The following is a 57,671-nucleotide window of genomic DNA, read 5'->3' on the forward strand; positions in this document are numbered from 1 at the left end:
AGGTGATGATTTGAAGGGGTTAATGTTGGACAATTTCGAATTTCAGTAAATAAAAAATTAATCTCGCAAAGTCGCAAAAGCGCAAAGAAAATTAAACCATATAAGTAATATAAGACAATTTAAGTTTTGTCTTAATTGAACTTACATAACTTATATGGTTAAGGAAAAAAACTTTGCGTCTCTGGGCCTTTGCGAGAGAAAACTAAAGAATATGATTTTAAAAAAAATTACAATTGCCTTATTGTTTTCAGTATCAGTTTTTGCACAAAAACAAGCCAGAATTGTGGAAGATTTCAACAAAAACTGGAACTTCAAATTAGGAGATCATCCAGAAGCGATAAATTCTAATTTCAATATATCAGATTGGAGAGCACTTCAATTGCCGCATGATTGGAGTATTGAAGGTGCTTTTGATAAAGATGCTAAAACCAAGCAAGCACAAGGATTTTTACCTGCTGGAAAAGGTTGGTATCGTAAAGTATTTACAGTTCCTGCAAATTGGAAAAACAAAACAGTTTCAATTGAGTTTGATGGTGTTTTTAAAAACAGTGAAGTTTTCATAAATGGGAAATCATTAGGAATTCGTCCAAATGGTTATATCTCTTTTGGTTATGATTTGTCTCCTTATGTAAATTATGGACAGGCTAATACAATTGCTGTAAAAGTCGATAACGATGCACAACCCAATTCAAGATGGTACACGGGTTCTGGGATTTATAGAAATGTACGTTTGGTTGCAACTAATAAAATTCATGTAGCAAAATGGGGAACTTATGTAACTACAAGAATTATTTCTAAAGAAAAAGCTGTTGTTGATATTGATATTGACGTTAAGAATGATTTGACTAAGAACAAACTTTTTAAGTTAGTCTCGACAGTTTTAGATAAAAACAATATTGAAGTAGCAAAAGGAATTTCTGATGGAAATATTCCTGCAAATTCAATATTACAAGTTAGACAGAATATCAATATGGAAAACCCAATTCTTTGGGATACAGAAAATCCATATTTATATAAAATAAGCACTAAAGTTTATGATGGCTCAACTTTAATTGATACTTATGAAACACCGCTTGGATTTAGATTTTTCAATTTCGATTCAGAGAAAGGATTTTCTTTAAACGGTGTTCCAACTAAAATTTACGGCGTTTGTCTACATCACGATAATGGCGCTTTGGGTGCGGTAGAAAATATTCATGCGGTTAGAAGAAAACTGACCTTAATGAAAGAGATGGGAGCTAACGCGATCAGAATGTCTCATAATCCGCATTCTTTAGAAATGATGCAATTGTGCGACGAAATGGGATTCATTGTTCAGGACGAAGCTTTTGACGTTTGGAAAAAGAAAAAAGTAACCAACGATTACCACAAAGATTGGGATGCTTGGCACAAACAAGATTTAGAAGATTTTATCAAAAGAGATCGTAATCATCCATCGGTTATGATGTGGAGTATCGGGAACGAAATTAGAGAACAGTTTGATTCGACAGGAATTGCGATTACAAGAGAATTAGCTAAAATTGTAAAATCACTAGATACAACACGTCCTGTAACTTCCGCTTTGACCGAAAATCTAATCGAGAAGAACTTTATTTACCAGTCGGGAGCTTTGGATCTTTTGGGTTTCAATTACAAACATGAAGATTACAAAGATTTTCCAACTAAATTTAAAGGGCAGAAAATTTTGGCATCAGAGAGTGTTTCGGCTTTAGAAACTCGTGGACATTACGATCAATCGGATGCTATTAAAGCGTGGCCAATCAAACACGGTGCTCCGTTTGACGGAAATGCAGATTGGACGGTTTCGGCTTACGATCAAGTAAAATCGTATTGGGGCGCAACGCACGAGGAAAACTGGAAAACGATTAAAAGTCAGGATTTCATGGCGGGAACTTTTATCTGGACAGGGTTTGATTATATCGGCGAACCTGATCCGTATCCGTATCCTGCGAGAAGTTCATATTTTGGAATCGTTGACTTAGCGGGACTTCCGAAAGATGTGTATTATATGTACCAAAGCGAATGGTCGAAGAAAACAGTTCTGCATATTTTACCGCATTGGAATTGGATAAAAGATCAGGAAATTAACGTTTGGGCGTATTACAATAATGCCGATGAAGTAGAATTATTCTTAAACGGAAAATCGCTTGGCAAAAAATCAAAACAAAGTGATGATCTGCATATTGAATGGAAAGTGAAGTTTGAACCTGGAACTTTAAAAGCAGTTTCGAGAAAAGCAGGAAAAGTAGTTTTAGAAAAAGAAATCAAAACTGCGGGAAAAGCTTCAAAAATTGATTTGAAAGCTGATAAAACTTCCATTAAAAACGATACTTATGATCTGGTTTATGTAACCGTTTCAATGCTGGACAAAGACGGAAACTTAGTACCAAACGCAATGGATTTAATTAATTTTGAAGTTACTGGAGGAGGAAAATTAGTTGGAGTTGATAATGGATATCAGGCTAATTTGGAGTCGTTTAAAGCGAATTCCTGTAAGTTGTTTAATGGGAAATGCGTTGTGATTATTCAATCTAATGGGAAGAGTGAAAATATTCAGTTGAAAGCGACGGCTTCTGGTTTACAAGCTTCAACAATCAAAGTTGAAGTGAATTAATCTCGCAAAGTCGGAGAGGCGCAAAGTTTTTGAACCATATAAGTTATATAAGATAATTTAAGTTTAAACTTATTTTACTATATAACTTATATGGTTTATTTTTTATCTAACTAATCCAGCTTTGCCATTGTACAATTATTTGCCATTTTCCTTTTATTTTTTTCAGATATATAACATCACCATTTCCACACAATCCACCGCATTCATAATCTAATTGTACATAAGCACTTTGTCTATCTAAAGAAAAAACTGGTATCGTCATCTCATAAAATCTTGATCTTTGCTTGTTTTCTCTTCTTTTTTCAATTTTTTCTATTGTGGTTGCATTTAATTTATCAATTATAGCTTTTTCTATTTTTAGTTTTTTAGGATTGGAGTTTTGTTTCAATAGATACAAAGAATCTTTGGATGAGAAAAAAGTAACTCCTTTTATTTTAGTAGGGACTAAATTAGTAATGTATATGCCATCTTGTTTTGGCAGAAGTACAAAATCATCATTTGTTTTCTTTGGTGGAATATAAATATTCAGTTTTATAAGTTCACTGCAAAACATAATTGAATCTTCATTTTTTGAAAAAACATTTAAGCTATCCTGAATGATAACAGCTTCAACCACTTCATTAATGTCTTTAATTTTCCCAGTACTTAAATTGTAGTTTTCCTTTTTGTTCTCACAATTACAAAAAGTGAGGATAATGAAAATGTAAAAAATTATATTTTTCATAAAAAAGTATAGTTGACTATTATCAAATATAAAATAATCTTTTAGTATAAGTTATCTTCTTAATTAAAACTTATATAACTTATATGGTTTAATTTTTTCAATAAACTTTGCGTCTCTGCGACTTTGCGAGATTCTTTATACATTTATAAAAAAAACAAATGACACCTACTTTTTTTGCAGATCAGAACGATTTTAGAAAATGGCTCGAGAAAAATCATCAGAAAGAAAAAGAACTTTTAGTTGGTTTTTATAAAGTTACAAGCAAAAAGCCTTCTATGAGTTGGTCAGAATCGGTTGATCAGGCGCTTTGTTTTGGCTGGATTGATGGCGTTCGAAAATCTATTGATACGGAAAGTTATACGATTCGTTTTACTCCAAGAAAACCTTCTAGTATTTGGAGTGCGATTAATATCCAAAAGATAGAAGATTTGACAAAAGAGGGGTTAATGACTGATGCTGGTTTGAAAGCTTTTAGTTTTAGAACCGAAAATAAGTCTAAGATTTATTCGCACGAAAAAGAACCTGTTCCGCTTTTTGAATCGTATGAAAAAGAGTTTAAAAACAACAAAATCGCTTGGGAGTTTTTTGAGAAGCAAGCTCCTTCATACAAGAAAGTTATGATTCATTGGATCATGAGTGCAAAACAGGAAAAAACACAACTCTCAAGACTTGAAAAAACTATTTTAGAAAGCGAAAAACAGAAAAGAGTTCTATAATATTTAGAATAAAATCGTTACTTTAGTGATCTGACTTTAAGTGAAGTATGGAAAAAGAAAATACCACAACAATTAAAGGGGAAATTTTGCTGGGTATTATTTTTGCCTTAGAATTATATGCCTTGCCTGTACAGTTTTATTTGCTGTTTAAAAATCCTGAATTTACTTTTTTTAGCGCAGCAGTTCGTTTTTTCAGTTTCTTTACTATTACAACAAATAGTATCGTTTTTCTTTGCAGTGCTTTTTTATTATTTGGTGGCAAAAGCAGGGCAAATGCTTTCTTTAGAAAGTGTACTACTATTACGGCCATTACAGTTTATATATTGATTGTTGGAATTGTTTTTAACTTACTTCTTCGCCCAACTCTCCATTTAGAAGGACATCATCTTATTGTAAGCGAAATTTTCCATAGTGTCGTTCCCATTTTATTTTTGGTTTTCTGGCTGTTTTTTGTAAGTCCAGAAAAGATCTCTTTTAAAACCATTTGGTTTTGGCTAGTTTACCCGATTATCTACATGATTTATACCATATTTCACGGTTTTATTTCTAGCTTTTATCCTTATCCTTTTATTGATGTTACAAAACTCGGATTGCAAACGGCACTCGTAAATGGAGTTTTTGTTCTAATTGCTTTTGTGGTTTTGTCTGCGATTTTGATTTCGATTTCAAAAATTAGGACTAAGAAGATTAGCTTGGAGGACTAAAATAAAATATGCAATCTTCTAGTCAGGAATTGACAAAAAAAGGAACTTTCTTCTTTCCTTCTTTCTCCTGAAATTTTTCTATGAACTTCCGATGGCATTAATTTAATAGAACAAAAATATCTTCATTTTTGTATCTAAACTTTACTTTTGGATTATAATTAATTGTTATTTAAGTTGTTAAATGTGGAAATTAATTGCCTGAATATTCCGTAATTACTGGTTTGACTAATTAATTAGTATAAATATTAATCAATTAGTTTTGATACTAATTAATTAGTAGCTATATTTGTCAAAAGAATTTCTACTATGATAAAATTAGCCAAACGAGAAGAACAGATTATGCAGGTTTTTTGGGATTTAAATAAAGCCTTCATCAGGGATATTATTCCATTGTTGCCAGATCCCAAACCACATTATAATAGTGTTGCGACGATTGTCAAAATATTAGAAGAAAAAGGGTTTCTAAATCGGGAAACAATAGGGAATATGCATTGTTTTTTTCCTGTAATTCAAAGAGAAGAATATCAACAATTTGCGCTGAAAGATGTTGTGAGTCAGTATTTTGATAATTCGTATCCACGAATGCTTGCCTTTTTTGCTAAAGAGCAAAAATTAACCGAAAAAGAATTGGACGAAATCGTAAACATGATAAAAAAAGATTCTAAATGATACCTTATATTCTATACACAGCGCTTATTCTTTTTGCTTGCCTTATGTTTTATAAACTGCTTTTGCAGAAAGAAACATTTTATAATTTGAATAGATTTGTTTTGCTGGCATGCATGCTAGTAGCTTTTACTTTGCCTTTGTTTCCGATTCCGCAGCAATTCTCCCTTCAAAAACAGAAAGTAACTGCAGCTATTCCTTCCATAAAAAAAACAGTTGCAAAAGAACCAACTGCTGAGCTGAAAACACTTCCTGTAAATGAAGTTGTAGTAAATGAAACAAAGCAACAATTTAATATGGCTTTGGTCATGCAGTGGATAGTGTATTTGTATTGGTTTGGTGTCATTGTTTTTGCGCTTAATTTTTTGATGCAAGCTGTTATATTATTTTACAGAGCGTATACATCAGAGATTATTCGGGATGGAAAATTTAGAATTGTCGAAATAACAGGCGATAAAGCACCTTGTTCTTTTGCTAATAATATTTTTATAAATCCTGAAAAATACGAATGGGAAACGTACAATCAGATTTTGCTGCATGAAAAAATTCACATTGAGCAAAAACATACTATTGATCTTTTGCTTGCAGAAATCGTACTTGTTTTTCAGTGGTTTAATCCTTTTGCTTGGCAATGGCGAAAAGCATTAGAAAGTAATCTTGAATTTTTGACTGATAACGAAATGCTACAACAAGGTAGCGTAGAAAAAGAAAGTTATCAATTTAGCCTGCTTAAAGTTGCGGCGCCACAATTTCCTTTGAGTCTTACAACTAACTATAATCAATCATTACTCAAAAAACGAATCATTATGATGAATTCAAAAAAATCAAACGTAAACACAACATGGAAATATTTTTTCCTGTTACCATTATTGGTATTATTTGCCTGCCTTTTTAATCAACCGGCAGCGCAAAGTCAGACGTTAACTTCGAATCTTAAAAATGAAGAAACTAAAGCGAGTCCAAACACTCAAAAGGGGGATGAAACCGAAGGAAACTGGTTTGCCACAATCAAAGGCAATACGGTAGAAATGGAATTTAAAAACGACGAGAATAGCCATTCTACTCATACTTATGATATTAGTGAGTTTAGCGGATTATCAAAAGATAAACAAGGAACATTTTCTCTAACTCGTGAAGCGGGAACAATGAACTTTACCGGAAAATTTGAAGGAAATACCGGAAAGGGAACGTATAAGTTTGTTGGCAATAAAAATTTCGCCAAAGAAATGGCTGCACAAGGAATTACATTGGCAGATGATACAGATCTTATGGTTTTCTTTGCTGTAAATATAAAAACGTCGTATGTAAAAATGCTGCATAAAAAAGGGTATAAAAATGTAGACAAAGAACAAGTAATTCCGTTGGCGGCTTTAAACGTAAGTGAAGATTACATTGATTCTATTAAAGATGCCGGAATTGGAAATATAGATATTGAAACGCTGATTCCTTTTAAATCCTTAAACATTGATAAAGCTTTTATTGAAGATATTATTAAATCAGGTTATAAGAATGTTTCACCAGAAAATCTGATCACTTTAAAATCTCAAAATATTGACGGAAAGTATATTAATGATTACCGTTCTTCGGCAAAAACAAAAAAGAATGAAAATGGAGAAGGAGATGAGGACAATATTGTTGCTTTCAAAACTTTAAATATAGACAAAGCTTATATTGATTCTTTTAAGAAAATAGGTTATAATGATCTTTCAAACGACGACTTAATTGCTTTAAAAACTTTAAATGTAACTCCAGAATATGTTGGTCAATTCGAAAAAGTAGGCTATAAAAACATTTCGTCTGAAAATCTTACGGCTTTAAAATCGCAAAATATCACGGCAGATTTAATTAAGGAATATAAGGATCTGGGTTTTTCAGATCTAGATTTAAATGATATCGTGGGTGCAAAAGCGGTTGGTGCAACGCCAACTTTCATTAAAGCTATGAGAGAAAAAGAACATAACTTTAAAGATATTGGAAAGTATATAGCTTTAAAAGCAGTTGTTGGCAACTAAGCTGATATTGCTTTTGATAGTTAAAGCAATACATTTTCTCTGTAAATAAAATATTCAAGTTGTAAGACTACAATCAAAATATACTAATAAAGCCCAAATCTACAGATTAGGGCTTTATTTTTTAGACAACTTCAAAAAACAGTTGTTTTAAAATAGTATACTCAAACGAATAATTTAAATAAAACCATTTCATACCAAAATGCTGTAAAAAATGTTGTTGGTCGAAATTCTATTCGAGAGATTTCAATTTATAGTACATTTATGCTTTATAGACTATTTTAAAGCAGATCAGCAATGAAAAAAACATTCCTTTCCTTATGTCTTTTGTGTATAATTTTTAGCAGTTCGGCACAAGAATTTGCTAATGCGCCAAAGCCTTTTGGACCAGTTCCGACACAAAAGCAAATCGATTGGCAGGAAATGGAATTTTATGCATTTGTACATTTTTCATTAAATACATTTACCAATAAAGAATGGGGTTATGGTGATGAATCGCCAGAACTTTTTAATCCATCGCAATTAGATGTTCGACAATGGGCGCGCGTGGTAAAAGAGGCGGGAATGAAGGGAATTATTTTGGTGGCCAAACATCATGACGGTTTCTGTTTATGGCCTTCAGCTTATACAGAACGTTCCGTAAAGAATTCACCTTGGGAAAACGGAAAAGGAGATTTGGTAAAAGAATTGGCTGCTGCCTGTAAAGAATACGATTTAAAATTGGGATTATATCTTTCTCCTTGGGACAGAAATCATCCGCAATACGGCAAACCTGAATATATTACTTATTTCAGAAATCAGTTAAAAGAATTATTGACCAATTACGGAGATGTTTTTGAAATGTGGTTTGACGGTGCAAACGGCGGAGACGGTTATTATGGAGGCGCAAATGAAACTAGAAAAATCAATTCGCTGACCTATTATAATTGGGATGAAACCTATAAATTAATTTATGATATCGCACCAAAAACCTTAGTTTGGGGAGTTGGACCATCTGAAGCAAGATGGATAGGAAATGAAGAAGGGCGTGCGGGAAAAACCAATTGGTCTTTACTACGCCAGAAAGATGAATTGGCAGGAAAAGTGCATTATACCGAATTTATGTCTGGGCATGAAGATGGAGAAAAATGGGTTCCTGGTGAAGCCGACGTTTCAATAAGACCAGGATGGTTTTATCATTCAGTAGAAGACGATAAAGTGCGTTCGCTTGACGAAATGGTGGATATTTATTACGAATCGATTGGACGAAATGCGACTTTATTATTAAATCTTCCAGTTGATACGCGAGGTTTGGTTCATGAAAATGACGAAGCAAGATTGAAAGAGTTGGTTGCCACTATTAAAGCCGATTTCAAAAAAGAACTATTAGCAGAAACTCAGGTTCAAGCTTCAAACATTCGTGCAAACGATTTGAATTTTGGTCCGCAAAATGTAATCGACGGAAACAAAAATACCTATTGGGCAACAGACGATAAAGTAAAACAAGCTACAGTTGAATTTACGTTTAAAAAGCCAACAGTAATCAATAGAATTTTACTTCAAGAATATATTAAACTTGGGCAGCGTGTAAAAACATTTTCTATTGAAGTAAAAGTGGACGGACAATGGAAAACCATTGCTAATGAAACTACAATTGGTTACAAAAGAATTTTGCGTTTAGATCGCGTTACAGCTTCTGCACTTAGAGTTAACGTTTTAGATGCAAAAGCTGGATTTGTAATCAATACAATCGAAGCTTATAACGCGCCGACTTTTGTAAAAGAACCGCAAATTTTTAGAGATAAAAATGGTTTGGTGACAATTAAATCAGAAGAAGGGAACGCAATTTATTATACTTTGGATGGAAAAGCGCCTAATGAAAAAAGCACTTTATATAAAGCTCCATTCGTATATAATAAAGAAGTAGAAATTAAAGCTATTTCACGAAATACTAAGGAGAAAATCAACAGTGGCATAAAGTCGGCAAAATATGGAGTTTCTAAAGAGAAATGGAAAGTAATTTCGGTTTCTAGTGGTGACAGTAAATCTGTAGAGCGAATAATTGACGGAAATGCAGATACAGATTGGAGTTTTGGAAATGATGAAAACAAGTTGCCTCAAACTGCCATTGTAGATATGGGAGAATTGATCAGTATTAAAGGTTTTACCTATACGCCACAGCAGGTTGGTAACAATTTAAATTTGATTTCAAATTATGAATTGTATACAAGTGTAGACAGTTTTTACTGGGACAAACAATCAGAAGGAGAATTTTCGAATATTAAACATAACCCAATTGAACAAGTTAAAAGTTTTACTGCAGTAAAAGCAAGATTTTTGAAATTTGTCGCTACAGCTGCTGTTGGAAAAGCACAAACAGTTTCGATTGCTGAAATTGGTGTTGTGGAATAAATATCCTTTTTGAAAATTTGAAATTACTTAAAGTTTCCTATTTTGTTTTCTGACGAGCGGCAGCCGTTATTAGTCGAATTTTTAATACGAGCGGATAATTTAATTCTACTTTTATCTTGCGTTAATTAAAACAGCAAGAGTGGCATGATTAAAGAAGATATAGGTTTTAGAGAAGCAGGGAAATTTGAAGAGACTCGTTTTGAGAAAATTCACAATGTTATTTTCGAATCGTCGCAAGAAGCTTCTTTATTGGTCGCTCGTGAAATTGCCAATTTAATTCAGAGAAAAAATGAACTGAACGAACCTTGCGTTTTAGGTTTAGCTACAGGTTCTTCGCCTATCAAAGTTTACGAAGAATTAGTAAGAATGCACAAAGAGGAAGGGCTTAGTTTTGCTAATGTCGTTACTTTCAATTTGGACGAATATTATCCGATGGATAAAAATGATATTCAGAGTTACTATCATTTTATGCATGAGCATTTATTTAATCATGTTAATATTCATCCAGAAAATATCAATATTCCAGACGGGCAGGTGAGTGCCGAGGAACTGCAGCAATATTGTATTGATTATGAGATGAAAATTATCTCTTACGGAGGATTAGATTTTCAGCTTTTAGGGATAGGAAGAACGGGACATATCGGGTTTAATGAACCTGGTTCTCACGTGAATTCAGGAACAAGAAGCATTACGCTTGATCATATTACGAGAGTTGACGCGGCTTCTTCTTTTTTAGGAATAGATAATGTTCCGAGAAAAGCCATTACGATGGGAATTGGAACCGTTAGAAATGCAAAAAGAATTGTTTTACTAGGTTGGGGAATTAGTAAAGCAGGAATTATAAAAAATACAATCGAAGGAGAAATTTCTTCGCAAGTGCCAGCTACGTATTTACAAGAGCACAACAACACAACATTTGTTCTAGATACAGAAGCTTCGTCTGAATTGACAAGAGTTAAAACGCCTTGGCTGGTTAAATCTTGTGTTTGGACAGATGAATTAAAATTAAAAGCGGTGGCTTGGTTAAGCGAACTGACTAAAAAAGCCTTCCTAAAACTGACAGATAAAGATTATAATGACAACGGAATGTCAAGTCTTTTGACTGAGGAAGGAACTGCATATGATTTGAACATTAAGATGTTTAATAAAATGCAGCAAACCATCACGGGATGGCCGGGCGGAAAACCCAATGCTGATGATACGTACAGACCGGAGCGTTCCACGCCGGAAAAGAAAAGAATTATCATTTTCAGCCCGCATCCAGATGATGATGTGATTTCGATGGGAGGAACTTTTGACCGTTTGATAGAACAAGGACATGAAGTGCATGTAGCATATCAGACATCAGGAAATATTGCCGTTTCTAATGAAGAAGCGTTGAAGTTTGCTGAAATTTCAAAAGCATTGAATCCAGATTCTAGAATGTCTGATAAATTAATCGAATTTCTTCAGAACAGAACTGGTAATGAAATTGATTCACTTGAAGTAAGAAAATTAAAAGGACTAATTAGAAGAAGTGAATCTTTTGGAGCAACACGCTATTTAGGTTTGCCAGATTCTAATGTTCACTTTTTAGATCTTCCGTTTTACGAAACAGGAACAGTTAAAAAGAATAATCTTTCGGATGCAGATATCGACATTATGTGTGATATTATTGAAAGAATAAAACCGCATCAAATTTATGCCGCAGGAGATTTAGCAGATCCGCACGGAACTCATAAAGTGTGTTTAGACAGTTTGTTTGAAGCTTTAAAAAGATTAAAACAAGAAAGCTTTATGAATGACTGCTGGGTTTGGCTTTACAGAGGTGCTTGGCATGAATGGGAATCGTACCAAATTGACATGGCTGTACCAATGAGTCCTGACCAGGTTTTAAAGAAACGACATGCAATTTTTTATCACCAGTCTCAAAAAGACGGCGTTATGTTTCAAGGTGATGACAGCAGAGAGTTTTGGGTTCGAGTTGAAGACAGAAATAGATTGACTGCAGAAAAATATCACAACTTAGGATTAGCAGATTATTCGGCTATCGAAGCGTTTAAGCGTTATCATTTCTAAGAGCTTTTTGCAGCAATAAAGATAATAGACTATTTCATGGTTTATTTTGGTTAGTTACCTATAATTGAGAGAAAATGCAGCTGTGGTTGGCTGCATTTTCATTTTTATATGTTTCTGGTTTTTTACCGCAAAGTTTTTTTTTAACCGCGCGCTAAGATTTACGCAAAGTTCGCAAAGATTTTATTTTTACGTTGCCTGGAAATTGAGCATAAAAAAAGTTCGCAAAGCTTAACGAATAGCTTTGCGAACTTTTTTATTTTTCTTTTATATTGAGCAAAAAAACTTTGAGAACTTTGCGTAAATCTTAGCGCACTTTGCGGTTAAACCTTTAGATAGAAGAGTTTAGGATTTTCTGTTTTACTTCGTCTATATAAGATCTTCCTATAACGTATCGAAGTCCTTCAATTTCAATGCTGTTTCCTTCCACGGCGTCAATTTTGTCAATTGCAATCGTGTATGATCTGTGTATTCTAATAAAATCTCTTTCTGGCAATAAACTTGTAAAATCAGATAAAGTGCTGTGAATGATGAACTTTCCAGAAGTAGTGCTTATTTTTAAATAATCCTTTAAACTTTCGATTACTAGAATTTCGTTCAAGAAAATCTTCTTCATTTTTTTCTTGTCGATTTTAACGAAGATAAAAGGATTTTCTTTGCTGTTTTCTTGCGGAAGTTTAGCTCCTGCATTATTAAGACGTTTATTGATTTTGTTTACGGCTTTCATCAAACGCGGAAACTCAATTGGTTTTACCAGATAATCCAAAACATCTAGTTCGTAAGTCTCAATTGCAAACTGATCGTAAGCGCTTGTAATAATAAGCAACGGCGGATTTTCTAAACTTTTAATAAAATTAATACCATCTAAAACAGGCATGTTGATGTCTAGAAAAATTACATCAATAGTATTGTTTTTCAAGAAATTCAATCCCTCAATAGAATTGCTAAAAGTATTTACCAATTCTAAATCCTCAATCTGTTCAATATAATTTTTAATAACGTTTATTGCCAATGGCTCATCATCGATAATTAAACACTTTATTTTCATTTGTAAATACTATTTTAGGCCGATGTTTGGTTTTTTGTAGGTATAGTTTTCTAAACTGATAAAAGCTGGGGCTATGTGACTTTTATAACTAGTTTAACGACAAAAATATTCTTTTTATTTTTAAATGAAAGCTTATAGTCATTTTTATTATATCCTAATTCAAGTCTTTTTTTGACGTTTTCAATACCTATACCACTTGCCTTGTTAAAATTATCTTTATGTACGGTAAATTCGGGCATAGGGTTTGAAATGGTGAAATATAAAAAGTCTCCTTTTACTTTAAAACGAATATCTATAAGTACATTTCCCGTGTTTTTGTTCACGCCATGTTTGAATGCATTTTCGACGAAAGTCAAAAGTAAAACAGGAGAAATTTCTTTATCGTGAATATCTCCAGAAATAGACATGTCGACTTCCAAACGCTCTCCGTTTCTGATTCTTTCTAAATCAAGATAATTCTGAATGCAAAGAATTTCATTCTCCAAAGACTGTTTCTTTTCTTTTGTTTCATAAAGCATATAACGCATTAATTCTGAAAGCTTCAAAACTATTTTTGGAGTTTTATTTGATTTTTCTACAGAAAGCGAATAGATATTATTTAAGGTATTGAAGAAAAAATGTGGCGAAATCTGAGTTTTTAGAAACAAAAGTTCGGTCTCCAGCTGAGATTTTTCTAAATCGGTTACACGTCTCTGTTCCTGTAAAAGATCGAGTGTGATTTTAATGGCGGTCACAAAAGTCATTACATACAATTCGCCCATCATCATATCGATAGTATAGTTGAGTGTTAAAGTATTTATGGTTTCTGGACCTTCGGGCCAAACGTTGTGTGTGATTAATAAATAAGTCAAATTGAATTTTAAAACCACCATGACAAAAATCGCCGACAATACACTTACTATATATAGGAAGTATTTTTTTTTGTAAACCAAATGAGGCATCAGAACCAAAATATTCAGATAACATAATGCCATGTGAATAGGGAATCCTAATAAAGTGGTTTTTAATGAATAAACATAATCGTTAAAATAACTTCCCCATCGGAATGTATTGAACACAAAATACGTCAGCCAGAAGTAAACATGATAGCGTATAGGTAAACTGTATGGTTTGCTTGAGTTGAAAATCATAATCGTAGAAAAGAATGTCGTTTGTTACTATTTTTTGATGTTTAGGGCTGTTTAAATGTCGTCCGTCTAAAAATATTTTGGTAAAAGTTGAATTTATCTAAATTTAAAGTTAAATTAATATTGTTTTGATATGAAGAAAATTACTCTGCTCTCTTTAACGGTAATTTTTGCTGCAAGTTGCAAAATAAATGTAGATAAAAACAAAGATCACAAAAGTTTTGCAACAAATTATGTAGACCCTTTTATTGGTACTGGCGGTCACGGACATACGTATCCTGGCGCAACAGTTCCGTTTGGGATGCTGCAAGTGAGTCCAGATAATGGAGTTTCAAGCTGGGACTGGTGTTCGGGCTATCATTATTCTGACTCAATAGTTTCGGGTTTTAGTCATTTACACTTAAGCGGAACAGGAATCGGTGATTTGGCAGATATTTTATTTATGCCGACAAACAAAAAGTTAGACTTAACCGCCAAAGCCGCTTCACGCGATTTCCTTCCGTATAAATCAAAATATAATCATGTTAACGAAAAAGCAACACCGGGTTATTACCAAGTTTTTCTTGAGGATCCTAAGATCAATGTAGAATTAACTTCTACACAAAGAACCGCATACCATAAGTATACCTATAACAATAACGACACACAATCTGTTGTTGTCGATTTAGGTTTTGCTATTAATTGGGACAAAGCAACAAAAACAGCTATTACAGTTGAAGATGCAAATACTATTAGCGGTTACCGTTATAGTACAGGTTGGGCAAAAAATCAGAAAGTATTTTTTGTAGCAAAATTTTCTAAGCCAATTATTGAATCTATTATTACGGTAGATAAAAAAGTAGTTTCTGCGAAAAGCGCTGAAGGCGAAAATACTGCTCTTCAATTATTTTTCGATCCTAAAAACTCTAAAGAATTAGACGTAAAAGTGGCGCTTTCTTCTGTAAGTATCGCTAATGCGAAAGATAATCTAGAAGAGAACAAAGAATTTGAGAAAGTAAAAACAGACGCTTCTGCAGTTTGGAACAAAGCATTAAGCAAAATTACAGTTGAAACTCCAGTTGATTCTTTAAAAACGATTTTCTATACGGCTTTATATCATGCTCAAGTTGCTCCAGTAACGTACAGTGATAAAAACGGACAATTTAGAACGGAGGATGATAAAATTGTAACTTCAAAAAATTACACAGCGTATTCCACCTTATCTCTTTGGGATACGTTTAGAGCTGAAAATCCGCTGCTAACTATTTTAGATCCGAATAGGGTTTCAGATATGGTGAATTCGATGTTAGCGTACTACGAAACCAAAAAGATACTTCCGGTTTGGACTTTATATGCAAATGAAACCAACACAATGACAGGATATCATTCGATTCCGGTTATTGTTGATGCTTATTTAAAAGGCATTAAAGGTTTTGATGCTGAAAAGGCTTTTGAGGCAATGAAAGCAACAATGATGCAGGACGAACGCGGATTGAATTTCTACAAAAAATACGGATATATTCCATACAACTTATTAGACGAATCAGTTACGATTACTTTAGAATATGCTTATGATGATTGGTGCGTTGCTCAAATGGCAAAAGCTTTAGGAAAAACAGCTGATTATGAGTTTTTCTCAAAACGTTCAAAAGCTTACGAATATTTATTTGATGCCAAATCTGGTTTCATGAGAGGAAAATCTGAAGATGGAAAATCTTGGAATGAGCCTTTCGACCCAAAACACTCTAATCACAGAGAACATACAGATTATACTGAAGGAAATGCTTGGCAACACAGCTGGTTTGTGCCTCATAACGTTGACAATTTTATTAAACTTCATGGCGGAAATGCCACTTTCACAAAACGTTTAGAACAGTTATTCACAGAGAGTTCTGAAATTACAGGAAACAATGTTTCAGCAGATATTTCTGGTTTGATCGGACAATATGCACACGGAAACGAGCCAAGCCACCACATTGCTTATATGTTCAACCATGCAGGTCAGCCTTGGAGAACGCAATATTGGGTTCGTCATATTTTGGACACACAATATAATACCACAGCAAATGGTTTGAGCGGAAACGAAGATTGCGGTCAAATGTCGGCTTGGTATGTATTTAGCTCAATGGGATTATATCCTATGAATCCAGCTTCGGGAGAATACGAAATTGGAAGTCCAATTTTTGAGAAATCGACTTTAAATCTTCCAAACGGAAAAACTTTTGTAATTGAGGCAGAAAATGTTTCAGACAAAAATTTCTATATCCAATCAGCTACTTTAAACGGAAAAACATTTAATAAAACAGCCATTTCTCACCAAGAAATGCTAAAAGGCGGTGTACTTCATTTTGTAATGGGAGCACAGCCAAACCAAAATTGGGGTCTAAACTAACTAATTCAAAATAAATAATTTAATGAACATTATTGACGTATCAATCATTTTAATCTATATCGTACTCTCGGTCGGTATCGGAATCTGGATTTCAAGAAAAGCATCAAAAGGACTTGATGATTATTTCCTTGGAGGGAAATCAATCAAATGGTATTTCTTAGGATTGAGCAATGGCTCAGGAATGTTTGATGTTTCAGGAACTTCCTGGATGATTGGAGTTTTATTTTTATATGGCGTAAAAAGTTTCATGTTTATGTGGCTTTGGCCAATCTGGAATCAGATTTTTGTCATGATGTTTCTCGCAGTCTGGATTAGAAGATCAAAAGTAATGACGGGATCTGAATGGATTTTAACTCGTTTTGGAAGCGACAAAGCTGGAAAAGCATCGCATATTATTGTAGCTATTTTTGCTATTATTTCTACAATTGGTTTCATCGCTTATTTCTTTGTTGGAATCGGAAAATTTGTAACCATCATTCTTCCTTGGGATTTAACAGTTCACATGAATGGTTCTGTTTTCTTGACTTCAGAACAAGCTTATGCATTGTTAATCATTTTCTTAACTACAATTTATACGGTTAAAGGCGGAATGTTTTCTGTAGTTGCGACAGAAGTAGTGCAATATATTATTATGATTGTTGCCGGAGTTTTAATCGCGGGTTATGCATTCATCAATTATACAGATATTCAAATCAATTCGGTTATTACGCCAGAATGGAAAAATGTTTTCTTCGGATGGGAATTTGAAACGCAATGGAGCGATAAATTCGAAACTTTCAACAGATTAATTGATACTGAAGGTTACAAAATGTTCGGCGCTTTCATTGGAATGACTTTATTCAAAGGATTTTTCGCGAGTGTTGCAGGACCAACTCCAAGTTATGATTTACAGCGTGTTCTTTCTACAAAATCTGTAAAAGAAGCGGCTTACATGAGTGGTTTTACCAACTTGATTTTATTTATTCCAAGATATTTATTAATCACAGGAATTGTGGTTATTGCATTGGTAAATTTAGCTCCAGAATTAAACGCAAACGTTAATCTAACAGGAGCAGATTTAGAATTATTGATGCCAAAAGTTGTAAATCTTTATATCCCAGTTGGAATTAAAGGAATTCTTTTAGCAGGATTATTAGCCGCTTTCATGTCTGGATTCTCAGCCTTCGTAAATGCAGGTCCAGCGTATATTGTAAATGATATTTACAAAAAGTATTTCAAACCTGTTGCTTCAAACAAACACTATATTAAAGTAAGTCAGATTTCTTCTTTCTTGGTTGTTGGTCTTGGAGTTTTCATGGGATTCTTTGCAGATTCAATCAACTCATTAACACTTTGGATAACAAGTGCTTTATACGGAGGATACGTTGCAGCCAACTTCTTAAAATGGATTTGGTGGCGTTTCAACGGATGGGGTTATTTCTGGGGAATGGTCGGCGGATTAATCGCAGCTTCTCTTCAATTCATTTTAGATCAAAACAAAGGAAATTTAGCAGCTGGAACATTCTTGCATGATCTTTCGCAAGTACCATCGATTTATTTATTCCCATTAATTTTCGGAATGTCAATTTTAGGTTGTCTTTTAGGAACTTACTTAAGTAAACCAACTGATATGGAAGTTTTAAAATCTTTCTATTCAAACGTAAGACCTTGGGGATTCTGGACTCCAGTTTACAAACAATTAAAAGCAGAAGATCAGTCTTTCCAAAAAAATAATGATTTCTATTTTGATATGATGAATTGTGTAATTGGTATTATCTGGCAGTCAAGCATGATTCTGCTTCCGATTTATTTCATTATTAGAGATTATCCAAAAGCTTTAGTAGCATTAGCAGTTTTCTTAGTGACGACTACAGTGCTGAAGTTTACTTGGTTGGATCGAGTTAGGAAGATTGAAGAATAGATATTTTGTAGAGGCAAGATTAAAGAAGCAAGATTTTAGAGTAGAGAATTTCTCCAAAGTTTGTCATTTCGACGAAGGAGAAATCTCCACGAGCAGCTCTACAAAGATTGGCAACTTACGAGATGGAGCTTCTTGCGAAGATTTCTCCTTCGTCGAAATGACAAAACTGTGTGTGACGGCTCAAAGCACAGTCATAGACACAAGAATAAAAAACAAAAAACAAAAAACTAATAAATAAAAAAACAAAAAATGAGTACTATTCCTTGGCAAGACAGACCCGAAAACAGTAAAGATGTAATGTGGAGATATTCTGAGAATCCAATTATCGACAGATATTCGATTCCTTCATCAAACAGTATATTCAATAGTGCAGTTGTACCTTTTGGAGATGGATATGCTGGGGTTTTCAGATGTGATAATAAAGCAGTTCAGATGAATATTTTTGCTGGTTTCAGTAAAGATGGTATCAATTGGGACATTAACCACGAACCAATTGTAATGCAGGCTGGAAATACAGAAATGATCGAATCTGCTTATAAATATGATCCTCGTGTGGTTTGGATCGAAGACCGTTATTGGATTACTTGGTGCAATGGTTACAACGGACCAACAATTGGTATTGGTTACACTTTCGATTTTAAAGAATTTTTCCAATGCGAAAACGCCTTTTTACCATTCAACAGAAACGGAGTTTTATTCCCGCAAAAAATTAACGGTAAATACGCAATGTTAAGCCGTCCAAGTGATAACGGACATACGCCTTTTGGAGATATCTGGATTAGCTACAGTCCAGACATGAAATATTGGGGAGAACACAGATTGGTGATGAAACCAAGTCCGTTTGAGCAAAGCGCTTGGCAATGTACAAAAGTAGGAGCAGGACCAATCCCAATCTTAACAGACGAAGGATGGTTAATGATTTACCACGGAGTTATCAATACTTGCAACGGTTTCCGTTATGCAATGGGTTCAGCACTTTTGGATGTTGATTCTCCAGATCAGGTAAAATACAGAACGCAGCCTTATTTATTAGGACCGGCTGAGACTTACGAAATGGTTGGAGACGTGCCAAACGTAGTTTTCCCTTGCGCTGCTTTACACGATATTGAAGAAGATAAATTGGCAGTTTATTACGGAGCTGCAGATACTCACGTTGCAATCGCTTTCGGAAAACTGAGCGAAGTAATTGAGTTTACAAAAAATAATAGTTTATAATATAAAAGATGCATAGTAGAAGTAATTTATTGTCCCTTGCCGTTTTTTTTGTTGGATTGATGGGTTATGCGCAATCTGAAAAACCGGTTATACCGAAAAGTTATATTGCCTATAAAACGTCAAGCGAAATTGTTATTGACGGCAATGAAGCAGACAAAGCTTGGGAAAAAGCATCTTGGACAACTCCTTTTGTCGACATAGAAGGTGTTGAAACTCCAAAATACAAAACTCAGGTTAAGATGCTCTGGGACGATAAATACTACTATATCCTGGCAAAAATGGAAGAGCCTCATGTTTGGGCAAATCTAAGACAGCGCGATACAATTATTTTCTACAATAATGATTTTGAGGTTTTTATTGATCCAGATAATGATACTCATAATTATTATGAATTAGAAATTAACGCATTAAATACTGCTTGGGATTTATTTATTAATAAACCTTACAGAGAAAAAAATACGGTTTTAAACGACTGGAATATAACAGGTTTAAAATCGGCTGTAAAGGTTGATGGAACTTTAAATAATGCCTCAGATACAGATAAAGGCTGGACATTAGAAATTGCAATTCCGTGGTCGGTTTATAAAACATCCTATTTTGATGACATTGTTCCAAAAGATAAGTTTTGGAGAGTCAATTTCTCTCGAGTGAATTGGCAGCATTCTATCGTTGACGGAAAATACGAAAGAAAAAAAGATTCAGAAGGAAAGTTTCTCCCAGAATACAATTGGGTTTGGTCGCCTATGGGAGTGATAAATATGCATGAGCCCGAAAAATGGGCTTATGTATACTTCTCTTCAAAAGAAAGCGATGATAAATTTACAATTCCGCAGGAAGAAAAAGTAAAATGGGAGCTTTATACTTTGTATCGTGCTCAAAAGAGATATTTTGATAAAAATAAATCATGGGCAAAATCACTGCAAAGTATCAGTAAAAAAAATATAGTTGTTGATGGAAAAGTTTTAAAACCAGTTTTAGAAAATCATTCATCAGGATTTAATATCTTGGTAAAGAGTCCTTTTTCAAACAAAACCTTAATAATTAAAGAAGATGGTAAAATTATTACGAACGAATAAGCTGCAAAAACTATCAAAAGTTTTAGTGTTAGCGCTTTCGCTGAGTTTATTCTCGTGCGGACAAAAAGAAAATATAGATCAGCAAAACGGTAAATTCACTTTTGGAGTCTGGACCACTGCCGACGCTAAAAAATCAGATGCAGATTATTCGAAAGAATTCAAAAAATACAAAGATGGCGGAATCGATGAAGTTTTAATTAACACGCAAACCGATCCGAAACTATTAGCAAGATTGGTTCCCCTTGCAACAAAAGAAGGACTAAAAGTGCACGCTTGGATTATGGCAATGAATCGTCCAAATGATTCAGTTGCTTTACAGCATCCAGATTGGTATCAAGTAAGCAAAGAAGGAAAATCTTGTTTTGATAACCGTCCGTATGTAGATTATTACCAATGGCTTTGCCCAACTAAAGAAGAATCTAGAAACCACGTTTTAGGTTTAGTGGAAGGTTTAGCAAAAGTTGAAGGAATTGAAAGCGTACATTTAGATTACATTCGTTTCCCAGATATTTTCCTGCCAATTAGTTTATTGCCAAAATACAACTTGGTTCAGGATGTAGAATTGCCGCAATTCGATTTCTGCTATTGTGATGCCTGCGTAAGCAAATTTGAAAAAGAACATCACAAAAATCCAAAAAATAGCCACAACACTTCAATTGATATGGAGTGGAAAAACTTCCGTTTGAATGCAGTAAAAGCTGTGGTCGACGATGCTTATAAAATTGCCCATAAACACAATAAGAAATTAACGGCAGCCGTATTTCCTTATCCAGAAATGGCAGATCACATGGTGCGCCAGCGTTGGGACAAATGGAATATTGACGAAGTATATCCAATGATTTATCATAGTTTTTATGATGAAGAAATTGACTGGGTAGGTTACGCAACCAAACAAGGTGTAGCCGATTTAGAAGGAAAACCGACAAAAGTAAATACAGGAATTTATATTCCAGGATTGAAATCGGATGCAGAATTGAAAGAAGCAATTTTGCTGGCTAAGAAAAATGGCGCAACCGGAGTTTCATTTTTTGACGGAAATGCTTTATCTGATAGTAATTTAAAAACAATTAAGTCCGTAAAAGCATCGTTATAGTCGATTTTACTCGGATTAAAAATTTTTACGAAGTAAATTGCAGCGTCAAGAACAATTGAATTCTTAATGTTGAACCAAAAAACAAGAAAACCACATGTCAAATAGAAGAGATTTTATCAAGAAAACAACTTTAGGCACTTTAGCTATAAGTTCTGTTTTAGGCGTAAGCGGATTTGCTGCGAATCATGAAAACGAAGTTGAAGAACCAAAAGAAAAAAAGCAGACCAAACCAATTATTATTTCGACATGGAATCATGGTTTACCTGCTAATAAAGAATCTTGGAAGAATTTAAAAGAAGGAAAATCAGCTTTAGATGCAATCGAAGCTGGAATGAAAATACCTGAAGCCGATCCGAATGTCCGCAGTGTTGGTTATGGAGGATATCCGGATCGCGAAGGAAAAGTTACTTTGGATGCCTGTATCATGGATCACAACAGTAATTGCGGTTCTGTTTGTTTTTTACAAGGAATCAAACACCCGATTTCTGTGGCTAAAAGAGTATTGCAAAATACGCCTCACGTAATGTTAGCAGGGCAAGGTGCATTGCAGTTTGCTTTGTCTGAAGGTTTTAAAGAAGAAAACTTACTAACGCCAGAATCTGAAAAAGACTGGAAAAAATGGCTGGAAGATTCTAAATACAAACCAGTCATTAACATCGAAAACCACGACACCATAAGTATGCTAATGTTAGACCAAGAGGGCAATCTTTCTGGCGGCTGTACCACAAGTGGAGCAGCTTGGAAAATGCACGGACGCGTCGGTGACTCCCCAATAATCGGCGCGGGTCTTTTTTTGGACAACGAAGTAGGCGCAGCAGCTGCAACAGGTTTGGGCGAAGCAGTAATTAGAACTGCCGGAAGTGCTATGGTGGTAGAATTAATGCGTCAAGGAAAATCTCCTTATGACGCTTGTAAAGAAATCACAGAGCGCATTTACAACAAACACAAAAATCATAAGGACATGGAGTATCTGCAAGTTGGTTTTATTGCTTTAAATAAAAACGGCGAATATGCAGGTTACAGCTTAAGATCAGGATTTAATTACGCTGTTTCTGATGATGCAAAAGGGCATAGAATGGAAGACGCGAAATTTAAAATGTCTTGGGATAAATAATTATAACGTTTAGAACTTTGTCAAAGTTTGAAACTTTGACAAAGTTTTTTCGACACTGTTTTGTCATCCTGAGGAACGAAGGATCACACAAGTAGATCGACAAAGATTGGCGAGTTACTTTGAGGAATTTCTAGTGTGATCCTTCGTTCCTCAGGATGACAAACTAAACCTAAAAAACTAAATCTTTAAAAGTTCTTAATAAGTAACTTTTAGAGAAACCAAAAAACAAAGAATGAAAAAATTAGTATTCCTATTAACCCTAATCTCTTCAATTTTCTCGGCAAATGCGCAGAAAATTTATACGGAAAATGATATTCGCATCATTCCTAAACCGACTCAGACCCTTATTAAAACAGGTGTTTTTGAATTTACAAAAGACACTAAGTTTGTAGTAAACGGTGATTTCCAAAAAGATGCTGCAAATGCTTTGGCTTCTAAATTTGGGACTGCTGCAGGATGGAAACCAGAAGTGACTACAAAAGCGCCTGCGAGTAATTATGTTTTATTGAAAACAGATCCGAACTTAAAGAATGAAGCTTACGTTTTAGATGTAAACCCGACTAATATTATTATTTCTGCGAAAGGGAATAATGGTTTTCTATACGCTTTAGAAAGCATCAGACAATTACTTCCTGAAGCAATTGAAAGTCAGTTTGCGATTACTTCTGCAAAATGGCAGATTCCAAGTTTAACGATTAATGACGAACCTCGTTTTAAATGGAGAGGTTTAATGCTGGATTTTTCACGTCATTTCTTTGATAAAAATTATGTTTTAGCGACAATCGACCGTTTGGCAGCACATAAAATGAATGTTCTGCACATGCATTTAGTAGACGATCAGGGGTGGAGAATTGAAATTAAAAAATATCCAAAACTAACAGAAGTTGGTGCATGGAGAGTAGATCAGGAAAACAGAAGCTGGAATGCCAGATTAACGACAAATCCTGACGAAAAAGGAACTTATGGCGGATTCTTCACACAAGAAGAATTAAAAGAAATTGTAAAATATGCCGCAACAAAAGGAATTGAAGTAATTCCGGAAATCGAAATGCCAGCACACGTAAGCAGTGCCATTGCATCTTATCCGGAATTGGCTTGTTTCGATCAGAGAATTGGAGTTCCTTCTGGAGGAGTTTGGCCTTTAACAGATATTTACTGTGCAGGAAAAGAAACTACTTTTGAATTTTTGCAAAATGTAATTGATGAAGTAATTACCATTTTCCCTTCAAAATACATTCATATTGGTGGTGATGAAGCCACTAAAACGAATTGGGCAAAATGTCCGCACTGCCAAAAAAGAATCAAAGACGAGCGTTTGAAAAGTGTTGACGAATTACAAAGCTATTTTGTAAAACGTATGGAAAAATACATCAATTCAAAAGGTAAAAGAGTTATCGGTTGGGACGAAATTTTAGAAGGCGGTTTAGCTCCAGATGCGACAGTAATGAGTTGGAGAGGAATGAAAGGCGGAATTGAAGCAGCAGATCAAGGTCATGACGTAATTATGACACCAGAAACTCCTTGTTATTTCAACTTTTACCAAGGTCCTCAAAACGAAGAACCTTTAGCTTTTGATGCTTATAATCCGTTAAGCGAAGTGTACAAATTTGATCCTGTAGTTGCAACAATGACACCGCAGGAAGCAGCGCACGTATTAGGAGGACAAGCCAATTTATGGGCAGAACATATCGCGGGTCCAAAAGATTCTGAGTATATGATTTTTCCAAGATTAGCGGCTTTATCAGAAACATTATGGAGTCCGAAAGAAAAACGCAATTGGAATGATTTTACATCAAGATTATTCTCAATGTTCAAACGTTACGATTATCAGGGATTGAATTATGCGAAAAGCGCTTATTTGGTAACCGCTTCTTCTACAGCTGATTTGGGGAATAAACAAATCAAAGTAGAGTTGAAAAATGAGTTCCCAAATCCAGATATCCGTTATGTTTTAGGAAACCAAAGCATTGATCATCATGCTATAAAATATACGACTCCAATTGAAATAAAAGAAACAACAGTTTTAAAAGCTTCTTTATTTCAGGATGACAAACCAGTTGGAAAAACATTCACAGACACTATAGTTTTCCATAAAGCATTTGCTCAAAAAGTAAAATATTTGACTCCGTTTAATAGTAATTATAAAGGAGATGCCAATACGATGGTTAATTCAATCAGAGGAAGTAAAAATTTCCATGACGGACAATGGCAGGCTTGGCTGGTTAATGATATGGAATTGGTAATTGATCTTGGAAAAGTAGAAAGTATAGAACAAGTAATTGTTGGAACTTTAGAAAGTCAGGGAGCAGGAGTTAATTTCCCAATTCAGGTGAAAGTTTTAATTTCTACTGATGGAATTAAATACACGCAAGTTGGAAAAGTAATGCGTCCGTATACGGTAAATCCAATTCCGGAATTGAAGGATTTCAAAATCAATTTCCAAAAACAAAATGCACGTTTTGTAAAAGTAATTGGAGGCAACTTAAAGAAAAGTCCAAAAGGAGAAAGTTCATGGTTGTTTGTGGATGAGATTTTGGTGAATTAAATGTTTTAAAAAATGAATAAGATATTATTTAAGCTCGGAGTATTATTGATTTGCTTGATGCCGTTTTTTACAAATGCTCAAACAAAAGGATTTTCTATATCTAATGGAGAATTTCAAAAAGATGGGAAAACTATAAAAATACATTCGGGAGAAATGCATTACGAGCGTATTCCTAAAGAATATTGGAGACATAGACTGCAAATGATTAAAGCTATGGGATTGAATACCGTGGCAACTTATGTGTTTTGGAATTATCACGAAATTGAGCCAAATGTATGGGATTTTAAAACAGGAAATAAAGATTTAGCTGAGTTTTTACGTATTGCTAAAAGCGAAGGATTATATGTAATTCTTAGACCAGGCCCGTATGCATGTGGTGAATGGGAATTTGGTGGATATCCGTGGTGGTTACAAAACAATCCAGATTTAGTAATTCGTACCAATAACAAAGCATTTTTAGAAGCTTGTAAAACTTATCTAGAACATTTATATGCAGTCGTAAAAGGAAATTTTGCTAATCAAGGAGGGCCAATTATTATGGTTCAGGCTGAGAATGAATTTGGTTCTTACGTTTCTCAAAGAACTGATATTAGTGCTGAGGATCATAAAGCATACAAGACAGCAATTTACAATATACTTAAAGAAACGGGGTTCCCAGAGCCATTTTTTACTTCTGATGGTTCTTGGTTGTTTGAAGGCGGCATGGTTGAAGGCGTGTTGCCAACTGCAAATGGGGAATCAAACATAGAAAATTTAAAGAAGCAGGTTGATAAATACCACAAAGGGCAAGGGCCTTATATGGTCGCAGAGTTTTATTCTGGCTGGCTGGATCATTGGGCAGAACCATTTATTAAAATTGGATCTGAAGAAATTGCAAGTCAGACTAAAAAGTATCTTGATGCAGGTGTTTCTTTTAATTATTATATGGTACACGGCGGTACTAATTTTGGATTTACCTCTGGAGCAAATTATAATGAAGAAAGTGATATTCAGCCCGATATTACAAGTTATGATTATGATGCACCTATTAGCGAAGCAGGTTGGGCAACACCAAAATTCATGGCTATTCGTGAAGTAATGCAGAAGTATTCTAAAACAAAATTAGCACCTATTCCAGAGAAAATTCCAGTTGTAAAATATCCTAATCAGCCTATCAAATCAAGTATGGATGTTTTAAGTTGGATCAAAAAAGAAAAACCTGTTGTAAATGACCAGCCTTTAACATTTGAAAAGTTAGGTCAGGGACATGGATATGTTTTATATCGTAAACGATTTACGCAGCCAATTTCTTCTGGCAAATTGAAAATTGAGGGATTGAGAGACTTAGCTACCGTTTATGTAAATGGAGTTAAGGTGGGTGAATTGAATAGAGTTTTCAAAAATTACGAGTTAACCCTTTCTATTCCTTTTAATGGTATTTTAGAAATTCTGGTTGAAAATATGGGACGTATTAATTACGGAGCCGAAATAGTTCATAATACTAAAGGTATTATTTCTCCAGTATTCATTAATGAATATGAAATTAGTGGCGGATGGGAAATGTATAAAATGCCGATGAGTGAAGTTCCAGCTGTTAAAAATGAAACCGTAAAACCTGGACGACCAGTTTTGTATGAAGCTACAGTAAACATCGATAAACTAGCTGATACTTTTCTTGATATGACCAATTGGGGAAAAGGAATTGTATTTGTTAACGGACACAATCTTGGACGCTACTGGAAAGTAGGACCACAACAAACACTATATGTGCCAGGTTGTTGGTTGAACAAAGGGGTAAACAATTTTGTTGTATTGGAGCAGCTTAATGAAAAGGCTCAGACAGAATTAACTTTTACAGATCAACCGATATTGGATAAACTAAACTAGAAAACAAAGAATAATAAATTATAAATTAGATTAAAGATGAAAAAAGGAATATTCATAATCGCCCTTTTATTTTCAGCTCAGATATTCGCTCAGGCGATTTATGAAGATGAAAGATACGTACCAGAAACTGATCCGTTAGTTGTAAAGAACTTAGACGAATGGCAAGGCAAAAAATTTGGATTGCTAATGCATTGGGGAACTTACAGCCAGTGGGGTATTGTAGAATCTTGGTCTATTTGTCCAGAAGATTATGGATGGTGCGAACGTAAAAAAGGAAGCAATCCATCTAATTATAATGATTATATCAAAGATTACGAAGGTTTAAGAAAGACTTTTAATCCAGTAAAATTCGACCCTGCAAAATGGGCAAAAGCGGCTAAATATGCGGGAATGAAATACATGGTTTTTACCACCAAACACCATGATGGTTTCAATATGTATGATACTAAATATTCTGATTACAAGATTACGAGTAAAGATGTTCCTTTTCATACGAACCCGAAAGCAGATGTTTTAAAAGAAATTTTCAACTCTTTTAGAGGAGAAGGTATTTCAACTGGAGCTTATTTCTCTAAACCAGACTGGCATAACGAAAACTATTGGGATCCTTATTTTCCTCCATTCGACAGAAACGTAAACTACGATCCGTCTTTATACCCTGAAAAATGGCAGAAATATGTTGATTTCACGCACAACCAAATCTTAGAAATTCTTTCTAATTACGGAAAAGTAGATATCTTATGGTTAGATGGAGGATGGGTTAGAAAAAGAGACCAAGTGAACATCAAAGAAAACTACGACGAGAAATTTACTGAAAACGAATCTAAAAACGGTTTCATTAAACACAGAGTGGTAGATCAAGATCCAAAAATGGATGAATTGGTTGTTAAAGCACGTCAAAAACAACCAGGATTAATTGTGGTAGACAGAGCGGTTCACGGTAAAAACCAAAACTATTTAACTCCAGAAGGACGTGTTCCTGAAAAAACATTACCCTATCCTTGGGAATCTTGTATTCCAGCAGGTGGTGGATGGTCTTATTCTCCAGGTGCTCAATACATGACAGGAAGACAAGGTATTCATTTGTTGATTGATATTGTAGCAAAAGGTGGTAACTTATTATTAAACGTTGCTCCAAGTCCAGAAGGAGAATGGGATAAAGGTGCGTACGATTTATTACAAGCTTACGGTGACTGGATGAAAGTAAACAACACAGCGATTTACAACACAAAACCAATCGAACCTTACAAAGAAGAAAACATTTGTTTTACACAAAATAAAGCGGGTAATGTATTTGCATTTTATTTAGCTAAAGAAGGAGAAGACAAAATTCCTGCTGAAGTTACTGTAAAAGCTATCAGTCCTAAAAAAGGAACAAAAATTACGATGTTAGGTTCTAAAACTTCTTTAAAATGGACAAAAGAAGGAAACGGATTTAAAGTAGTAATTCCAGAAAGCTTAAGAAATAATCTTCCTGCAAAAGAAGCGTGGACTTTAAAAATTGAAGCGATCAACAGATAAAAAATGAAACCTATGGTTTTAAATACAAACAAATTTCAAACAGCATGTATTTTTTGCATGCTGTTTTTTAGCATTACGATTTCTGCGCAGGAACCTGCCGATTTCGTGAATCCGTTTATTGGGACTTCCAATTATGGTGCGGCTTATCCGGGACCAATTGCTCCGCGTGGAATGGCAAGTATCAGTCCGTTTAATGTGGCTGGAGTAAAGAATACTCCAATGGAAAAAGACAGTCAGTGGCTTTCGAATCCGTATGTGAATGAAAATACCTTTTTGACAGGATTTAGTCAGGTGAATTTAAGCGGAGTTGGCTGTCCAGATTTGGGTGTTATTTTATTGATGCCAACAACTGGAGCAGTTGAAATCGATCACTTAAAATACGGTTCAACTTATTCTAATGAAGTTGCCAAAGCAGCTTATTATAGCGTAAACATCGACAAATACAAAGTTAAAGGCGAATTTACCACTTCAAAACGAGTGGGCGTGAGCAGATTCACTTTCCCGAAAGGGCAATCTAATATTTTATTAAATCTTGGATTGGGATTAACCAATGAAGAAGGAGCAATGATAAAAGTGGTTTCTTCTACAGAAATTGAAGGAATGCGTTCGGTTGGTTCGTTTTGTTACAATAGCCCAGAAGATGCTTATCCAGTTTATTTTGTGGCTCAATTTTCTAAACCTGCCCATAAATTTGGAGTTTGGAAAAAAACTGCAAAATACAACGGCGTTGAAGCACAATGGATGGGTTACAACGGAAAAGCGAGAATAATGGAAAATACCATTAAAACCGTAGTAGGTGATAGTATTGGAAGTTATTTTACCTATAAATTCGACAAACAAGAAACGGTTGAAGTGAAGATTGGAATTTCGTATGTAAGTATCGAAAATGCTCGTGAAAACTTAGCAAAAGAGGTTGGTAACAGATCTTTTGATGCAATTTACAAAGAAACCTACAGCGAATGGAACGAAGAATTGTCTAAAATTTTGGTTGAAGGTGGTACAAAAGATGACAATACAATTTTCTACACAGCTTTGTATCACACTTTAATTCACCCAAATACTTTAAATGATATTAACGGACAATATCCCGTAATCAAAAGAAGTAAAATTGCGAAAACAGATGACACCCGTTATACCGTATTTTCTTTGTGGGATACGTACCGAAATGTACATCCATTGATGTCTTTGGTTTATCCAAAACAGCAATCTGATATGGTGAAAAGTATGTTGACTATGTTTGATGAAAACGGCTGGTTACCCAAATGGGAACTGAATTCGACTGAGACTTTTACCATGGTTGGAGACCCTGCAAGTATTGTAATTACAGATAGTTACATGAGGGGAGTTCGTGATTATGATGTTAATAAAGCCTATTATGCGATGTTGAAAGGCGCAGATAATGTTGAAAATAATCCGCTTCGTCCTGGATTGAAAGATTATATCAAAAAAGGATATTTGACAACCGACAACAAAGGCCCAGTTTCTACAACTCAGGAATATAATATTTCAGATTATTCTATTTCGCTTATGGCCAACGAATTCGGTGACAAAGACAATGTAAAACGTTTTAAAGAACGTTCATTATCCTACAGAAAATTATTCGATAAAAACTTAAATCTGCTTCGTCCAAGAACGCCAGACGGAAAATGGTACGAGCCATTTGACCCAAATTCAGGAGCCAATTTTGAAGAAAACATTGGTTTTATCGAAGGAAATGCATGGCAGTATAATTTCATGGTTCCTCACGATATTATCGGATTGAAAAAATTAATGGGAGGAGATCAGGCATTTTCGGCACAATTGCAGAAAATCTTCGATAGCAAACAGTTTGATATGGCAAACGAACCAGATATTGCCAATCCGTACTTATTCAATTATGTGAAAGGCGAAGAATATAAATCTCAGGATATGGTAAAGAAATTGGTTCGCGAATATTTCAAAAATGAACCAAAAGGATTACCAGGGAATGATGATACAGGAACTATGTCGGCTTGGTTAGTGTATTCGATGATGGGAATTTATCCAATATCTCCGGGAGATCCAATTTATACAATTACGACGCCGATGTTTCATAGAGTAACAATCAAATTAGATCCAAGATATTATAAAAAAGAAAACATCATTATTGAAAGACAAGAAAATAATGGTGGAAAAATCAATTCGATTGAGCTAAACGGAAAATCACTTAATACTTTCTTTATTTCACATGATGATTTTGTGAATGGCACAAAGCTTAAGGTGATTCAAAACTAAACACACAACACAACTATGTTACAATTAAGAATGAGAAAAACGGCCATTATTTTTGTAATGGCTGTTGGTTTTTTAAACCAGATCCACGCCCAGAAAAAGTATCCGTATCAGGATGCCAAATTACCAGTAGAAGAAAGGGTTCAAGACTTGTTAAGCCGTATGACGCTTGAAGAAAAAGTGCGTCAGATGGATATGTACAGAGGAGATTTTTTTAAAGATAAAGAAGATTTTGCTAAATCTAAATCTGCAGAAAAAATCGGAAAATTAGGAATCGGAGCAATTCATGATTTGTATCCGCGTTCAGCGAAAATGATTAATGATTTGCAGACTAATGTAATCAAAGGAAATCGTTGGGGAATTCCGGCGCTAATTATGTGCGAAATGCTTCACGGATATTTAGACGAAGGAAGTACCGCTTTCCCAATGAACATTGGTCTTGGAGCAACCTGGGATGTTGCTACGATGGACAAAGTAGGAAAAGTAATTGGTATGGAAGCCAGAGCGCATGGAGTTCATTTTGGTTTTGGACCAAACTTAGATTTAGGACGCGAGCCAAGATGGGGGCGTGTTGCTGAAACTTTTGGTGAAGATGCTTTCCTGAATAGCGAAATTGGTTTGGCTTTTATTAAAGGATTGCAGGGAGACGATTTAAAATCAGATCGTTCTATTATTGCTGAACCAAAACATTTTGCGGTTCACGGTATTCCGCAAGCGGGAGGAAATTCTTCTCCGATTTTGGTTGGAGAACGTTCTGCAAGAGAAGACCATTTGCCATCTTTCGAAAAAGCTTTTAGAAAAGGCGGTGCTTTAGGAACGATGTGTGCTTATTCTGAGTTAGACGGAATTCCTTGTGCTGCAAATCACTGGTTATTGACGGATGTTTTGAGAAAAGAATGGGGCTTTAAAGGATTGGTAGTTTCAGATTTAGGAGCTATTAAATATATTCAGACAACACACAAAGTGGCCGATTCTCCAAAAGACGCTATTAGAGAAGCAGTTTCTGCTGGTGTAGATATGCAGTTTTATGATTTTTCGAACGAATTCTGGCAGAGTACTGTTATTGAATTGGTAAATGAAAAGAAATTGACAACTGAAAATATCGACCGTGCAGCGGGAGCAGTTTTACGTTTGAAATTCTTATTAGGGTTATTTGAAAATCCATACACAGATAAAAATCTGATTAAAGAGCGTTTTCATACTCCAGAAAATAAAGCTGTTGCTTTAGAAGCGGCACAGAAATCTATGGTTTTATTGAAAAATGACAACAACACTTTGCCTTTAAGTAAAAACCTGAAAAATATTGCGGTTATCGGACCAAACGCAAATGCTTCAAGACTTGGTGGTTATGCTCCAAAAAACAGTGTCGGAATGACGGTTTATGAAGGAGTTAAGGAATTGGTTGGAAAAACAGCTAATGTAGTTTACGAAGAAGGAGTTCCGTTAATTGTAAAAGGACAAATTATTCCATCTAAATATTTATTTACTCCAGATGAATCTCAAAACGGATTAAAAGGAGAGTATTTCAATAACAGAAACTTAGAAGGAACGCCGGCATTGACTCGTATTGACAGTCAATTAGAGTTTGACTGGCCTTGGGCTCCAGGAGATGGTGTAAATGTGGATGATTTTTCTATCAGATGGACAGGATATTTAAAATCTGATCAGGCTCTTGATGGTTGGTTAGGTTTAAGTTCTGATGACGGAATCAGAATGTATATCGATGACCAATTGGTAATCGACAACTGGACAAAAGGAGCTACAAGTATGGTTACCGTTCCAAAAAACATTGAAAAAGGTAAAAAATATAAAGTCCGCATTGAAATGTGGGAAGGAGGTTGGGGAGCCAGAGCTCATTTCCGTTGGAATTTAGAAAAAGTAAACTTACAGCCAGCAATCGATGCCGCTAAAAAAGCAGATGTTGCGATTGTAGTTTTAGGAGAATCTAACGAATTGGTAGAGGAAAACAGAGACGTAGCTTCTTTAGACTTATTCGGAATCCAACAGCAATTAATTGAAGAAATTCACAAAACAGGAACTCCAGTAGTTTGCGTTTTATTAAACGGTCGTCCACTTTCTACAAACTGGATTTCTGAAAATATTCCAGCAGTTTTAGAAGGATGGTTTCCGGGTGAATTAGGCGGTAGAGCGGTTGCAGATGTTTTATTTGGAGATTATAACCCAGGCGGAAGATTGCCAATTACAGTTCCAAAATCAGTTGGGCAGTTACCTATATATTATAACCAAAAGCCATCTGCGATTCATAAATATGTAGCAGAAAGCGAACATCCTTTATATTCATTTGGTTACGGATTAAGTTATACAAAGTTTGAATATTCTAATTTAAAACTGAATATGACCGAAATTAAGCCAAACGGCGAAGTAAAAGTTTCTGTTGATGTTAAAAACGTGGGAGGCAGAGATGGAGACGAAGTGGTTCAATTGTACATTAATGATGTTTACAGCAGTACAACGACACCTGAAAAAACATTAAAAGGATTCAAAAGATTAAATATCAAAAAAGGCGAAACAAAAAATGTTGAATTTACACTTACGCCAGATGAGCTATCTCTTTGGAACAGAGAAATGAAACGCGTTGTAGAGCCCGGAGATTTCGAAGTGATGGTCGGCGGAAATTCGACCGATTTGCTTAAAACTAAATTCAAGGTTTTGAACTAAAAACCCAAAAACGCCGAAGATTTTTCGGCGTTTTTGCTGTAAAAAAATGAATACAATTATAAAAGACCAAATTCTATTCAATAATAGAATTTGGTCTTTTAATTTAAGGCAGAGTAGGATTACAAATGAAAACGTTTTCTTTCAATAAAACACTAAAGATTTACCAACACCTTTTCAAAATTGTCATTTGTCGAAATTATATTTTGTTAACAGAATGTATTCTTAAGTTTAACATGTTATTAACTCTAAAAAAACAACTAATATGATTAAAAACGTACTAAAATTACTGTTTGTCATATGCCTTTTCGGGTTTCAAGCCCTAAAAGCGCAGACAACAGTAAAAGGAACGATAACAGATGCTCAAAGCGGGATTCCGATTCCTGGAGCAAATATTATTGTTAAAGGAACTAAAACAAGTGCTTCAACAGATTTTGATGGTAAGTACAGCATTAACGTTCCTAATCAATCAGCAGTTTTAGTTTTTACCTACGTAGGATCTGCTACAAAGGAAGTTGCTGTGGGATCTCAATCTACAATTAATGTAACTCTTGGGCCAGATACGCAGCAGCTAGGAGAAGTAGTGGTAACAGCTCTTGGTATTAAGAGAGAGAAAAAAGCCATTACGTATTCTGCACAAAACGTTTCTGTAGATGAGTTATCAGAAGCAAGATCATTAAACGTTGCCAACTCACTTTCTGGTAAAGTTGCAGGTCTTAACTTCTCTACAACTTCAAACGGTGTCGGTTCTTCTTCTAGAATTACATTAAGAGGTAACAGATCTCTTAACGGAAACAACCAACCTCTTTACGTAGTAGATGGTGTGCCAATTAGTAACGGAACAACAAACACAAATCCTGACATTGATACAGGAGGAACTACTCAGCCTGATGGTATCTCTAATATTAACCCAGAAGATATTGCTTCGATGACTGTTCTTAAAGGACCATCTGCAGCAGCTCTTTACGGTTCTAGAGCATCAAATGGTGTTATCGTAATTACTACTAAATCTGGTAAAGCAGGAAAAACTTCTGTTTCGTTATCATCTAACTTTATGGCTTCTTCGGCTTATAACTTGATGAATTTACAAAATGAGTACGGACAAGGAACAAACGGAAATTATGTTTCTAACTCAAGCTCAAGCTGGGGTGCGCCTTTAGACGGACGTCAGGTATCTGCTTGGCAATTGGTTCGTAATCCAAATTATGCTGGATCACCGACTCAAAGCTATTCTCCACAGCCAAACAACGTTATTGATTTCTACAAAACAGGTTATAACTTAGCTAACACGTTAACGGTTACTGCTGGAAACGAAAAAGCGCAAGGTTATTTCTCTTATACTAACACACGTGCTGAAGGTATTGTTGGAGGAAACCAAATGGACAGACACAATCTTAACTTAAGATTGACAAGCAAGATTACTGATAAATTAACTTTAGATGCTAAAACAAATTACATCGTTCAGGATATCGATAACTTATTGAGAACTGGTGAAGAATCTATCGGAACATCTGCTTATTTATTGCCTCGTAGTATTGCTTACAACGATTACAAAGATTTCGAATATTTTGATGCTGCAGGACAAAGACAAGTAAACTATTTCCTTGACGAAACTGGAGCTCCTGGAGGAAACCCATTCTGGTCTGCTTTAAGAGATGATGCTCGTACAGATAAAAGAAACAGATTTATTGGTTTAGCTTCTCTTAAATATGAGTTTACAAAAACGTTAAGCTTACAAGGTAGAGCTGGTTTAGACCAAATGACAAACAAAAACGTAAGAAACAGATATGCTACTGCAGCTTTCAACAGTAACATGGGTTCTTACAGCGAATCTTATGAAACAGTAAGCGAATTAAATATTGATGCTTTACTTTCTTACAATGAAAAATTCGGAGATTTCTCTGTAGGTCTTAATGGTGGTGCGAGTTCATTACAACAAAATAGTTCAGCTTTAAATTCTGGTGGTGTTTTAAGTAAAAGAAACTTCTTTGCATTATCAAACGTACAGACAGTTCAATCTACTTCTACAGCTTCAGAAAAAAGAATTAACTCTATTTATGGGTTTGGACAAATTGGTTTCAGAAACTACTTATTCTTAGATTTAACGGCTAGAAATGACTGGTCTTCTACTTTGCCACAGGATTATTTCTATCCATCTTTCGGACTTTCAGCTGTTCTTTCTGATATGTTTACATTGCCAGAAGTAATTAGTTTTGCTAAATTAAGAGCTTCTTATGCAGAAGTGGGTAATGATACAGATCCTTATCAGACACAACAAAGATTTTCATACATCGGAGGAAACGGTGGTATGTTATACGGACAAAGCACAAAAGCAAATCCAAACTTAAAACCAGAGATTTCTTCTTCTACAGAGTTTGGTGCTGATGTTAGATTTTTCAACAACCGTTTAGGTTTAGATTTCACTTATTTCAATACCTTAACTAATAACCAAATTTTCTACATCAATACACCTGAGCCTTCTGGATATTCTAGAGCTATCGTAAACGGTGGAGATATTGAAAATAAAGGTATCGAGCTTACGCTTACTGCAACTCCAATTCAAACAGAAAACTTTACTTGGGATATTACAGCAAACTACGCATCTTATAAATCTAAAGTAAAATCTATCTATGACGGAAGAGATGAATTAGTTCTTGGTGAAGGACGTTTAGTAAGAAGTAAAGTTGTGGTTGGAGGCGAATATGGTGATTTATACATCAAAGGTTTCCAAAGAGATCCAAACGGAAATATCATTGTTAATAGTGCAGGTATTCCATTGGCAACAAATGGTTTTGATGTTCGTGCGGGTAACTTTAATCCAGATTGGACAGGAGGTTTCAGAAACAGCTTCAAATACAAAGATTTCTCTTTAAGCTTCTTGGTTGACTTTAGAATTGGTGGTGAAGTAATTTCATACACTCAAGCTAGACAAGCTGGTTTAGGGGTAAGTGATATTACTTTAGCAGGAAGAAATGGTGGAATTATTGTTGATGGTGTTGTAGCTAATGGAGACGGAACTTATTCTCCAAATACTACTAGTATCAATGCTGAACAATATTGGACAGCAATCGGACAAAGAACTCCTATTGCAGAGCCATTTATTTATGATGCTACAAACATCAGATTAAGAGAGCTTGTTTTTGGTTACTCAATGCCAAAACGCTTATTAGGTAACTCAGGATTTTCAAGTATCGATTTCTCATTAGTAGGTAGAAACTTGTTCTTCTTCTTAAACAAAGCTAAATACTTTGATCCAGAAGCTGGAGCAGGAACAGGAAACCTACAAGGTATAGAATCTTTCAATATTCCATCAACGAGAGATTATGGAGTTAATGTTAAATTCGGATTTTAATTAAAAAAGAGACATCATGAAATATAGTTTTAAAATAAAAACATTAGGAGTTGCATTAATGGCAGTTTCGATTTTGTCAAGCTGTACTGGCGATTTTGACGAAATAAACAAAGATCCTAATTCATTGACTGAAGATCAGTTAGATGCTACATTGGCTGGGCCTGCATTTGCATCTGCATTGTACGCAGGTATCCATAATGGTTCTTATTCTTCTCCAGGAGTAGATGACCAAGGTACTTGGGGTATTGCTACTGGTATTTTATCATCAACTTTTATCCACTATTTAAACTGTGGCTACGGTACTGAAAGAAATGCTTTTGTTAACGGATACGAAGGTAGAGGATGGACAAGATTTTACACCGTTGCTGCTCCAGCTTTATCAAATGCTTTTAAAGCATCTGAAGGAAATGCAGAAGCTACAGCTATTCTTAAAATCTGGAAAGTTTTTATGTACAACCAAATGGTTGATGCTTACGGACCAATTCCTTATACTGAAGCAGGTAATGGAAAAGATAAAGTTCCTTACGATAGTGTAGAATTTATCTATGCTGACTTCTTTAAATTATTAGATGAAGCAAATGCAACATTAACTTCTACTTCTGCAACTTCAGTTGCTTCTCTTGCCCCAAATGATAGAGTTTATTCAGGAAGTGTTGACAAATGGAGAATCTTTGGAAACAGTATGAGATTACGTTTGGCTTTAAGAATTTCTGATAAAGAACCTGCAAATGCAAAAACTCAAGCTGAAGCTGCGGTTGCTGCTGGAGTAATGCAGACAAACGATCAAAGTGCATTCTTTAAAGCAAGTAACATTACGCCAAACAACTTAAACATGATTGTAAATAGTTGGGGTTATGTAATGACAGCTTCTATGGAAAGTATCTTAGTTGGATATCAGGATCCACGTTTAGAAAAATGGTTTGCTCCACTTGATGCTACAGCTGCGACTAAAGTATATAGAGGAAACCCAGTTGGAGGTTTAGAAGATCAATTTGGAACTACTAAATTCTCTGCTTTTAACAATGATGTTTTAGGAAATGGTGCTGCTAATACGCTTAGCGAAACTAAAAACATTGAAATCTTTATGGCTTCTGAAAACTATTTAAGTAGAGCAGAAGGAGCTTTAAATGGATGGAATATGGGCGGAGATGCTAAAACTTTGTATGAAACAGGTATTAGATTATCTCTTGCACAATGGGGAATCACAGATGCTGCTGCAGTTAGTGCTTACATCAATGGTTCTACATTGCCTACATTGCCAAACATTTTGACTTTATATCCAACTTTAGATTTACAAGATATTCCAGTTAAATTGCCAGTTGCATGGTCTGCATCTACTGCTGATCAAAGAACTCAGATTGCAGTTCAGAAATACTTAGCAATTTTCCCTGAATCTTGGGAGGCTTGGGCAGATTTAAGAAGAAGTGATGCTAAAGTAATTTATCCAGTTTTAAATACGGATAATCCAGATGCAGGAGTTGGTAAATCTTTAATGAAAAGAATTATTTACACTACAAATGAGTACTCATCAAACAAAGAAGCTGTAGATGGCGGAGTTGCTAAATTAGGAGGTCCAGATTCAGGTGGAACAAGACTTTGGTGGGACACAAAATAATTAATTTGGTAAAGTAAAAGATCAATAGATTTGTTACTTGAGCAGAAGGAGAGGTAACTCTCCTTTTGTTTTTTATGAAGACCTGTGAATTTTTGCCCCAACTTTAATTCATAACATACAATATTAATTTTCATCAAAATAAAATGATTTTAAAGACAAAATATACTGTTGCAGCATTGTTTGCTTTATTTCTTTTTTCTAATGAAACAAAGGCACAATTAAAAGCTGTAAATATTGAAAGCAGTTATATTGCAGATCCGCCTGTTACAACCAATAGCCATGCCTCAACTTTAGTTGAATATAAACCAAACGAAATTCTAGCTGCTTGGTTTGGCGGAAAATATGAAGGTGCAAAAGATGTCGGAATTTATATTTCGGCTTACAAAGACAAAAAATGGTCTACGCCAAAAGAATTGATTCAGCCCTTAATTAAAAACGGAGATACGCTTCCTTGTTGGAATCCGGTTCTGTTTAAAAGCAAAAGCCAGAATTTGTATTTGTTTTATAAAATCGGAAAAAATCCGAGAGAATGGTTTGGTGCTATGATGATTTCAAAAGATAACGGAACAACTTGGGGAGAACCAAAATATCTCCCAGACGGAATTTTAGGACCAATCCGAAATAAGCCAATCGAAACCACTCCAGGTGTAATTTTATGCGGAAGCAGCACAGAAAGCGTCAACACAGACCAATGGCGTGTGCATGTTGAAGAATACACAGAAGCAACAGATTCTTGGAAGAAAATAACGGTAGAAAACAACCAGAATTTTAATGTTATTCAGCCGACATTTTTAATTCATAGCAAAAGTGATATTCAGATGCTGTCTCGAAGCAAACACAATAAAATAGTTTCTAGCTGGTCGGGAGACAATGGTAAAAGTTGGATAAGAACCAATACTATAAATGTAATCAATTCTAATTCTGGTATTGATGCTTTGACAGTTAATAAAAACCTGTTTTTGCTAGTAAATAATCCGCTTCCAATAGGTAAAGATTGGTTTAACGGACGAAATATTCTAGATGTTGAATATTCTAAAGATGGTTTAAATTGGAGTAAACTATTTGATCTAGAAAAACAAGAAAAAGGAGAGTTTAGCTATCCAGCCATCATTCAAACCACCGACAAAAGAATACACGTTTTGTATACTTATGATAGAAAATATATTAAACATACCTCTTTTGATTTATAATCTTTGAATTGATGGTACACGGATGACACGGATTTACTTTGTAAAGACGCTGATTTTACGGAGTTTTTTATAATATCTGCGTTTATCCGCGTTTTCGCAAGGCGAATCTGTGTCATCCGCGTTCCATTCTATAGACAACTAATTATGATAAAACTCTTTATTGCAATTCTTTTCTTTTGCTGCACTTTCGTGAATGCACAAATGGCTAATACTTTTTACAAACATGATAAATATTTATCATCAGATAAATTAGAAGGTCGTTTTGTGGGAACTAAAGGAAATAACGATGCAGCTGCATATATCAAAAAAAATTTTAAGAAATATGGTTTACAGCAATTCAATGATAGTTATTATCAGCCTTTCAAAGTATTTGTCAAAGAAGGAATCAATAAAATGAAATCGGATAGTGTGGCTACGCAAAATGTTGTGGGTTATATTGAAGGTTCTGATCCTAATTTGAAAAACGAATACATAATAATTGGTGCGCATTATGATCACTGGGGTTGGGGCGGACAAGGTTCTGGAAGTAAAAAGAAAGAAGCCTTTGCCATTCATAACGGAGCAGATGATAACGCTTCTGGAGTGTCGGCTTTGCTTTGCATTTTAGAAGAAGTGTCCAAGATGAAAGTAAAACCCAAAAGGAGCATCATTTTTATCTCGTTCAGTGGAGAAGAAGAAGGATTGTTGGGTTCAAAGTATTTCGTCAATCATCTTCCCGTTCCTAAAGAGTCTGTCAGAGTAATGCTCAATATGGATATGGTTGGAAGATTGAATGATAAAAAAGAGCTTTATATGGGCGGAGCAGGAACTTTTCCGAATGGAGTAGAATTAATGAAAAAATTGCAAGAAAACTCAGGATTAAATCCTGTCATTCACGCAGGAGATGTTGGTGGTTCTGATCATGTTTCTTTTTACAAAGAATCTATTTCGGCGGTTGGTTTTCATACAGGCGGACATCCGCAATACCATACGCCAGACGATGATATTGATCTGATTAATTCAGACGGAGGTGCATTGGTTTCAAAATATATTTTTAATGCCCTTATCCAAATAGCCAATTACGAGAACGCTTTAATTTTTATTAAGCAAAATTAAAACAAAGCTATTTTCTATAAAGAATAAATTAGTTTAGAACACTAAAAAGATAAAAAATTGCCGAATGGCGCCAACTAAATACGGTCGGCGCCATTTTTGTTTACTTTATGTAAGTCTTAGATTTTAGATCAATTCCAAGATTTGGGAAGATTTTTTAAGGGTTTATTTTTTTATACTTTGTTTTTAACTATTTCAAAATAAGCACATAGCATGACAGTTACTATTTATGACAATACCACTTTTAGCACTTGGCGAAATATTTTTTAAAATTTGGAGAAAATCTTCTATACTTTTTTAAGCTTTCCTATTTAAATTCTAAATTGCGCGTAAGTTAAAAAAACTATGGACAAATACAGCTTTTTGGAAATAGCAGCACTTATAGGAATATTTTTGGTGCTGTTTCTTGCCTTATTTTTGTTTACCGTTAAAACAAAATATAAATTAGGAAATCGCCTTCTTGCTTTCTTTCTTTTTGCTAATGCCATAGATGCATTAAAATTTTTGATGCGTGATTTCCCTGTTAATTTCATCAATCTCGAAGCATTTCGTTGGAGTATCAACTATTTGGTTTCAGCATCGTTTTATCTCTATGTATTGTCGATTTGTTTTTCCAACTTTCGCTTAAAATCGAAACATTTATTACACACGATTCCATTTGTTGCTTTCAATTTGTATTTAATGTATGGAATATATTTTGAAGATAGGGCTGCAAAAATAAGTTTTATAAATGCTATGAATCAGACTTTTACCATGCAGTTTTTTTATTTTCTCTTTGAATTTTTATTCCAAGTTTACTTTATCGCTTCATTTTTGGTGATTAGAAAATCTAAAACCATCTATCTCGAGAATTATACAAATCCAGATATCTCTTTGCTTGGCGCACTTTATAAAATTACAATTCTATATTATGTTTTGCATTTTATTGTGCTTTTAAGGTGGCTTGTTACTTTTATCTTTGGTTGGGGAGAAATAAGAGCTTGGATTGTAACCCTTGATGGGTTTGCTTTTTTATTTTGTACCTGTTGGTATCTTTTTGTTGCGTTAAATAATCCAGAGTTTTTTAGAGGCATCAATTCTCATTTTAAACCGATTACAGATGTTGCCCCAAAACAAAAATTGTCTCCTGTAATTGATGACGAAAAAAATAAGCAAATAGAATCTCTAAAAGATTTTATGATTAAAAATGAACCTTATCTAGACTGTTCATTAACGATTCAGGATTTGGCAGAACAATTAAAAATGCCCGTTAAAGATTTATCTACGTTAATTAACCTGTATATGAATAAGCACTTTTTTGATTTCGTAAATGAATATAGAATCGAAAAAGCTAAAGAAATGCTTAAAGATCCTTTGCAAAAAGAACTTACCATTCAAGAAATTCTCTATAAGGTTGGTTTCAATTCCAAATCGTCGTTTAGTGCTTCTTTTAAAAAATATACTGGAAAAACTCCAAGTGATTTTAGAAAGCCTTCAAATTAATTCATTTTTTCTTAGAAAAGGGTTCGACTTTTTTTAGTCGGTCGTTTGTTGAGACGTTTTAAAGCATATTTGCTGCAAGTTTTAGACAATCAATCAAATTCTATCTCCGAAAAAAATAATTAAAAATGAATATCAAATTTTTATTAGTAGCAGTAATTTTATTTACAAATGCGCTTTCTGCCCAAAAATTAAATAATTTAAAAGAAGCAGAGAAAATACATCAAAATTCGACTAAACAGGAATTAGCTAATATCAACCAAATTGATTCTTTAATGGCAACGTGCTATGAAAGGGGTTTATTTAATGGAAATGTGCTAATCGCTAAAAATGATAAAATCATCTACCAAAAATCATTTGGTTTTACCGATGAAACGAAGCAAACTGCCTTAAGCAATAATTCAATATTTAACATTGGCTCTATTGCAAAGGAATTTAATGCGGTTTCAATAATGATTTTGGCTGAACGTGGCCTTCTTAATCTGGATGACAAAATATCCAAATTTAATTTAGGGTTGCCCAAATGGTCAGAAAAAATTACGATAAGACATCTTATCAATTATGCTAGTGGTATTCCTAGAATTGACCCACTTGTGCCTAAGAATGATGAGGAAGCTTGGAAAATCTTAAGAAACGGCGATAGTTTGTTGTTTGAACCTGGAACTGCTTATAGGTATGACAATAGTAATGTTTTTTTGCAAAGAAGGATTATTGAAAAGGTATCTGGAATACCATATGAGGAATTTGTTACTAAAAATATAATTAAACCATTGAAAATGACAAATTCGGTATTTGAGCCAAAAATTGGCTATAAAAATCGAACGTCTTGTTATGATTTTGATAATTTGAAATGCCCAGAATTGGAATTTATTAGCGGATGGCTTTGGGTAGATATAAATGATCTCTATAAATGGATTAAGGCGATGAATAATAATCGTTTAATATCAAAAGAGTCCTTCTATACGCTGCTGCAAAATCCATATGCAATTGACGAGGGCGGATCACTTGGCAGATACTTTGAAAAAGATGAACTGCAGAGACACAATGGAGTATCGTATAAATTTGAATCCATTTTTTTAAACGATTTTAAAAATAAGATCACGATAATTCTATTGTCCAATAATCTAAATAGAGTTTGGGATCTAGGGCATATTATTCACAACTTAATGTTAGGAAAAGAATACGAAATCCCGAAAAAATCTATTTATCGAGCGATAAGAAAAGAAGCGCTTAATGATGTAGATAAAGGTATTGAAACATACTATTTTCTCAAAAAAAATTCCGAGAAAGAGTACAGCTTTGCGAACCCAAGTGAACTAAATACATTAGGATATGAGCTATTAAGGGCTGGCAAAAATATTGAGTCAATAGAAATATTTAAATTGGCAACAAAAGAATTTTCTACAAATGCAAATCTATTTGATAGTTTAGGGGAAGCCTATTACGCAAATAAACAATACGATTTAGCATTAAACAGCTACGAAAAAGCAATAAAATTTGGTGGAACAAACGGGAATGCAGAAAAAATGATAGACAAAATCAAGAAGATAGAGGAGAATAATTAGGAATAAAGGCGGTGTCTATTAAATGGTATAGACGCCGTCTTTTACTTTAAAAGCCCAAGCTGCCATAGCATCAATAACAGGCAGCAGGCCAGTTCCTGCATTACTTAATGTATAAGTTACAAATGGCGGCACAACAGGTTTTGCCTCACGAATTACTAATCCATCTGCTTCTAGTTGTTTTAAATGCTGAATTAGCATTTTTTCTGTTACCGCCGGAATAGCTCTTTTCAATTCGCTGTAACGTTTATCTCCAGTCGATAAATGGTACAAAATAATAGGTTTCCAGTAGCCTCCAATTTTCTCCATAACAAAAGTTACGGGACATTTTTCTAAGGCATACTGCTTGTTTTCCTGAATAGTAGACGATTCTTTAATTGCTGTCATGATACATACTTTAGGGTAAGTACTTGTGTAAAAGTAAGTGTAAAGATACCTTTGTCTTGTTAAATAAAAAAACATTTAAAGATGAAAATTATAATCTCAGGTTCATTAGGAAACATAGGAAAGCCATTAACGGTACAATTAGTAGAGTCAGGTCACGATGTAACCGTTATAAGCAGTAATGCAGATAGAAAATCTGCCATTGAAGAATTAGGCGCAAAAGCAGCAATTGGATCGGTTAGCGATGCCGATTTTCTTTCTAAAACTTTTACAGGTGCAGATGCTCTTTTTGCCATGACACCTCCAAATATGGGCGGAGTAAATATTGTAAAGAATACTACCGATGCGGGTGCCGCTTTCGCGAAAGCAATTCAAGAAACTAATATTAAAAGAGTAGTAATGCTAAGCAGTATTGGAGCTGATTTGCCAACAGGAAACGGACCCATTGCAGGTTTGCATAATATCGAGAAGATTTACGAGAAATTAGACGCTTCAATTACTTTTTTAAGAGCTGGATATTTTTACATTAATTTCTTTAATGATATTCCGATGATAAAAGGAGCAGGGATTATGGGAGCAAATTTCCCAGCATCAAACCGTATTCCGTTGGTGCATCCAGAGGATATTGCAGCGGCTGCAGCAGAAGAATTACAAAAAACTCAAGAAGGTAAAAACATTCGTTATATCATTAGTGATGTAAAAACGCCTTCAGAAATTGTACAAGCTTTTGGATCTGCAATCGATAAACCAGAACTTCCTTGGGTCGAATTTACAGACGAGCAATATTTTGGCGGAATGACACAAGCGGGTGTTCCAGAAGAAATGGCAGGTTTATATACCGAAATGGGAACAGGATTAAGAAACGAAACTATCGTTGCCGATTTTTTAAAGAATGATGGAAATGCAACTGGTAAAATTAAATTAGAAGATTTTGCAAAAGAATTTGCTTCAAAATTCTAATTGTAAGCTGTTGGTTAAAATTTTTAAACACATAGAAACATAGTTTTGCAAGCTTGAAAAAGGCGTTTCACTTGTTTAAAAACACATAGCTATGTGTTAAAGCTTGCTTTTTATATAATCTTAAATAGAAGCAATAAAAATATATATTTCTATGTGTTTAAATAAAATACACTCCAACTACTCACAATCTATAAAAAAACATTCCGCTTACTATAAATAGAAGCGGAATGTTCGATTAAAAAAAAACTCAAGTGATGAATCTTTCACAAACTGTTTTCACAGCCGTATATTTTTAGAATACCCCAATGTAGTGGTTTCCTGGTTTGTTCAATAATTTGGCACCTTTAGTAACTTTTCCTGAAGGAATATCAATTACATAAATATTACCATCTTTTCCAACAGGAGTTACAGCAATGTAGAAGTTGTTTCCATCAACTACAAAACCTTGATATTGACCAAAATCTAAATCGGCATCATAATCAATACCTTCAACTTTTTGAGCTGTTCTTGCATTCAGATCAAGTCTTGCTAAATAACCTTGGTTCGTTCCTTCAAAAGTGTAAACCGCATAGGCAATACCGTTTCCAACATATCTCCATGCATCAATATAGCTTCCTTTAACTCCTAAAGCTGTATCTAAACTAAATACATAATTGTCATCGTATTGATTGCTTTGATTGATTTTTAAGATATAAGAACCTTTTTGAGTATCTCTTTGTGTTGCTTGATAGATATTTCCGTCAGTAGCCACAAAACTATTGAAACTTCTGTATCCGCTAGTGTCTCCAAATCCAACTTTTGAAGTAATCACAACTGGATTTTCTAAAGAAGGATAATCAACCACGACCGATTTAGATCCTAAACGTGTAAATGTGCTTTCGTTTTCTTTTGGGTTAGTTATGTCTGTTTTGCGCATCCAAGTTCCGATGATTAATTTGTTTCCTGCCTTGTTCAATGTTGGAGCATCTAAACGGAAAATATGGTGTCCTTGAGCTTCTTCTTCAGCAGTTAACGGAATGTCATATTGTTTGTAAGCAGAGATTAAAGTCTGTTTCATATCCAAAGACAAAACAGTCGCTTTTCCTCTTGTGTTTTTATATGATTTGTCTTCGTTTACACTAACAATTGGAGTAGCAATGTTTACTGCAACACCAGTTTTATCTCCATCAAAAAGTTTTACCCATCTTGGAGAAGTGCCAGCATATTGAGAAATATTTACTTTCGCATCAGATTGTGCAAAATTGTTTCCTCCATTTACTTTGTACGTCATGAATTCCCCACCGTTTGCCCCAGTATACGTGATGTTGAAAAGCGTGCTTCCATCAACAGAAGATTGTAAACGTGCCGTTCTGCTAGATTGAACGGGTACACCTTGATCGTAAACATTTACAGAAAAATTAGGATCAATGGCATTTGCTTTACTAATAGCATAAACTTTTGTTCCGCCATTTCCGTCTCCTGGATCTGTCTGCATTACTGCTCCAGCTACGGTAATCCAACGTCCGTCTGTTTCTGGATTAACAGGTTCAGAACTTTTGTTATCGTCGCTGCTGCAAGCTGTGGTCAATGCAAATGCACCAACTAGCAAGCTAGAAGTAAATAATTTAAATGTGTTTTTTTTCATTTTTATTGCATTTAAAAATTAGTTATGTATTGAATGATTAAAATTTATTTAAGGTATAGTTGAGTTTTATATAAAAGGCTCTTCCTGGTTTTTGGGCCGCAAAATTGTCATAAACTTGTTCGTCAAAAACATTTCTTGCATCAAAACTTACTGTAATCTGTTTATTCGGGAAAACATAGCTTAAACCTAAATCTTGAGGAAATTGCGCTGTAGTTCTGTCGGTTTCTAGCCATGAGGTATAAAATGGAGCAACATATCCGCAGTAGTAGTACAAATTAAGTTCTGATTTGCTCTGAATTACATTTCTAAAGTTGTATTGAAGATTGGCATTCAAATTAAAGAAAGGTTCATTCGGAAGCTGTTTGTTGTAATTTGGAAGAATATTTCCGTTTTTATCGTATTTATCTTTAAATAGCGAATTGAATTTTGAAAGATTCATGCCTGCAAAAAAGCGATTGTTGTATGAATATTGAAAAGAAGCTTCAAAACCTACAGATTGAGCTTTCCCTAAATTGACAAAGGGAGAAGCTTGAATGGCTTCATTTACACGATCACTAATCTGGCGTACAATTTTGTCTTTGGTATTTCTCCAGAAAGCATTTCCTGAAACCGTAAATTTGTGATGATTCATTTCATACGGACCAAAACGCAAGCCGGCATTAAAATTATTGCTCTGTTCAGGTTTTAGACCAGAATTGCTGATGATGTTTTCTCCAGGATTACCAAATATTTCATTTTCTGAAGGAAGTCTGATTGCCTTTTCGGCAGAAGCCATAACCATTATTTTAGGAAGAATAGAGTAGGAAGTTGCCATTCCGTATCCATTGTAATTTGTTCTTTTAGATGTAACCACTTCTTTTACTACATTTTGTCCGTTTTCGGTTACAATCTGAGGATCTCTCTGTTCATTCTTCATATTGTAGTTTTTTAGGAAAAGATTGGCTCTCAATCGAGACTGAAAGGCTGTCATTTCATAAGCAAAAGAAGAAACTGTTTTGGCTAAATCTCGAGTAATAATAAAGTTTCGGGTAATTTCGGGTTGCATTTCATCAAAATCATTTCGATCAAGAATATAGGTCATTACATTCACAAGCACTTTATGATTTTCGGTAATCGAATAATTTAAACCTGCACGAGTATTAAAAATATCCGATTTCATATGATTGATGGTTGGCGCTCCTTGCTGTGCTCCCGTATTGGTTAAAATAGGTTGACCGTAAAGACCAAGTGCTTTTTCGCCATTCCAATTGTAGTTCCATTTTACGGTATCGTTAATCACATCGTTTCTGTGACTGTAAACCGAAATAAGAGAAAAATCTAGGTTTTTAATTAGGAAGTCTTTTTTATTATAATTTAAACTGAAAACATTGGCTGCCGATTCACTAAAACGCCCTTTATAAGGTTTCGTCATGTATTGCCCATGCTGAATTTGATTGTAATCTTGAGAGCCATTGTAGCTTATAAGAAGATTGTCTGCCCAATCGACATTGGTAAAACCAGCTTCTAATCGTCCCCCAAAAGAACGATACATACTCTCAAATCTCTTTGCACGAATGTATTCGTAACGTCCGTTTGGCGCAATATTGTAAACCCATTTTCCCCAAACTTCATAATCATTGTCAGAATAATTCTGGAATGCATTTGCTTTTACAGTAAAGCCATTTTTATCTCTAAAAGATGCATTAACATTAGATTGGACAGTATTAAAAGATCCATAAGAAACAGAAGCATTTAAACTATTTTTAGCTCCTTTTTTCAAAACCACATTAATAGCGCCTCCAAGTGAATCATCGGCTAAATAAGCGGGAACAACACCTTTAAAAACCTCAATTCTTTCAATTAAAGCGGGTGGAATGCTATTTAAGCTGAAAGAAGCGCCATAAGTCTGAATAGGAACTCCGTCAATGAAAATTCTGATGGCATTTCCAGACATTCCATTAATATTATACGTTACAGCAGAACCTAAACCGCCATTTTGCCTGATTCTTACTCCGCCAGAACGATCTAATAAATCATTGGTCTGAAGATTCCTTTTTGCAGCTTCCTGCGTTTCAATAACATTTACGGCAAAACCTTTTTCTATAATATCTTTTTTGAAGCTTTTTTTCTCGATTTTAACTTCTTTAAGCGCTTTCGGATCTGTTATTTTTTCTAACGCAATGTTTATTTGATGTAATGGGCGATTGAGAGAAATGTTTACCTTTTTTGGTTTAGCCTCCATTGACGAAATTTCCAAGTCGTAACTTCCGTACGCTAAACCTTTTATTTCAAAATTTCCATCATTATCAACTACAACAAACTTCTTTGTTCCCGTTACTTGAACCGACGCTCCAAAAGCGGTTTCATAATTGGTAAAATAGACTTTTCCAGTAATTTTTCCGGTTTGAGACCAGCCAGAAAAAGTCATCATAAAAAAGAGAGCGTAAAGAATTCTCATATGTAAGTTTACTATTTATAGGACTGCAAACTTATATGATAATTTAAATTTAATCTAAATAAAGCAATTAGAAGATTATTAGAATTTAGAGAGAGGTTCTAATGTTTTTTTAATGTTATTAGTGAAATGTGAATTGTAAAATATGGATTTGTGTTTTGTCTTCCTGAGCGAAGTCGAAGGATAAGCGTACTACAGTAAATGTTTTAATCTTGCAAAGTCGCTAAGACGCAAAGTTTATTTACGAGTTGCCTCCAGCATTAGCTAGAGGCTAACTGAAAAAAAATGAAAAGGCTTTAACCAAACTTATTTCGACTAAAGCCTTACATAGCTTTATTTTTCACCTCCAGCTAAAGCTGTAGGCAACTGATTTTGAGAAAAAACTTTGCGTCTTAGCGACTTTGCGAGATTATTTCATTTCAATGATCAAAAATACACTTTGCGTATATCCTTCGACTTCGCTCAGGAAGACAATCGAATTATCAATTGGCAACTCATAACTCATAACTTATAACTTATAAGCGAAGTTTTTAGACTTAACAATTTTCCCTTTATCGGTAATCAAAACACAGCTGTAATCGGGAAATTTTTGAAGTAAAAGTAAACCATCTTTCTGGCCTAAAACCATCAGAGAAGTGCTTAATCCGTTGGCGGTTTCGGCGTTTGGGCCAAAGACTGTTACACTGCACAAACCAGTAGCAGGATAACCCGTTGCCGGATTTATAATATGCGAATAACGCTTTCCGTTAAAAACAACAAATTTTTCATAACTGCCCGAAGTAGTGACAGCACCTCCTTTAAGCGGAATTGCCGCCAAAATCTTCTCTGGCTTAAACGGATTTGTGATCCCGATTTTCCAATCTTTTCCATTAGGCTGTTTTCCCCAAGTGCTCATATCGCCAGAACCATTTATAATTCCAGCTTGAACATCTTTTGTAATCATCATCGCGCGGCATTTGTCGGTAGCGTAACCTTCTCCTAAAGCGCCGAATCCAATTTTCATTCCTTTTAATTTTAAGAAAATAGTAGATTCTGTGCTGTCTAGAATAATGTTTTTATAGCCGACTTTTTCTACTGATTTTTTTATGGCTTCCGCCGAAGGCATTTCGGTCATCGAACCGTCAAATTTCCAAATTCTGTCCATTGCTGCAAAACTAATGTCAAATCCGCCATTGGTAATTTCAGAAAATTGAATCGCTCTTTTGGTCAATTCAAAAACTTCGCGATCCACTTTTATGGGTTTTATTCCAGCATTCTGATTGACTTCAGAGACTTGAGAAGTTGGTTTCCAATCGGAAATTAAATTCTCAATTCGGGTAATTTCGGTAATAACTTCATCTATATTTTTTTCTGCCGAAAGTGAATCTTTATCTACAATAGAAATATCAAAACGCCCGCCCATCAAAAGCGTTGTTCTTTTTCGTAATACTTGCGAGTGTGCAGATAAACTGCAAGCAATTATAAAAAACAATGAAATTTTATATGATAATAATTTATGCATGAAAATGTATTAAAAAGTCGAAAGTCAAAAGTCGAAAGTTGAAAGTCAAAAGTCAAAAGTCGAAAGTCAAAAGTCGAAAGTCAAAAGTCGAAAGTCGAAAGTCAAAAGTTGAAAATCAGAAATTTAAAATCTAAAATCAATAACAGTCCGTTAAAAATTGTTTATTCGCTTTGTATTCTTCAAGTGTTTTTAATCCTTTTGCCAAACACATTTCACTCAAAATAGCTTCAACATCTTTCTGCATGGCAAGTGAACCACAAATCATAATAACACCGCCTTTATTTAATAAATTCACAAAGAAAATAGAATCTCTTTTAATCAAATCCATAACATAAATATGCTCTGCTTCACGAGATAGCGCAACATGAAAATTATCCAGGTGTTCTTTTTGAATCATTATGCCTGCGAACTTTTTATACGCCATTAATGTTGGCGTTTCCATTCTGAATCCACTGTACAAATGAAGTTCTTGTTTTACTTTATTCTGTTCGATCATTCCTAAGAAAGGAGCAATTCCTGTTCCGTTAGAAATTAAAGCCACTTTAGAAGCTTTCTTTGGAAGATGAAAAGCAGGATTTTTTACAATTTGCGCTTTTATTACATTTCCTGGCTCTAAAGCATTCAAAAATCCAGACCCTAATCCGTTTGGATGCAATTTTACAACCAACTGAATATTTCCAGAATGATTTCCGATAGAGTAGAGACGTTCTCTAGAATCGTTGGCAGGATAAATAGCTAGTAAATCACCTGAACTGAATTTAGTTCTAGCATTAGATTTTAAAGTCAGAATAAAAGTATGTTCGGTTTCTGAAATTGGTGTTTTATCCAAAACCATAATTTTTTGAAGACCTTTAGGAACGTGGTTGTATAAAGATGGCGTCGTTGCCAGTGAGATTCCGGTTTTTTCACTCCATAATTTTACCCATTCTACAAATTCTACTGCCGATTTATCATTCACAGTTTTTAAATCCAAATAACGATCTGCCCACTTTTGTTTTCCTAAAAGCTGATCTATTTCAATTGCAAATTGGCAAAAATCTGGATACGATTTTGAGCCAAAACCAACCACAGAGAAATTAATGTTCTGATCTTGATTTTGTTTTTCTACTAATGTTTTGAATTGTGTTCCGTTAGAAGGCGCATCGCCCAAACCATGTGTTGACGTAAATACAACAATATGTTCTGCTTTTGGATAAGCAGTAAATTTATTCAATTCGCTTACAAAAACTTTTTGTCCGTTGTCAATAAGTTGTTTCTGAATTGAATTGGTAAATCGGAAAGTGCTTCCGTTTTCTGAACCTACTAAAAGAATAAAAGTACTCTCGTCTGCCTTAAATTTATTCTTAATTCGGCTTGATCTTCTTTTCAAAGTAATTGCAAAACCAGAATAAATAAAGAACAAGATATTAATGCAGGCAATTGCCAGAATAACAGCCCAAATTCCGTTAATTCTTCCTGTATGAAGATCAAGACTTAACGCTGCAAATTGCGCTGTCATAGGAGAGCGTTTTTCAGAAATAATAGCGCCTGTAACCTGATTTACTTCAATTTCTCGGTCTTTTAATTCAATGATATAATATTCTTCTGGATCATCTGTAAAAGGAAATTCGATTTTCTTTACGTCAGATAATAAAGTAGTATTGAAGATTGAAGTTGTTTTGGCTTTTTCCGAAAGTTCTGTTTTTATAGGTTTAGCTTTCTCTTCGCCCATAAAAAAGTTGAATCTTTCCAATGATAAATAAGTTCCCGTAAGTGAAATAATCAAAATCGGGATTAGAGCCAATCTTCCTAAAAGCACATGGTAATATTGAGCAAAATATTCTTTGATTATTTTAGAAAAGAAATTTCGAATGCCGCGCTGTCTTTTTAAAACAAGCACGAAACCTGAAATTGATATTAGCAACAAGCAAAAAGAGATGACGCCCACAAAAAAACGTCCTGCTTCATGAAGAAACAGCGAACGATGCAAACTCGTTATCCAATTTATGAATTCAGATTTCTTTGCAGGATTTCCTAATGCTTTTCCAGTTTTTGGATCAATGTATGCTTTAACATCATTTCCGTCAGCATCAATTGCTTGAAGCGTTACAAACTGATTGTAATCGACACTCAATTCTGTAATTTCAGAGTACTCTTTTTTTAAAATTGGAAGTGTTTCGCCCAGAGTTATTTCGTTGAAATTTTCAGCTTTATACGGAAGTGTTTTTTCTTGAACCGCATCAACCGCCAGAATGATTCCTGTTGCAGAAGCCAAAAGCAAAAAAATAGAAGAAAATAAGGCCAGAGCCAAGTGTGCATAACGCCAGAAAGAAAGAGTCATTGAGTGTATTCTATTATAAAACGTTTAAAGCTTTGTCAAAGTTTAAAACGATGACAAAGCTCAGATTTCAATTACAAGCACAAAAATAAAATTTGTACTCATTGTAAGGTTAAAAAATAATGTGCTAAAGATTATATTTTGTTTAATCTTACATATTTAATATAGCCTTTACCGTCTGTTTTATCAGCCAGACCTTCTGTTGTAAGCGGAACTTCAAGATCGCTTACATAGTATTTCTGATCTTCAACAGCCGATTCAAAACGAAGTTTATATCCTTTATTGATTTTAGAATTTTCGATTTCGATTGTAGTTACACTACGGTCTCCGCCCGTTACAGAAGCTCCAGTTTTAGCGCTGATATCATCATTTTTCTGCGTATGAAACTTATTCCATTCTTTTAATGATTTGTACCATTTTTTATCATCCCCCATTACATAAAGGGTTTTTTCGTATTCACCATTTGCATTGATCAAAGAAACAACGATATAAGCACCTTCACCCATATAATTGTTCATTTGAAGCATGATTTTGTATTTGCTCGATTGTGCCTGCGATTGGAAAGAAACTAAAAAGATAAAAGCGCTTGTAAGAGCAATTTTTAATATTGATTTCATGAAAATAAGTTATGAATTATGAATTATAAGTTATGAGTTTTGAGTTATGAGTTTTGAGTTATGAATTAGGAGTTGAAAAACGAACTCCACAATTAATAACTCAAAACTCATAACTATGTAAAAATTATTTTAAAAACTCGACTGAGATATTATTTTTTGTAAGCAGTTCGTTTTCTTTTGCTAAAGCATAAGCTGTTTCGTCAAACTCTGTACTGATGTCTTTTTTAGCTCCAGCCGAAACTAGATATTTTAAAATTGAATCATCTTTAGAAGTCATTGCAGCTCTGTGTAAAGCTGTTAAACCGTCTTTATTTTTAGCGTTGATATCTACTTTTAAATCTGTAATTTTTTTAAGAAGCGAAACATCGTTTTTAGTGATTGCTAAATGGTATAAAGTGTTTCCGTCTTTTTGAGGAGCAGCCAAGTTTAATCCTTTATCCTGAAGTAGTTTTGCTTTTGCATCAAAAGGATCTGTCGCTGTTTTTTCTCTTCCTGCTGGACGATAAGATTGTACCAAATAAACGCCTAAATTGTTTCCGTCTTTATCTTTTACATTCACATCGGCGCCTTTTGATAAAAGTAAATTTACCGCTTCTGGAGATCCGTTTCTAACAGCAAAAGTTAAAGCAGATTCTCCTTTTAGATTTTGAACATTAATGTTTTTAGCTTTAGGAAGAAAAAGTTCCAAAACGGCTGTTTCTCTTGCCGATGCTGCAGCCATAATTGGAGTATTTCCTTCTTTATCTGCCTTGTTTACATCAACACCTTTTGCTAAGAAATATTGAATAATTTCTGTTTGGTTTGGTTTTCCAGCCAAAATATGCAATACATTTTGTCCCGCTTTGTTTTGAGCAGTTGGCTTGATTTTTACTTCGTCAACCAAATATTTATAGGTTTCAAGAGTGTTGGTTTCTCTGCGGCTTCCTTGTGCAGCGAATAAAAGAGCGCCATCAGTTGGTTTGATTCCTTTTTCTAAAAGTTTTTTCAGAAGAGCAATATTTCCAGATCGTGCGGCATAAGAGAAAGCTGTGTTTCCGTCATTATCCACATCTTTTAAAGACATTCCTTTAGTCGAAAAATATTCTGCAGCTTTCAAATCTTTATCAGATGCAATGGCTAAAAGTAAAAGATTTGCTCCATTTGCATATTTTTTTGTCGGATTAAGTCCAGCTTTAAAAAAGGCATCATACATTGCTGGATTTGACTGTCCGTTTGAAGCGGCGAAATCTGCTGGAGCTGTTCCGTGACTGTCTTCAAAGTTTACATCAGAACCTTTGCCGATTAAGTATTGCACCAATTCTGTATTGCCTCTATATGCTGCCCAATGCAGATAGATACGATTATCGTGAGTTAATTTTGTGATTGAATTTCCTGGCTGTTCTACTAAAAATTTGATAGTTGCAAAAGGAGCATCATTATTAATGGCTAAAGTTGTAACATCAAAAGCATTGGCATTAGCTTCAGCTGGATTATTTCCTTTAGTGATTTCTGCCTGAACTGTTTCTACAGTTGGAGAAGTTTTCCAGAAAGCGGCATCTAACAGAGAGTTTTTTTGTTGGGCATTTACAAATAAAGTAGCCGCAAATGCAAAAGAAACAAAAAGGTTCTTTTTCATATTTCGATAATTTATGGTTATTGAATTGTACAAGATTGATTTATTTTCGGAATATTTTTTTGTCTATTTAGAATAAATAAAAATAAAAGCAAATGTAAAAATTAATATTCTTAAACCAAGAATAATTTGCTGTAAAAAGGCTTTTTGAGTATAGTTTTTTGAAAAATTAAGAATTGCTTAAGCGAATTTTAATTTTGTTTTAATTCGGACTGTTTTAAATCATTAAGAAAAAGTATTTATCCTAAATGAAAATGTTTTCGTTTTAGAAAGAGAATTGACGCTTTTTATTCTTTCCTAATGTTAAAAGTTCTAAAAGCAAAACAGGTCTTGATTATAGGGCTTTATTTAATCTTTTTTGAAAAAATCCTGAAGTTTTTTTATTGTGTGTAAATTTTAAATAATTGTTATCAAGGGTGTTATGTTTTTTGTAGGGTGAATATTATTTAGAATAATTATTAATAACTAGCGTTTTTTGCAATCAAAATTATCCTTCAAATTTCTATTTTCAAAAAGAGAATGTTGATAACTGTTGTTGTTTTTTACCTAAAAAAGCTCACTTTTTCATGTTGATAACTTGATATTAATTTTAGGGAAAATGCTAGTTCATTGCGAATTACAGAACATTATTTTCGTGTTGATAAGATTTATAAAATCATGAATTTTTGAAGTTTTAAAACTGTTGATAATTGGACAGATTTTTAACATCTAAAACTGCACAAAAGAATAACTGTGGGCTAAATTTGTAATTATAGAAATCACGCTAATACCACTCCCCAAATGAAGCGACTCGTATTTCTATTTCAAAACAGTCACTTAAAACTCTCTATATATGTCAATTTTTGATAAAAGAATCAATTATAAACCTTTTGAATATCCTGAGGTTCTGCAATTTACCGAAGCTATTAATAAAGCTTATTGGGTACACACTGAAGTAGATTTTACTGCCGATACGCAAGATTTTCATGCGCATTTGGATTTGGCAGAAAAGACAGCAATTAAAAACAGTTTATTGGCAATTGCACAGATTGAGGTAGCTGTAAAAAGTTTTTGGGGCAATATATATGAGCATTTTCCAAAACCAGAATTCAACGGTTTGGGGACTACTTTTGCAGAATGTGAATTCAGACATTCTGAAGCTTATTCTCGTTTGCTGGAAGTTTTAGGATATAATGACGAGTTCGAAAAACTATTGGATGTTCCTGTAATTCGCAGACGTGTAGATTATCTTTCGAATGTGCTAAAAGACACAAAATCTCAAGATAACAGAAAATACATGGTCTCATTGATTCTGTTTAGTATCTTGATTGAAAACGTTTCATTGTTTAGTCAATTTGCCATTTTATTGTCTTTTACGAGATTCAAAGGATATATGAAGAACGTGAGCAATATTATCGCTTGGACTTCAATCGATGAGCAGATTCATGCTAATGGTGGAATTTATATCATTAATAAAATCCGTGAAGAGTTTCCAGAATATTTTGATGCTGAAACTTTAGAATTAATTAGAGAGACTGTTAGAGAATCAATTACTGTTGAAGCTGATATTTTAGATTGGATTTTTGAAAATGGTGCTGTTGAAACGATCAACAAAGAAGATTTGGTAAATTTTATGAAATTTAGAATTGATGAGAGCTTGAAACAAATCAATATCGAAACTATTTTTAATGTATCACCAGAAGAATATTCAAAAATGACTTGGTTTGAAGAAGAGGTTTTTGCGAACAGTTTAGATGATTTCTTTGCGAAACGTCCGGTAGAATATACAAAACATGATAAAAGTATCACCGCAAACGATCTTTTCTAATACAAGCCTATAATACATTATGAATACGACAGACATAAACCCTGAAAACAACAATTTTGAACCACAAAACGATAGTAAAATGTGGTGGAAAAATTCTGAAAGTGAACAGATTTTAAACCGCGGTTACCTTTTAAAAGGAGAAACCGTAGAAGGAGCAATCGATAGAATTTGTACAGCCGCAGCTAGAAGACTTTACAAACCAGAATTGAAAGAATCTTTTATGGAAATGATAGAAAGAGGTTGGATGAGTATCAGTTCGCCAGTTTGGGCCAATATGGGAACAGAAAGAGGTCTTCCAATTTCTTGTTTTAATGTACATGTTCCAGATAAAATTGAAGGCATAACTCATAAATTGGGCGAGGTAATTATGCAGACCAAAATTGGAGGCGGAACTTCTGGCTATTTTGGTGAATTACGCGAACGCGGAAGTGCTGTAACCGATAA

General features: G+C 34.4%; 38 protein-coding genes (2 of these 38 running past the window's edge). 28 read left to right on the forward strand and 10 right to left on the reverse strand.

All coding sequences use genetic code 11. From position 1 onward, the window contains the following. Nucleotides 1-49: the final stretch of a malectin domain-containing carbohydrate-binding protein gene (locus JI750_RS17345; RefSeq protein ID WP_202004975.1), read on the forward strand. 3,479 nt of this gene lie to the left of the window's left edge; the window shows 49 of its 3,528 coding nt (coding positions 3,480-3,528); its start codon lies beyond the left edge, outside the window; the stop codon is at nt 47-49. 162 nt (nt 50-211) lie between these two features. Next, on the forward strand, nt 212-2,614 hold the full coding sequence (locus JI750_RS17350; protein ID WP_202004979.1) for a glycoside hydrolase family 2 TIM barrel-domain containing protein: 2,403 nt from the start codon (nt 212-214) through the stop codon (nt 2,612-2,614). A gap of 106 nt (nt 2,615-2,720) precedes the next feature. Here the strand turns inward: JI750_RS17350 and JI750_RS17355 are convergent, their stop codons facing one another. After that, the gene (locus JI750_RS17355) at nt 2,721-3,338 is read right to left on the reverse strand and encodes a hypothetical protein (RefSeq protein WP_202004982.1); all 618 of its coding nucleotides are present in this window, start codon (nt 3,336-3,338) and stop codon (nt 2,721-2,723) included. Nucleotides 3,339-3,496: 158 nt separating this feature from the next. On the opposite strand from JI750_RS17355, the gene JI750_RS17360 reads away from it, so the two are divergent. From JI750_RS17360 to nagB, 6 genes are all read left to right on the forward strand, one after another. After that, nucleotides 3,497-4,054, forward strand: coding sequence for a YdeI/OmpD-associated family protein (locus tag JI750_RS17360; RefSeq protein WP_202004985.1), 558 nt, complete (start codon nt 3,497-3,499; stop codon nt 4,052-4,054). A 47-nt stretch (nt 4,055-4,101) separates the two neighbouring features. Further along, the gene (locus JI750_RS17365; RefSeq protein WP_202004988.1) at nt 4,102-4,758 is read left to right on the forward strand and encodes a Pr6Pr family membrane protein; all 657 of its coding nucleotides are present in this window, start codon (nt 4,102-4,104) and stop codon (nt 4,756-4,758) included. Nucleotides 4,759-5,064: 306 nt separating this feature from the next. Beyond that, nucleotides 5,065-5,427: a BlaI/MecI/CopY family transcriptional regulator gene (locus tag JI750_RS17370; RefSeq protein ID WP_202004990.1), complete on the forward strand. Its 363-nt coding sequence runs from the start codon at nt 5,065-5,067 to the stop codon at nt 5,425-5,427. Beyond that, nucleotides 5,424-7,436: a M56 family metallopeptidase gene (locus tag JI750_RS17375; protein WP_202004993.1), complete on the forward strand. Its 2,013-nt coding sequence runs from the start codon at nt 5,424-5,426 to the stop codon at nt 7,434-7,436. The genes JI750_RS17370 and JI750_RS17375 overlap by 4 nt, the downstream gene beginning before the upstream one ends. A gap of 294 nt (nt 7,437-7,730) precedes the next feature. Beyond that, nucleotides 7,731-9,824 (forward strand): alpha-L-fucosidase, encoded by a 2,094-nt coding sequence (locus JI750_RS17380; RefSeq protein ID WP_202004996.1) that lies wholly within the window; start codon nt 7,731-7,733, stop codon nt 9,822-9,824. Between the two features lie 144 nt (nt 9,825-9,968). Then, nucleotides 9,969-11,882 carry a glucosamine-6-phosphate deaminase gene (gene nagB / locus JI750_RS17385; protein WP_202004999.1) on the forward strand — a complete coding sequence of 638 codons (1,914 nt, stop codon included), beginning with the start codon at nt 9,969-9,971 and terminating at the stop codon, nt 11,880-11,882. Nucleotides 11,883-12,210: 328 nt separating this feature from the next. Here nagB and JI750_RS17390 read toward each other — a convergent pair whose 3' ends face one another. Beyond that, nucleotides 12,211-12,927 carry a LytR/AlgR family response regulator transcription factor gene (locus tag JI750_RS17390; protein ID WP_202005001.1) on the reverse strand — a complete coding sequence of 239 codons (717 nt, stop codon included), beginning with the start codon at nt 12,925-12,927 and terminating at the stop codon, nt 12,211-12,213. A gap of 71 nt (nt 12,928-12,998) precedes the next feature. Further along, nucleotides 12,999-14,057: a sensor histidine kinase gene (locus tag JI750_RS17395; protein WP_202005005.1), complete on the reverse strand. Its 1,059-nt coding sequence runs from the start codon at nt 14,055-14,057 to the stop codon at nt 12,999-13,001. Nucleotides 14,058-14,187: 130 nt separating this feature from the next. Here JI750_RS17395 and JI750_RS17400 point away from each other — a divergent pair, with 130 nt between their 5' ends. From JI750_RS17400 to JI750_RS17480, 17 genes are all read left to right on the forward strand, one after another. Continuing rightward, a complete protein-coding gene (locus JI750_RS17400) occupies nt 14,188-16,425 on the forward strand; it encodes a GH92 family glycosyl hydrolase (RefSeq protein ID WP_202005008.1) in 2,238 nt (745 codons plus the stop codon). 22 nt (nt 16,426-16,447) lie between these two features. Next, nucleotides 16,448-18,325 (forward strand): sodium:solute symporter family protein, encoded by a 1,878-nt coding sequence (locus JI750_RS17405; protein ID WP_202005011.1) that lies wholly within the window; start codon nt 16,448-16,450, stop codon nt 18,323-18,325. Between the two features lie 249 nt (nt 18,326-18,574). Then, nucleotides 18,575-19,540 carry a glycoside hydrolase family 130 protein gene (locus JI750_RS17410; RefSeq protein ID WP_202005014.1) on the forward strand — a complete coding sequence of 322 codons (966 nt, stop codon included), beginning with the start codon at nt 18,575-18,577 and terminating at the stop codon, nt 19,538-19,540. An 8-nt stretch (nt 19,541-19,548) separates the two neighbouring features. Further along, a complete protein-coding gene (locus tag JI750_RS17415) occupies nt 19,549-20,616 on the forward strand; it encodes a carbohydrate-binding family 9-like protein (protein ID WP_202005017.1) in 1,068 nt (355 codons plus the stop codon). Then, on the forward strand, nt 20,591-21,709 hold the full coding sequence (locus tag JI750_RS17420; RefSeq protein ID WP_202005020.1) for a putative glycoside hydrolase: 1,119 nt from the start codon (nt 20,591-20,593) through the stop codon (nt 21,707-21,709). Before JI750_RS17415 ends, JI750_RS17420 begins: the two co-directional genes overlap by 26 nt. 94 nt (nt 21,710-21,803) lie before the next feature. After that, entirely contained in the window at nt 21,804-22,823 is a 1,020-nt protein-coding gene (locus JI750_RS17425; RefSeq protein WP_202005023.1) for an isoaspartyl peptidase/L-asparaginase family protein, read from the forward strand. Between the two features lie 232 nt (nt 22,824-23,055). Further along, nucleotides 23,056-25,368, forward strand: a complete 2,313-nt coding sequence (locus JI750_RS17430; RefSeq protein WP_202005026.1) for a glycoside hydrolase family 20 protein — start codon at nt 23,056-23,058, stop codon at nt 25,366-25,368. Nucleotides 25,369-25,380: 12 nt separating this feature from the next. Next, nucleotides 25,381-27,234, forward strand: coding sequence for a beta-galactosidase (locus tag JI750_RS17435; RefSeq protein WP_202005029.1), 1,854 nt, complete (start codon nt 25,381-25,383; stop codon nt 27,232-27,234). Between the two features lie 36 nt (nt 27,235-27,270). Further along, on the forward strand, nt 27,271-28,755 hold the full coding sequence (locus JI750_RS17440; RefSeq protein ID WP_202005032.1) for an alpha-L-fucosidase: 1,485 nt from the start codon (nt 27,271-27,273) through the stop codon (nt 28,753-28,755). A 12-nt stretch (nt 28,756-28,767) separates the two neighbouring features. Continuing rightward, nucleotides 28,768-31,008: a GH92 family glycosyl hydrolase gene (locus JI750_RS17445; protein WP_202005035.1), complete on the forward strand. Its 2,241-nt coding sequence runs from the start codon at nt 28,768-28,770 to the stop codon at nt 31,006-31,008. A gap of 15 nt (nt 31,009-31,023) precedes the next feature. Continuing rightward, nucleotides 31,024-33,684 carry a glycoside hydrolase family 3 protein gene (locus JI750_RS17450; RefSeq protein ID WP_202005038.1) on the forward strand — a complete coding sequence of 887 codons (2,661 nt, stop codon included), beginning with the start codon at nt 31,024-31,026 and terminating at the stop codon, nt 33,682-33,684. 262 nt (nt 33,685-33,946) lie between these two features. Further along, entirely contained in the window at nt 33,947-37,033 is a 3,087-nt protein-coding gene (locus JI750_RS17455; RefSeq protein WP_202005051.1) for a SusC/RagA family TonB-linked outer membrane protein, read from the forward strand. Between the two features lie 16 nt (nt 37,034-37,049). Then, nucleotides 37,050-38,648 carry a SusD/RagB family nutrient-binding outer membrane lipoprotein gene (locus JI750_RS17460; protein WP_202005054.1) on the forward strand — a complete coding sequence of 533 codons (1,599 nt, stop codon included), beginning with the start codon at nt 37,050-37,052 and terminating at the stop codon, nt 38,646-38,648. 143 nt (nt 38,649-38,791) lie between these two features. Next, on the forward strand, nt 38,792-39,838 hold the full coding sequence (locus tag JI750_RS17465; RefSeq protein WP_202005057.1) for a sialidase family protein: 1,047 nt from the start codon (nt 38,792-38,794) through the stop codon (nt 39,836-39,838). A 144-nt stretch (nt 39,839-39,982) separates the two neighbouring features. Next, nucleotides 39,983-40,933: a M20/M25/M40 family metallo-hydrolase gene (locus JI750_RS17470; protein WP_236673076.1), complete on the forward strand. Its 951-nt coding sequence runs from the start codon at nt 39,983-39,985 to the stop codon at nt 40,931-40,933. A gap of 342 nt (nt 40,934-41,275) precedes the next feature. Continuing rightward, on the forward strand, nt 41,276-42,412 hold the full coding sequence (locus JI750_RS17475) for a helix-turn-helix domain-containing protein (protein ID WP_202005060.1): 1,137 nt from the start codon (nt 41,276-41,278) through the stop codon (nt 42,410-42,412). A 125-nt stretch (nt 42,413-42,537) separates the two neighbouring features. Beyond that, a complete protein-coding gene (locus JI750_RS17480) occupies nt 42,538-43,974 on the forward strand; it encodes a serine hydrolase (RefSeq protein WP_236673077.1) in 1,437 nt (478 codons plus the stop codon). 18 nt (nt 43,975-43,992) lie between these two features. Here the strand turns inward: JI750_RS17480 and JI750_RS17485 are convergent, their stop codons facing one another. Next, nucleotides 43,993-44,358, reverse strand: coding sequence for a winged helix-turn-helix transcriptional regulator (locus JI750_RS17485; protein WP_202005063.1), 366 nt, complete (start codon nt 44,356-44,358; stop codon nt 43,993-43,995). Nucleotides 44,359-44,439: 81 nt separating this feature from the next. On the opposite strand from JI750_RS17485, the gene JI750_RS17490 reads away from it, so the two are divergent. Further along, on the forward strand, nt 44,440-45,315 hold the full coding sequence (locus JI750_RS17490; RefSeq protein WP_202005066.1) for an NmrA family NAD(P)-binding protein: 876 nt from the start codon (nt 44,440-44,442) through the stop codon (nt 45,313-45,315). A 292-nt stretch (nt 45,316-45,607) separates the two neighbouring features. Here the strand turns inward: JI750_RS17490 and JI750_RS17495 are convergent, their stop codons facing one another. The 6 genes from JI750_RS17495 to JI750_RS17520 form a co-directional block, all read right to left on the reverse strand. Continuing rightward, nucleotides 45,608-46,939, reverse strand: coding sequence for a DUF4374 domain-containing protein (locus JI750_RS17495; protein WP_202005068.1), 1,332 nt, complete (start codon nt 46,937-46,939; stop codon nt 45,608-45,610). Between the two features lie 37 nt (nt 46,940-46,976). After that, complete coding sequence (locus JI750_RS17500) at nt 46,977-49,376, reverse strand: TonB-dependent receptor (protein WP_236673078.1); 2,400 nt, start codon at nt 49,374-49,376, stop codon at nt 46,977-46,979. Nucleotides 49,377-49,881: 505 nt separating this feature from the next. Next, nucleotides 49,882-50,874: an FAD:protein FMN transferase gene (locus JI750_RS17505; RefSeq protein WP_202005071.1), complete on the reverse strand. Its 993-nt coding sequence runs from the start codon at nt 50,872-50,874 to the stop codon at nt 49,882-49,884. A gap of 136 nt (nt 50,875-51,010) precedes the next feature. Then, nucleotides 51,011-53,194: a PepSY domain-containing protein gene (locus tag JI750_RS17510; RefSeq protein ID WP_202005074.1), complete on the reverse strand. Its 2,184-nt coding sequence runs from the start codon at nt 53,192-53,194 to the stop codon at nt 51,011-51,013. A gap of 131 nt (nt 53,195-53,325) precedes the next feature. Continuing rightward, a complete protein-coding gene (locus JI750_RS17515; protein WP_202005076.1) occupies nt 53,326-53,808 on the reverse strand; it encodes a DUF2271 domain-containing protein in 483 nt (160 codons plus the stop codon). A 124-nt stretch (nt 53,809-53,932) separates the two neighbouring features. Continuing rightward, nucleotides 53,933-55,423 (reverse strand): ankyrin repeat domain-containing protein, encoded by a 1,491-nt coding sequence (locus tag JI750_RS17520; RefSeq protein ID WP_202005079.1) that lies wholly within the window; start codon nt 55,421-55,423, stop codon nt 53,933-53,935. A gap of 829 nt (nt 55,424-56,252) precedes the next feature. On the opposite strand from JI750_RS17520, the gene JI750_RS17525 reads away from it, so the two are divergent. Together JI750_RS17525 and JI750_RS17530 are read left to right on the forward strand one after the other, a co-directional pair. Continuing rightward, nucleotides 56,253-57,227 (forward strand): ribonucleotide-diphosphate reductase subunit beta, encoded by a 975-nt coding sequence (locus tag JI750_RS17525; protein WP_202005082.1) that lies wholly within the window; start codon nt 56,253-56,255, stop codon nt 57,225-57,227. Between the two features lie 19 nt (nt 57,228-57,246). Beyond that, nucleotides 57,247-57,671: the 5' end (the start) of a ribonucleoside-diphosphate reductase subunit alpha gene (locus tag JI750_RS17530; RefSeq protein WP_202005084.1), read on the forward strand. Its footprint extends 1,273 nt past the window's final position; 425 of the gene's 1,698 nt are visible here — the first part of the coding sequence; the start codon lies at nt 57,247-57,249; its stop codon lies beyond the right edge, outside the window.

Origin of the sequence: Flavobacterium tagetis (genome assembly GCF_016735615.1) — a bacterium.
In the GTDB taxonomy this organism is placed as follows: Bacteria; Bacteroidota; Bacteroidia; order Flavobacteriales; family Flavobacteriaceae; genus Flavobacterium; species Flavobacterium tagetis.

What these genes read in the sequence shown, in the direction of transcription:
- JI750_RS17350 (WP_202004979.1), top strand. Translation starts at nt 212, where the DNA reads ATGATTTTAAAAAAAATTACAATTGCCTTATTGTTTTCAGTATCAGTT.
- JI750_RS17355 (WP_202004982.1), bottom strand. Translation starts at nt 3,338, where the DNA reads ATGAAAAATATAATTTTTTACATTTTCATTATCCTCACTTTTTGTAAT.
- JI750_RS17360 (WP_202004985.1), top strand. Translation starts at nt 3,497, where the DNA reads ATGACACCTACTTTTTTTGCAGATCAGAACGATTTTAGAAAATGGCTC.
- JI750_RS17365 (WP_202004988.1), top strand. Translation starts at nt 4,102, where the DNA reads ATGGAAAAAGAAAATACCACAACAATTAAAGGGGAAATTTTGCTGGGT.
- JI750_RS17370 (WP_202004990.1), top strand. Translation starts at nt 5,065, where the DNA reads ATGATAAAATTAGCCAAACGAGAAGAACAGATTATGCAGGTTTTTTGG.
- JI750_RS17375 (WP_202004993.1), top strand. Translation starts at nt 5,424, where the DNA reads ATGATACCTTATATTCTATACACAGCGCTTATTCTTTTTGCTTGCCTT.
- JI750_RS17380 (WP_202004996.1), top strand. Translation starts at nt 7,731, where the DNA reads ATGAAAAAAACATTCCTTTCCTTATGTCTTTTGTGTATAATTTTTAGC.
- nagB (WP_202004999.1), top strand. Translation starts at nt 9,969, where the DNA reads ATGATTAAAGAAGATATAGGTTTTAGAGAAGCAGGGAAATTTGAAGAG.
- JI750_RS17390 (WP_202005001.1), bottom strand. Translation starts at nt 12,927, where the DNA reads ATGAAAATAAAGTGTTTAATTATCGATGATGAGCCATTGGCAATAAAC.
- JI750_RS17395 (WP_202005005.1), bottom strand. Translation starts at nt 14,057, where the DNA reads ATGATTTTCAACTCAAGCAAACCATACAGTTTACCTATACGCTATCAT.
- JI750_RS17400 (WP_202005008.1), top strand. Translation starts at nt 14,188, where the DNA reads ATGAAGAAAATTACTCTGCTCTCTTTAACGGTAATTTTTGCTGCAAGT.
- JI750_RS17405 (WP_202005011.1), top strand. Translation starts at nt 16,448, where the DNA reads ATGAACATTATTGACGTATCAATCATTTTAATCTATATCGTACTCTCG.
- JI750_RS17410 (WP_202005014.1), top strand. Translation starts at nt 18,575, where the DNA reads ATGAGTACTATTCCTTGGCAAGACAGACCCGAAAACAGTAAAGATGTA.
- JI750_RS17415 (WP_202005017.1), top strand. Translation starts at nt 19,549, where the DNA reads ATGCATAGTAGAAGTAATTTATTGTCCCTTGCCGTTTTTTTTGTTGGA.
- JI750_RS17420 (WP_202005020.1), top strand. Translation starts at nt 20,591, where the DNA reads ATGGTAAAATTATTACGAACGAATAAGCTGCAAAAACTATCAAAAGTT.
- JI750_RS17425 (WP_202005023.1), top strand. Translation starts at nt 21,804, where the DNA reads ATGTCAAATAGAAGAGATTTTATCAAGAAAACAACTTTAGGCACTTTA.
- JI750_RS17430 (WP_202005026.1), top strand. Translation starts at nt 23,056, where the DNA reads ATGAAAAAATTAGTATTCCTATTAACCCTAATCTCTTCAATTTTCTCG.
- JI750_RS17435 (WP_202005029.1), top strand. Translation starts at nt 25,381, where the DNA reads ATGAATAAGATATTATTTAAGCTCGGAGTATTATTGATTTGCTTGATG.
- JI750_RS17440 (WP_202005032.1), top strand. Translation starts at nt 27,271, where the DNA reads ATGAAAAAAGGAATATTCATAATCGCCCTTTTATTTTCAGCTCAGATA.
- JI750_RS17445 (WP_202005035.1), top strand. Translation starts at nt 28,768, where the DNA reads ATGGTTTTAAATACAAACAAATTTCAAACAGCATGTATTTTTTGCATG.
- JI750_RS17450 (WP_202005038.1), top strand. Translation starts at nt 31,024, where the DNA reads ATGTTACAATTAAGAATGAGAAAAACGGCCATTATTTTTGTAATGGCT.
- JI750_RS17455 (WP_202005051.1), top strand. Translation starts at nt 33,947, where the DNA reads ATGATTAAAAACGTACTAAAATTACTGTTTGTCATATGCCTTTTCGGG.
- JI750_RS17460 (WP_202005054.1), top strand. Translation starts at nt 37,050, where the DNA reads ATGAAATATAGTTTTAAAATAAAAACATTAGGAGTTGCATTAATGGCA.
- JI750_RS17465 (WP_202005057.1), top strand. Translation starts at nt 38,792, where the DNA reads ATGATTTTAAAGACAAAATATACTGTTGCAGCATTGTTTGCTTTATTT.
- JI750_RS17470 (WP_236673076.1), top strand. Translation starts at nt 39,983, where the DNA reads ATGATAAAACTCTTTATTGCAATTCTTTTCTTTTGCTGCACTTTCGTG.
- JI750_RS17475 (WP_202005060.1), top strand. Translation starts at nt 41,276, where the DNA reads ATGGACAAATACAGCTTTTTGGAAATAGCAGCACTTATAGGAATATTT.
- JI750_RS17480 (WP_236673077.1), top strand. Translation starts at nt 42,538, where the DNA reads ATGAATATCAAATTTTTATTAGTAGCAGTAATTTTATTTACAAATGCG.
- JI750_RS17485 (WP_202005063.1), bottom strand. Translation starts at nt 44,358, where the DNA reads ATGACAGCAATTAAAGAATCGTCTACTATTCAGGAAAACAAGCAGTAT.
- JI750_RS17490 (WP_202005066.1), top strand. Translation starts at nt 44,440, where the DNA reads ATGAAAATTATAATCTCAGGTTCATTAGGAAACATAGGAAAGCCATTA.
- JI750_RS17495 (WP_202005068.1), bottom strand. Translation starts at nt 46,939, where the DNA reads ATGAAAAAAAACACATTTAAATTATTTACTTCTAGCTTGCTAGTTGGT.
- JI750_RS17500 (WP_236673078.1), bottom strand. Translation starts at nt 49,376, where the DNA reads ATGAGAATTCTTTACGCTCTCTTTTTTATGATGACTTTTTCTGGCTGG.
- JI750_RS17505 (WP_202005071.1), bottom strand. Translation starts at nt 50,874, where the DNA reads ATGCATAAATTATTATCATATAAAATTTCATTGTTTTTTATAATTGCT.
- JI750_RS17510 (WP_202005074.1), bottom strand. Translation starts at nt 53,194, where the DNA reads ATGACTCTTTCTTTCTGGCGTTATGCACACTTGGCTCTGGCCTTATTT.
- JI750_RS17515 (WP_202005076.1), bottom strand. Translation starts at nt 53,808, where the DNA reads ATGAAATCAATATTAAAAATTGCTCTTACAAGCGCTTTTATCTTTTTA.
- JI750_RS17520 (WP_202005079.1), bottom strand. Translation starts at nt 55,423, where the DNA reads ATGAAAAAGAACCTTTTTGTTTCTTTTGCATTTGCGGCTACTTTATTT.
- JI750_RS17525 (WP_202005082.1), top strand. Translation starts at nt 56,253, where the DNA reads ATGTCAATTTTTGATAAAAGAATCAATTATAAACCTTTTGAATATCCT.